Raw genomic sequence first — 54162 nt, 5'->3', positions numbered from 1 at the left:
AGCTCAGAATCGACCGTGGTGAGCCGAGCATTATCTTTGGTATGGCTTCTTTCAGTGAAGGGGTGGATCTGCCTGGCGTGTACTGCAACAACGTCATCATTGCCAAGCTGCCTTTTAGCGTTCCGACCGACCCGGTGGGCCAGACCCTGACGGAGTGGCTGGAGAAAAACGGGCGTGATGCTTTCCGGGAAATCTCGATACCGGAGGCCTGCCTCAAACTGACCCAGTCCGTTGGTCGGCTTATCCGCACAGAGAGCGATACCGGCGCGGTGACTATCCTGGATAAACGCCTGAAGACAAAAGCCTACGGGAAAGACATCCTCGCATCCCTGCCCCCTTTCAGGCGCGAAATTCGTTAATCAACAGTCGAGAGGTTGCTATGCATAAAATTGAATGCCCACGCTGTCTGGGTGGTAAGGGTGAGATCCGAGCGTTCCGGCACGTTCAAGGCGGTGTGTGTTTTCGCTGCAAGGGCCGGGGGTATGTCGAGGTGAAAACCATCCCGAAGCCTTCTATCCGGTTTGTTGCTATGCAGAAATGGGCAAATCCAGAGGACGTTAACTACAACAATGGGGATTTTATCAGGACGTTCTATTTCAAGGCCCGAAGTCAGGCTGAAGCAACAAAGAAGCTTCAGAAAAAACTCGGCGCGTCAGGTCGTGAGTTTTATGCCACTCCTGCGGATGATGTCCAGCAATAAATGGGGGCGTTTTGTAGTGGTTTATTCACTCTGAAATCTATCACTCTGGTTATGATTGGTTTCGAAACAAATGACAGGTGGTAACACATGAAAAACCAGGCTAAAACACAACATTCTGTTTTTAAGTTCATTCGAGCTGCGATTCCGGTAACAGTTCTATCGGCTATACAGTACGCTGTCATTTCTACATTGCTGGTGGTTGGAAAAATTGACCTTCAATGGTCGGAACTCGCTACATCACTTCCGTTATGTATTATTGCAATATTCTCAACAGCATTTGTATTTTACGACCCAAATGAATATGAGTACTTTCTTTCAGTGCTGGGAATGCTTACCGTTTGGGTTTTAGTGTTTATTGCATCAATACTCCTACTTGTAATCGCGCGAGGTTTTTCCTTCATCACAAGCAATTATGTAACATATGCTGAATTGGCTTCCTATTCCATACAGATAGGAATGATGATTGTATTTTACTTCAAGAGGGATAGTCTTAATCAACAGACCCTATAGATACAGTATTTCGCGATTAATATTATCATTGAACATTAACGCACAAAATTTACCCCCACGTCATACAAGGTTACCGATGCAATGAAAAATAAAATTATCGATGCAAAACTTGCATTTTTTAAAGTAGAGGGAACTCCAAGTACTGGTCACGTTGTGGTTATCGGGAAACCATCATCTGGGAAAAGTTTCTGCCTTACTGATGAAATAACGCGTTTGTTAAAAGCAGGTAAAAACCACGAAAATTAATTTGAATATTGCAAGCGGGGTTTGCTATGACATCAATTATTACCACTTTATATGAAAAACTTTCATTTCGTGTGCTCGCAGTTCCGCTGATTATTTTCAGCATTGAATTTTTGATATGGGCAGTGCTTATTCGAGAAAATGTTATATCCGGGGACTGGCCTTTGTATAGAACTTGTTTGTTCGCTTGTTTTTCCTCGCTGATTATAACTGGATTCACATTCCAGAATCCTGAAGGCAGTGATTTCCTAAAGGCAGCAGCAGGTCTCCTTGGATGTCTGGCCTTGGGGGGATTGATAATTATTATTTATTATATTGGCACTCTCGAATTTCCGATTATCACTGCCAAGATGGTTTGGATTTTCATGATGGCAAGCTTTACGTCTCAGCTTTTCACTTGCCTGATGAAATCGATGACTGATTAATTTGAAGTTCAGCAAAAACAATTGCAGAGCAAAGTTATTTATTCACTCATTTTGCGATCTAAGTATGCTTACGCTGAAGTAACCGAAAAGTACCTTTCTTGAAAAGTTTTTTCGGGATTTTAGGAGAAATGGATAATGGCATTCTCACTTACTTTCCATCAATACATTCTGGAGTAATAACATGTTTACTTTAGTTCTCGTGATTGGGCTTTATTCAAGTGGTCTTAATCCAAGTGGTGTCACCTCTCAGAAAATACCTGACTACAAAACCTATGATGAATGCCAGAGTGCCGCGCCTAAAGCAAAGCGTGGGGAAACTATCACCATCTTAAGTTATTGCATTCCCCAGCCTGCGGATAAGACAAAGGCGTAAAGGCTTCGCTATATGTGAATTATCGAAGGGGTGTCCATTTCATACCCGATTACTTCGTCAATTGTCGACCGGTGGGATAATAGGATTAAAACAGTTTTTAGCTTCACGATATTATGGAGAAACCGCCGTCATGCACCCATTCGATTCGGTCAGAGTAAAACTGAGTTTTGCCGGAAAGCCACCAGCGGCTTTACTGCAAAGCGCCCTATTTCTTGAAAATCAGCGTCCCGAATCCTCCAGTTGGAGCGACCCGGGCACGGCGGGTAATACACTGCTTCGCGACATCCTCCGGTCACAACCGGTTGAACTGAGCACTCTACAAGGCGTGGTTAATCTGACTACTGGCAACCTCGGTAAAGCCGAATGTAGTGAGTTGCTTGCACTGATGGGCCTTCGTAGCTTCGGTGAAGAAGCTGCTGAGTTAATGGTTCGCAATGCGTCAATGGTTTTTGCGAGTGGACAGGCTAATGCAAAGAACCTGATTCGCATGGAAGTCACTAAATCACACCTTACTTCTGATAAGCAGGTCATTGTCAGTACTGAAACCCTTGAGCGGCGTATGTACGTCATGAACAGCAACGGTATCTGCTTCGTCGTTGAGCCTGAGATCTGCCTTGATGCCGAGAAACTGCCGGGCGCGGATTTCTTTATCACTGAAGACGAAATGGATGCTGCGGGCGTGAGCCGCTGGGGTGAAAACGGCAGTCAGCACTGGCGATGCATGGTTACCTGGTTCAATGGCAGTAGCACCATCATGAACGAAATGGGACACATGTACGAGCTCGGTGATGAACCTGAAATTCGGCTCAATAGCTTCGGTGGATAAAGCCCACCAGCGAGGAAATACGATGAGACACGATAACGTCAAGCCCTGCCCTTTCTGCGGTTGTTCATCTATCCGGGTTCGGGAGATTTCGAATAATTTTCGCGCCTGCTGCAATTCCTGTGAGGCCACGGTGGCGTTTCAGGACTCCGAACAAGCCGCTGTGACGCGCTGGAATACCCGCGCTGAAGAGAAACAATCTGGCGGACTCCAGTCAGCATAAATTAAGCCCCGGGCTGCTCTGGGCCTGAATACCGATAAGAGGAAACACCGACATGAAATTTTACATCAGCGACGTTTTATGGAAATCCGGGCAGGCATTCATTTTCTCGTTTGTCACTGCTCCGGCAGTTGCGTTACTGCTCATTCTGTTCTGCACAGTTCTTACCAGTTCACCATCCAAGGTCTTCCTCGATCAGGCCCGTAGTCTGGTTGGAAATGCCACCAGCACCTCGGTCATGGTTTGCCCTGAAGAGAAAGCAGTGTTTGCCGCGTTCCGCTCCTCAGAATGCCAGCGACACGTGGTGAATGCCGATGATGCCATTAAACAATGGGACTCGCTGTTGCTCAAAGGCTACCTGATAGTGGCGGGTATCGCTCTTATCTGCTGGATGGTAAGCGAGGCAGTTAACTACCGCAGAAAGCCGTGGCGCTATGGGATCCGTCCCTCTGATATGACATTTAGCTATACAAAACTCGTGCCGAAAGAATCCGATGATGACGCGGATAAATAACCACTCATTTAGCACGGCAGACAGCCGGTCAATGCCAGCAGCACAGGGGGCAGTATGGGTAGACCTACAGGCAATATCGTCAGACTCACAAAATCAACAGGCCGCAGCAGCGACTTTTTCGGGCCATGTGAGTTGTGTGGAAAACATATGTCAGAAGCATTCCGTACCCGAAAAGCGCGTGAGTGGCAGCGTGAAAATGGCGAACTCTATTACGGCCATGATTCCGCCGTCATGTATGCACATGAAAAATGCATTCTGAATCTGGAAAGCAAATTTACCTCAAATTAACGACTGGTGAGATTTATGAAAATACCTCTGGGTAAGACGTTCCCAATTTTTTTTATCTTATTGGTGGTGGTGCTGGGGGGCGCTATCGCCGAGAAACTGCTATGGGAGGGACACCTCTATCCCGATTTTCTTATCAGTGATGCCTATGTGGCGAAAGATACTCAATTGCAGGCCAGTAACGACACAACACTGTTGAAGCAGTGCTACGCTCAGCACTTAACTGGATGTGAAAAGTATTATAGAAGCTTCAGCCAACTGGAGGTCAGGGGTAACGATCTCAAGTCGCTGTGTAAAGTCCTGACAAATAACACTGATCTGGACGTCTTTCAGAGTGATGCTCAATTGCTGGTTCGTTGCTCACGATGGAATGTTTTCCGTGTAATTCCATTTAAACCTACAGATAACGCAACTGATAAATTTAAGCCAATGGTCGATATGGTTGGGAGCTGGATGGCCTACAACCGGCTCTCAAAAGAGCTACTTCATGAAGATCCGGTCGATATCTTTTTTGTTGGACTGGATGAGGGAAAAAAGCAACTATCCCTGAAATATTGCTTTACCGGGGTTGATCAAATTCCTCCTCAAGTAGCTTTCCAGCGATGTGACACCGAGTCGGATACGACTAAAACCCAGAGTGACAAATCATGATGACATTTCTCGCTAATTTGCATCGCCATACTACGGCCTGCCGCAGCTTCGCATTCTTCACTCTGGTCTCCGGCCCGGCGATTGCTTTATTTATCACGTTCATCTGCATGAACTATTCAGGTTCACCTTCAGCGCATCTGGTTAGTGCAGCCAGGGCTGTCATTGATGGTGCTCCGGTCGGCAAACTAATGGTATGTACCGAAGAGCCACAATCCACGACTCCCCCGACACTTATCGAATCTCCCTGCGTTCGCGAGGCGGTCGATGAATCAATAGTAACCGCGAAGTGGGATTCAAACTTCCGAATGGTTTACGCAATGCTTGCTCTGCTTTCTTCTGTTATCTGGTGTCTAGTGAGCGCCACACGAGCGAACATATTCAAGGACGCTAAACCCCCTACTCGATAAGCCTGTCAATTCTCAAATAAAATGATGAAAAGTTGTGAAATTAAGGAGTGATGATGAACATAAATTACAGTATTAATAACAGTGTGCTCATGATGATGAGTGAGTTTATGATTACAGCTTTTGTAATCGTAATACTTTTTGTGATTGTATTAGTATATAACAAAGCGTTTAAGTCTGAATTAAGCATAAAAATATTTTGTTTTAGTCAGTTAACAGCCATTTTCATTTCCGTATTAGAAATAAGGTAATGACTCCAACTTACTGATAGTGTTTTATGTTCAGATAATGCCCGATGACCTTGTCATGCAGCTCCACCGATTTTGAGAACGACAGTGACTTCCGTCCCAGCCTTGCCAGATGTTGTCTCAGATTCAGGTTATGTCGCTCAATGCGCTGAGTGTAACGCTTGCTGATAACGTGCAGCTTTCCCTTCAGGCGGGATTCATACAGCGGCCAGCCATCCGTCATCCATACCACGACCTCAAAGGCCGACAGCAGGCTCAGAAGACGCTCCAGTGTGGCCAGAGTGCGTTCACCGAAGACGTGCGCCACAACCGTCCTCCGTATCCTGTCATACGCGTAAAACAGCCAGCGCTGACGTGATTTAGCACCGACGTAGCCCCACTGTTCGTCCATTTCAGCGCAGACAATCACATCACTGCCCGGTTGTATGCGCGAGGTTACCGACTGCGGCCTGAGTTTTTTAAGTGACGTAAAACCGTGTTGAGGCCAACGCCCATAATGCGTGCACTGGCGCGACATCCGACGCCATTCATGGCCATATCAATGATTTTCTGGTGCGTACCGGGCTGAGAGGCGGTGTAAGTGAACTGTAGTTGCCATGTTTTACGGCAATGAGAGCAGAGATAGCGCTGATGTCCGGCAGTGCTTTTGCCGTTACGCACCACGCCTTCAGTAGCGGAGCAGGAAGGACATCTGATGGAAATGGAAGCCACGCAAGCACCTTAAAATCACCATCATACACTAAATCAGTAAGTTGGCAGCATTACCAGAAATAACAACAAAAAGAACAAATGCTGGAAGTATCAGTATTACATGGAGTGACGGCATCCATCAGTTTTATACTCACGTTTTTCTGGGGTTTGCTTTTTCTTTCTTACTTTTTTTGCTTGGTCTTTATGACTACAAAATGAAAGGCAACAAAGATGGTTTAAAGGATTGCAAAAAACATGTTTTACCGTGTTTCATAGGGAGTTGGTTCGTATTAATAATATTCTTTTTCTCCGCTTCGCCTTTGCGCTATGAGGAGAATTTGATTACGGATGCTCGCGTCGTAGCTTCGGATCCCAATCGAACCACAATTATCTATGCTGATGGGTTCTACTGGCTATTTGATATGGATAGAAATGAATTTGATAAGTCTATATCCAGAGAGATAGTCAGAGGCAACTACAAGATGTTATGTACTTCAGATACACCAGCTACCTGCTGGGCGGGCAGAAAATTCCCCAAAAACACATCACTGGATAAAGTTTTATGAAAGATTGTAACGCTGAGAAATATAGCTATTCATGTCTTTTCGCAGCGGTATTTAGACCAGGTGAAATGCCTGTCATTTCCGCGTTCCGGGCGCGGTATTGGGCTCTAATCATTCGATGGGCATTGCGTTTCGGTTACACCGTTTGCCTGATTGGCAGCACTGGAACCGGAAAAAGTTACCTCATCGAAAGAACGCTACCAGGACGGATCATTGATGCCCGACTGTTACTGGTAAAGAATGATTGGCATGGCCCTGTGCCATTCAGTTTGCGCGGTGCAAAGCCCGGCCCAGTTGGCATTGATGAGTCGTCCAGCTTTTCAGAGGAAACGCTGCGTCAGAACGCGGAGAACCTGAAAGAAAGAGGGGTAGTGTATACAGCACAAAGCATTGATAAAGCAGCTAAAGTTGCAGCCAACCTGCCAAACAGGCGTGTGTTGCTTATCATGATTGGAAAAACGTAGCCTCTGCGGTCTAGGCCATCTGACCTGCTGAACTGACGCAGTAGACTCTCTCGGAGGCAAACAAATTTGCTGGTGGGATAAAATGGGCGCATACTTAAAGCACGTGTAATCGACACGTGCTTTTTTATTGGAGGACACATGCAGGCTACAGCTGCTCGCCAGAAAAAAACCGTCAGTGTCACCCTTGAGCCAATGCTCGTACAGCAGGCAAAAGACGCTGGGATTAACTTGTCCGCCACGCTGGCAGAAGCGCTTCAGAGCAAACTGAAGGCCAGTGCAGCGGAAGAATGGAAACGACAGAATCGTGCTGGTATTCAGGAGTTGAACCGCATCACTGAAGAGCATGGGTTACTGTCTGACGAATACAGGACGTTCTGATAATGCAATATACCGTTTACCGCAATCCCGGCAACAGCCAGGCATACCCTTACCTGCTGGATATACAGAGCGACATCATTGGCGAGTTAAATACCCGCCTGGTGATCCCCCTTCATCGGCTTAAAAAAGGAGCCTCGGCCCCGGTTGCGCGATTAACTCCGGTCATACAGGTGGAAGGGAATGACGTTATCCTGATGACGCATGAAATGGCTTCAGTCCGCGTGAAGCAGCTCGGTCAGGCGGTCATGGACGCATCTCCGTTCCGGCACACTATCAAAAGTGCGGTGGACTTCCTGCTGGATGGTTTCTGACAGAGATAATGAGCGAGAAAATGATGAAGCAAAATGAACTGCTGGAAGTGGCAAAAGCCATGCGCGATTATATTGATGCCCTCCCTACCGATGTCGTTGCAGCATTACCGGTGATGCCGGGATTTGATCGAGACTGGGCCGACGAAGTCATTTACGAAGCCGAATCCGCCAGCAAATAACCCCCCGTCTGCGCCCGTTTCATCTGAATTCGGGCCGTCACAATCTTTCTGATTTTATTGAGAAAACAGCCTCTTTTTGTCCCCTTTTTTCCTTCGTCAGCAGACTCAGTCGTTCGATAATAAAAACAGACCAACACAACCACTGAGGTGTTTCATGTTAGCGATTATCCCGGCAGCAGGCACTGACAAGGTTTTTAAAACCTCCCTCAAACACGTGCTCGATGAGGACTTCCTGTTTGCAATGGCTTCAAAAGCAAGCGCGACGTACATTTCATCCCATATCAGCGATGACGGTGAGGGCACAGTGTTTTTCAGTCTGAGCGACTGGGATAACCTCAAGCCTTCCTTATCGGCTGATGGCTGGGATGGCGATACGATGCCCGGCTTCATTGATTTGCTGGATGCAATCGCAGCGCAGGGCTATAACACCGTCGAATTCCACATTTCTCACCCACTGGTGGTTGGCGCGGTCTGGTTCACCGATGAGTATTACTTCACGGTTACCCCGCTGGCGTATGACCTTGCCACGCTGGATGGTCAGTTTGTTCTGCCGGATGGCTCTTCCTACCGGCTGGATGACCTTGATGAAGTCAGCTATGACGAAATGACCGACTACTTTGACGGCATTATCGAAGTCGATGGCGATACCATGCTGGGTGTAAAGCGTAACGACGATGACACCGTAAACGTCAGCAAAATCGAAAGCTAACCCCTCCTCCCCGGTGTCGGTATCCGCCGCGCCGGGCTATTTTCCTGCCATCATCCTCTGGAGTGTTTCATGAAAGACCGTTTTTATCTGGTCAGCTTGCGTGACACCGTTGGTAGCAATACCGCTTTTCATAGCCATCACGGCAGAGGTTACAGCACCGATCAGCGTAATGCCCGGGTTTACACCCGCGAGGAAGCACAACGCGCATGGAATACGGGACGGGAGTTTGACCTGCCGGTTGATGCCGATGCAGTCGACCGCCATCTCGTGTTTCATGTTGATCATCAGTTTGTACCGGGAAAAACCATTCTCTCCGAAAGCGCCACCAAATATGTCGGCTTCGTTAATGGCCAATGGGACGGAAACGATCTGTTCTGGCTGGCTGATGCGGGTACTACCACGGATTTTTCCCTTGCCAGAGTTTTTGACTCACCACAGGCAGATAGACCTGATGTCGTCTGGTTACCCCATCACATCCCTGACGCTGCAAAGCGCCCTACCTTCAGTGTTGAGCGGATAGACCGCCGTAAAATGACGCAGGGGGCCGGTCTGCTGATGCCTGCCTGGCTGAAACGCCAAAATCGCCGACAGTCAAAGGGGCTGACTCGCTGGAATTGCCCCGGGTGTGGCCGTATTTCATGGCAACAGAATCCGTATGATTTTGATGGTTGCCGGTTCTGCATATAGTCAACTACCGCGAGAGGCCTCTATGTTCCGATTATTACAGAAGTGGTTAGTCAGGTTTACCTGTCAGGACGATATAGATTGTATGTCGACCCGGCGCTCTGCGGGCGAGTTCTGGCTGGAAATAGATGCCCGTCGTCACTGGATTTTCCTGGACATCGACGGTGTACTCCACCGGGCGGAAAACGGGTCACTGGAGTTTATGCCTGTGCTGGATCACGTGCTGACGCAATGCCCGCAGACGGGAATTATCCTTTCCACAAACTGGCGTACCGGCGTACCCCGGGAGATGGTGCTGAGTCATTTCCCTGCGGGTATACGCGATCGGATTGCTGGACTCAATCCCGATCTGGATGGGCTGGTGAATAACCACGTGCGTTATCACGAATGCATGGCGGTCGTTAAACGGTTCGGCCTACAGCATTACACCTTCGTGGACGATACCGCTCGACTCTTTCCAACTGACTGCCCTGCCCTGTTCCTGACTCACCGGCACGAGGGGCTGAATGCAACGCAGGGTAGCGCTTTGATAGACCGGATTCGGTTAATGAAATGACCGGTTTAAGGCTGAATACAAATTATTAATGAGGATGCGTTATGAATGAAATCCCACAATACGTCTATGACCTGATCGGTATTTGCCTCTTTGTTGGAATGTGGGTCGGAGGCGTTCTGCTTATTTGGTTTATTTTCTCTAATGGAGAGAGCGACGAATAGCCAGGCAACTGGCGCAACTGATGTTGCAGGATGGCCCCAACAATATCTTACCTGCTTACGCTCTGATTACCCGCGCAACGCTTCGTCAGAAGCGGAAAGCTGGGATAATGAATATATCCCGTATACACCAGGCTATCCCAATGAAAATTACTGTGTTTACTGCCCCTGATTGTCCGAAATGTCGCATGACGCTTACCCGCTTTTCTCTGGCTGGGGTGGACGTGAATGAGATCCCGCTGGTGGACAACGCAGATCTCGTTCGCCTGACACAAAATACCGGTGCGCCGCTGGTGGTGGTGGTCAACGATTCGGGCCGTGTGACGGGTTGGGGTGGGTTCCGGCCAGATCTTATTGCGACAACTGCCAATGGCTGGAGTGTCGGGTCACTCGATATCCCCCCGTCGCTGGTTAATCACGTCCTTCACTGAGGTAAACGCCATGCACAATATCTCTGTCGAAATCCCTGCGGCCCTCGGCGTACATCCTCCTTCAGGAGCGGATGTCGTGCTTATAGACGATCTGAATAACGCCCTCGCCGGTGCTGGCTTACCGCAACTGAAGATAGAGCCGATAACGTGGACACCGCCATCAGGCCGACCGGTGATCTACCGGTCTGAGGTTCCCGATATCCTGCGCATTGCAGGTATAAACCCTGACACCTCTGACATGGTGAAAACCTTCTGTTCCGGGCCACTGCCGATTGACGATAACGAGCTGGATGCCCTTCTGGAGATGCGCGAACGGGACGGTCATAGCGAAAGCTTCAGGATCGCGCTCTGTGGGGCGCTGGACGCGATTCTCATTCGACTCTACTCAGCAGAGCGTCAGCTTCGTTGAAACGCCAGTAAAGACGCTGGTGGCCTCATATGAGGTATCAATCGGCTCGGTTCCGTCTCAATAATTTAAAGAGAGCACGGTATATGAGTCCTGAAGAAGAAAAAGTGCTGCATCAGCGGCTGATACAGCTTGGCGATATGATGGGGGATGGCCTGCACTATGAGCGCGACGGTCAATGGATCACCCGGGAGTACAAAGCCACGTTGCGGGCGCTGGGGCTTTTGAAGGCTCCCAAGCGTAAGCATAACCCGACCAAAACACTCGCTGTGGATGAGCGAATGGCACAACGTGTGAAGGACGTAGCCTGTACCCAGTGCGCCGGGAAACTGAAACAGGTGCGCTCCGGGTCTCTGAAAGCGCAATGCACCCGGTGCAAAACCAAGTTCACCCTCCTGAAAACCATTAAGTAACTATACCCGCAGCTGGTGGTCACCCCACCAGCATAAAATATACCCGAAACTGTGACACCTGCGCTTGCCTGCCTCAATGTCGTGATAGCTGACAACCCCCACGAAGAAAACAAACCTCACACCTGCGATCGTCGTGATGCAACGATTTTGTCGAGCCAATTATATGAAGAGACTGTTATGAAAGACTTCCATTTCCTGTATGTCGAACTCCTGGTCGAATTGCTTCGACTGGTCAATTTTCTTCTGCCGTTGTGGTTTGGTAGTTGAAAATAGCAGGTAATACCCGGGCAAGACCTTCCCGTTTTTTTAAAATAAAAGGGCGCACATAGCGCCCTGTCAGAAAGGTATTTTGAAGCAGCAGACTACTTACGAAACTCCCATTGTTTAATCAGCTTTTTGACAAACGTCTCGCCATAGATCTCATGTGACTCCATGTATGCACAAAGCTGTATCAGGGTCATCATGCCATCGCGAAGGGTATCGCATGACTCGTTACGGCAATAGGCCGTGAGTTTGTACATATTCGCCCCGCAAACGTCCGGGTTGTAGAGATTAACAATCAGGCTTGCCGCGAATTTCTTTCTCTCTGCGATAGCGCCCAGATAAGCCAGCTCCCTTTTCAGGTCTTCCGGGATAGGTGTGACAGCACACGCTCGCGGGTTCAGGTTTATCTGGATATGGTCAAAGTCGAGTTCCTGCATTGTCCTGGTTCCTTCTGCTGATATTCGGTATCCGTCTGCCGGGCCACACGATTCTGCATGTAATGCCCTTCATATCACCATTGTACCGGATACCTGCAATTTGCCCCGTAACTACCGGTGCTGATGATAAAAAATATCTTTATTTTGCGAACGATATACACCAGTCCGTCCTGATTTCGTCAGCTGAATTGTGCCGGGTAAGCTGGTTGCCATGTGAGTGACCTAATGGAGAACACCATGCAGCACACTGCAACCACACACCCGCAACCGGCTAACACCGTGAGTATCGTCAGTACGACCTACGGTCAGACGCTGGTGGTACTGAACGGGAAATGTCTCTACTGCGCACCACCAGAGCGAGGAGACGAAGCCCGGCAGCTGGCATCAACCACTGCCGGGGCACTCAACGTGCCGGTCGATGTCGTCCACCTCGATACATTTGCTACCGATACAACCGAAAGCCAGCTGATGGCCCGCTTTGAAAACCAGAATGCCGGGCCGTGGTATAGCCATGCGTTTACCATCGCGTTCAGTGTTGAATACCCGGCGAAGAGTAGCGATGACATTCCACCAGCGGAATTACACCGTGCATTGATGAAGCGGGCCAGAGAGTTTACCGGTGATCTGGATGCGCTGGTGGAAGCCTGCGGGGCATCTTATGACAGTTATCAGATGGGGTAACTCCTGCTGGAAATGACCGCATTCTGCTGGCGTTTTCAATGAGATATCGCCAGCCGCTTTGGTAGAGTTTTCCAGATAGCAAGCGAACATCATAGCCAGTGGCAAGAGGTAAACCTATATGAATTCTGTCTGTCTTGATTACGAGAAAGTGGATTTTCTGGCGAATCTCCTGATCCCCACCCTCGCCAGACACCCCATCAGTAACAGTTTCCCGGAGCGCGGCCTCGCACTTAAGGAAAAGCACCCTGAGCTGGTGGGCTGGCCCGAGCGCAAACTGGGTGAAGTGGAAAATTACCAGAATGCACTGTCCAGACAGCTACCGAGCCTGAACAGCATGTCCTTGCCGGAGTTTATCGACTTCATTCTCACCCCGCATGTCGCGGAGTATGTTCTTGAGCAGGTTGGCACTCCGCTTGCTGAAGAAACCATGCAGCTGTTTATGGCGAAAGTGAAGGCATAACGCGGTTTTCAGCCCCATATACTCCAGATCATAACCGGCCTTAATGGTCGGTTTTTTTTGTGAATTTTCTGCCCCGAAAGCCTTCGTCACCTGCGGGGAGCGTGGTTAACTGGTTATGTAAACAAAACGAACAACACACATAACTACAGGGGTCTACCATGTTAAATCCAGCTATCTGCGCCATGTTCATGTTTCAGGGCTTCCAGCATGAAGTCTCCCGTCTGACCGCATTATCAGTGGCTAATCCTATCCCCCTCACCTTCAACTGTGACAGCGTACAGACAATGATCTGTGAAACGCTGGCTGGTGGCGAAATTGAATGTGCTCACTGGATGTTGGATGCCGCAGAGCAGATCTGTAAAGCCTGCGAACCTGCGTATCAGGCATCTGAAGAACCGGGAGTCTGGTACTACGACATTGCTGAACGTCTGGGCGCTGAAGTGGCCTGCCGTTGCGTAAAAGGTGATATCAGCACTGACCAATTGGTCGCTGTTGCAGTTAACCTCACTGAGTCATGGAACACGCTGAGCGAAGACAGCAATCAGGAGCCTGATTGCGGATCATATGAAAATACCGTCAGGACGTTGGTAGAACGTGCTGATACAGCAGAAGCGGCTTGCGTAGAAGCAGTCAGAATCCTTGATGGTGGTGAGCGGCAGGCGTTATCAAAGGCGATAGCAATTCTTCGCCCTGTGGCCGCAACGTTGCAGTAGATAGTGGCAGAACACCAATACACACAACACTCACTACAGGAAAATGACCATGAAACTCACCGTATCGACTCGCCCGGTAAGAATTGAAGGGAATTATGTCTCTGTCGTCTTTAATCGTTCCCATAACTCCATGCCGGAAACAGCAGAGGTTAAAAATGCCGATCAGGCGCGGGCATTCATCAACGATTACATCGCCCGTAATATCAACGAAACGCCGATGCATCTGGTGCTGACAAAAGAGGGCCGGGCATTTGGCGGGTTCGACGCGCTGAATAGTAGCCTTCCGCCCGCGATTGAATCATCAACCCGTTTGTAATGACTGACTGGTGGCGCTCAGTGAGGAGCGTCACCCGGCATCACGGAGGGAGTTGCAAGAGTTCTGATTAGCCTTTCCTGACCCACGCCCAAAGCATCGCACCCGCCAACACCGTCAGCATCAGAGCAAACACGGAACCAACCAGACTCGCATCGCCATTCTTGCCGGAGTAACCGCAGGTTTGAGATGCGTCACCAACTGCCTGACAAATTGAATCGGGATCAAGTCCCCAGTAGACAAAGGCGAACAAGGCAATTACAGAGATAAACGCTTTAGCGACTTTCGCTTTCTGAATCATCAGAGACACCTCAGTTCGTCAATGCCGGGGAGTTGCCTGTGTGTTATTTCAGGCGGGAATCAAACCGGAACGGAATTTTCTTAACCGTAGCCATCAGGTCAAAGAGTTCAGGGTGTGCCGGATTCAGCAAGTAGTTAAATTCAACCGGAGACAACGCACTTGGAATACGCAGCGCGATAGAAGAACCGCTTTCAGCCCAGTTATCACCGTAGAGCGCCAGCTCAGCAGGAGCATCCTCACTCGCCCAGTTATCAGGGAGACGGCTCATGTCGAAGGTCTGGATCTGATCATCCGGTACATCAAGACTCAGCAGTGTAAAGTCGTCCAGTAACTGCGGCGCGTGAATGTGTACCAGCGTTTCAAGCATGGTAAGGCTGGCCGTTTCAGACAGGTAGACCATTGCAGTGCCTACGCTGTTCCAGCGGCCCCCCGTTTCTTTCGCACCCAGACCAGACCACGCAGTCATCAGATAACGGGTCTTGGTCAGTCGGTAAAGGATCACGAGTATACCCCGTGCTCAATACGCGTAATCAGGCGCATCACTTCAAGCGCACCTGTCTCAGAAGAAACAAGCTCTGCCGGTGATTTCCAGCTCAGACCACGGTTCGCTTCGTTCAGCCATTTGTGCGCCGCTTCTTTGTCACCTTCAAACAGCTCTACAGCGCGTTCAATTACGCGGATAATGCGCACCAGACGTTCGCTCTGATCGGCAGTGAAACGGTCTTTGATGCTACGATTAAACGTCGTATTAGGTATACCCGACATTTTGCGCAGCTCAGACGGCGTGATGTTAGCCCATTCAGAAATGTGCTTAGCTACTGTGCCATCGAGACCGTGATTGATTTTATCCATCAGCGCGATACCGTCATTATCCAGCCCAGCAACCTGCCATAAGCAGTGCTGATTCGTTTTGGTAACGTCTGGAGAAAAAACTTTCATCGTCATAACTAGCCCTCCCATTTGGTAATTCAATTATACCATATGGAACACTAACGGCAATCTTTTAACCATCAGACAACCTCAGCGCCCTTCGTCACCAGCCCCACCTGCCAGATAATAGGTCAATAACGACAAAACTATGACAGGGGGCATCATGCCGAATCTCTTACGTTATGACCAACTGGACTCCTCACGTCAGCCAGCAGCGCGGGCATCAGCCGCTAGTGGCGAATTATGGTGTGCCCGCAACAACGTAAAAAAGCAGGCGGCAGCGTCAAAGGCCGCAATTCACCAGGCAATCAATGATCAGCACCGCATTACCCGGCTGCGAAACACCTTTTCGCTCGCGAAGGATATGCGTGAAAAGCCGGTCGTCTGGATTGAAAAGCGCATCCTCGAAAATCTGTGCATGTTCAATGAGCAGGACGATATGTACCTGTTCACGCAGCAGAACTTTGTCAGCAAACTCTGAACCTCCGGCCCGGCTCGTCGGGCCATTAAAAGGAAACCGATATGACAGACTTCATTGATAAACTGGCAGCGAATGGTGTGGCCTTTACCCTTCAGGACGGACGAATCATCGTTGAAGGCGATCTTCGTGTCGGGTTTACGCTTGAGCCAGAAGATCCGGCAATTCCCTGCGACTATATTCCCGCGAATCTGACCGTGACGAACACCCTGACCATTCTGTCGGGCATTCATAGCATCCCTGCCGGGCTGGTGGCCCGCAATCTGTTTATCAGCTACTCTGAGCTGGAATCTCTCCCTGACAACCTGACCATTACCGGTACGCTCATGGCGAATTCTTCACGTCTTAAGTATCTGCCGGAAAATCTGACGGTGGGCCGCGTTCTGGACATCATGTGTACTGATATCGCCTATCTGCCGGATACGCTGAAAGTAGCTGGCAGTATGATGCTGTCAAACACCCGTATTACCACTTTGCCGGATAACCTGCATCTTGAAGAAAATCTGGCCCTCGAAGCCATGCCGTTGCAAGCGTTGCCAAAAAACCTGAAAGTGGGCCACAGCCTGTATCTGGATGCTGTGGCTCTGAAGCGGATCCCTGAGTGTATATCGTGCCCCGTGATTAACCTGGTTAACCCTGGTAATTTTGAAAATGTCGCGTCAGTCACCGGTATCGGCGGAAAGCCTAACCGCCATGTCTATGCGCTACGTACAGCGCTTGGCGTTCGCGTATGCATGTACGATTTGTCTGTAGACCCGGAAATATTTGGTCTGCTGGTACGTGGCATCTATGATGAACCCACGGCTGAACTACTTGATAAGGCCGCACAACAATGTATTCAGCGTCTGGAGGATATGTATGCTTCTGAAAACGCAGTTCGGCACTGACTCGGGTATGATTTATACCCGGAAGGTGTATCTGCATTACACCGACACTGACGGGCATTCACGCAGCAAGCTGATAAAAGGTTACTACTACCCGGGCGAAGTCCCGGTTGAGTCGTTTTCAGAGCGGGCACTTGCTCCTGGTATGCGCCAGCTGTTGAGTTGCCGCTGCGGCGCAATAAACTGGGTCGCAACTGGTGGTATCAACGAATACCAATGCGACTGCTGCGCAAAGGAAATAACCGTTTACTGACGGTCTGCACGGGGATACCGTTCGACCGGCATACCCATGACAATAAGAGCAGGTGCTAAATGACAAAAGAAGAATCACAATTTTATGCTGGTGCAATCTGGGCCGCATCGACCATTTACCGGATGCATTCTGACTCGGTGGTAGCGAAAGATTTTCTCCGTGAAATTAACGATCTGGATGTGGCAGCAAAATGTGGTGCTGAGTACGACGTTCTCCCATTACGCCTGTTTGTTTTGCGCGATTTACCATTGGGCCACGATGCGGATTATGAAGCCATCAGCTTCGGGCCGGTAGACCGTCACGGCAATATCATCTGCGATCACTCTCAGACTTCGGTCACCGATATCTCCGGCCAGCGAGCGTATGGGGTTTATGCCCGCCGTGCGGGTGAGTCGAATCTGACGCTCATCGACAATCTTGATGATGAAGAAGAAGCCGAACCACTGGCGAAGGTGCTGGCTGAACAGCTCCAGCAAATCAAAGAAGGTCGCTACGATATTTAAGCGTTAGACCACGTACTGCTGGTGGCAATACACTGGCGATTAAGGGGGTTAAGTGACTTAAATGATCCACTGACCTGTCTGTGTAAAGCCTGTTTATCCCAAAGCCGTCTGGTTCACCAGGCGGTTTTTTTATGCCCGGAATAGCAAGCACAACACAAAACGAAACCGATATTATCTTTCTGAAAATACAGGGCTTTTTATGCCCTGGTTTTCTTCGTCACCTGAGTCACTCACCAGATACTGGATACAGAAGCCACAACATGTAACCCGTTATCAGGAGCGACCCATGAAAGCACAAGCTGTTCGTAATCACTCTTTTGGCTCACTGAAGCTCAGCGCAAGCAATGCGGCAGCAGCCGCGCTGGCGCACCCGGTAACCCATTTCTTCATGCTGTTCGCCATCGTGATGTACCTGGTCTATGGCGGTGTAGTACTCGGCATTAAGCCGTAGCATTCCCTGTGGCCGGTCGCCCAACCGGCTTTGCCTCCAACCCTTCTGGAGGTAGTTGTTAACTTCCCCGGTAAACCGGGGATTTTTTTACCCGTAGTTCCAGCGTTCGCCACTGGAGCTAAAACCCACCAGAGCGAATTCCGTAACATAAGCGCTTCTTCTACGTCCGATCAGTACCTTACCCTATGAGCAACCCGTCACACTCTGCTAGCCTTCCTCCCGGAATGAACGACACTCTGATGTCCCTATATATCGAACCGGATATGCCTGGTATCGATGATCTCGTTATAACAATTATTCGGCTTCGGCGTGAGGGCTGGACAGCATCTGAACTGACTTTCCGTATACTTTCGTCAGTTGCATATCAGGTGATTCCTCCAGAGGCGTTTACCGACCCTAAGCATCACCTCCTGAAAGAGTATGTCAGTTTGTCCCGTGAGTTCGGCCTAGTAAGCGGGGCAAGACATAATGCTCACCTCCGTGGTGTCATTCGCAGAGGGATAATGTCGGGAATAGATAGAGCAGAGGTAATACGCCGCGTTCTTTTCTCCCCGCACTATTCAGAACATGAGGAAGATAACCAATCTGATTCGTTCCCTCGTTCGTCGTAACAACCGGGTGGCATTAACGCTTTTTCCCCGAATGTTCCGGTACAAAGCCTTTGGCGTGGTTGAAACAGGATCTGGTTATCCGCGACGGCCTGAACATCAGGAATCCAAAGTTTGTCTACTGGCAGGATATCTCAGAGTCCAGGAAGAAATTCGTGCTTCTCAGGCCCGTCTGGCTTTACTAAATACTGAAATCGAAAAGGAGAATGCTCAGGAGTACGCACGTAACAAAATTCCGGCATCACGGTTGGCTCACTTCAGGCTCTGGTTCACTCGCCGATTTGGTAATGACACATCCCGTTTGATTGAGTCCGTGGACACCTACTGCGAGGAGCAGAATCCAGTAATGGATGAGCAACCGGCTGTATTGCCATTACCACGCGGTCACCTCCCCCATGCAGATATCCGTATGCGCTCCCCGAGCTTCCGCCGAGAGGTTAGCGTTCGCGATGTGCATGTCCAGTCTCAGTTCCGTGAGTTGGTGGATAAGAATTTCGGAAGCCTGTGCGCGGTATCGGGCAAACACCTCAACGGTGTGCTGGAGGCAGCACATATTGAACCAACATCCGTAGCAGGCTGCTATAACGCCAGTAACGGCATTTTGCTATCACCAACATTCCACAGGCTGTTTGACACAAACATGATGGGTATTGATCCTGATACACTACAGATTCACTTCGCCAGCGGTATAGAGTTCCCTGAGTATGAAGGGGTCTGTATAAAACCGTTGTTCTACAATCTGGATAAAAACAGGCTCGGGGCAAGATGGCTTGAATTTAAAGTGAAATCACCTGCGGAGTAAGCCCTCTCCCCTCTTCCATCTCCCTGCCCTATCCAATCTATTTATTGGAAAGGCATAGCAGCATGGAGATAAGTAGCACACAAGTAACTCACCGATAATTCACATAAAAACCATATCAAAACAAATCAATCAGTTTATCGCATTTCCTAGCGCACTTTTAATTCACATTTTATGGACTTTTAATCCAATCCTCTCCTGTTCACTTTGAATTTAAGTGATATCAGTGAATGATAAGGTACGAATAATTCACTAAATAACAACTATGTAAATTCAACAGCATAAAAACCAGAGCGCTATCTTCGGACTGGTTCCAGTAATTGATGGTTTGAGTCCGGCCCGCATGTCATACTGATTTATATCTTTCGTGTAGCCCTGCGGTAGGCACGATTTCATCCCAATACATCCAGTGGCATGTGACTATATGATCGACCAAGCAGAGTTAATGAAGAGTGTTTTAGCGGTTCTGCAAGCCAGAAACGTGTCATTATCAGAGAGCCCTACGCGAATTCTGATGATGCTTCCAACACGGTTACGCGTGAATGTCACTGTAATCGATGCTCAAAATGAACCGTTAACCGCGACACTGATGCTGGATCAGGAAGGTCAAGTGACCTGTAAGCTGGCAACAGACCCCGCTGATACCGTCGTTGATATCAGTCGATATAGAGTATGATTTAAATCTTCGCGTTCCAGCCAGCCGTTCCCAGCTTCGTTGTAGAATATTGCAATAAGCCAATCCCCAGCCAGCCCTGTAATGTAACCGAAGAAAATCGTGCGCAATGCGCACGTAAAAATGTCTGCCCGCCACGCGGGCAATCGCCGTCCAAAAGCTTCGCTCTCAAGCGAAGCAGGCACGGCATGTAAATTCGAATAGAGCCCTCACGGGGCGATTAGGCGAATTCGCGGCCCGCTAGGGCAAAGTCTCAAAGCGTATGGGGGTTAACACCCCCAAAACGCTGTGGAGACTGTTGTGGCTTTTCGGAACTACGATCCCGAAGTACTGACTAAGGGTTGCGGCTGCCACCAGCCCGGCTATCAGGCGACCCAACAATTATTTCTCCGTATCACTTCGTCACCTGCTCAAGGTGATTGAAAATAGAATCACAATTAGAAAGCGGGGAACACACAATGAACACTCAGACAAGAATCAAATTGAAAGGCCTCAAAATCTATACTGGCATGAGCCAGGAAACAGTCTGCTTTAACGCTACTGTCCTCTTCGACGGGCTGAGCATAGGTACAGCTGATAATGATGGGCATGGTGGCGAAACTCGCGTACTGTTCGAACCAGGAAAAAAAGAGCTGTTCCGCCAGGCCGAATCATATGCGAAGGGTCTTCTGCCAATCTGCCTTGGCGAACACAATGGCAAGCCATTTCTCATAGACTCAAACCTGATTGAAGTAATCGACCAGCTTGTCAGTGACGAGGAGCGTAACCGGAAAACTAAATCAAGTTTCAAGAAGGTTTACCGCAAGAAAATCTGCGTCTTACGCGAAGGTAGACTTTGGACAGTGGGCTACAAAAGCCAGGCTCAATACGCTTCATACATCGCACAAATCAAAAAAGAACATGGCCCTGATATCGTTATCCTGGACGATTTGGAACATGATGAAGCTTTCGAGCTGTACAGTAAGCACTTATACGCCTGACCATCAAGCGTGGTAGAATTGGATAATTCTAGCGCAGAGGATCACTATGAAAGTTAAAGAGCTTATCGCCCAGCTTCAGCTACACGACCCTGATGCTGTTGTCGTAATTGCCGGATTTAAAACCCAGAGTACTGGACTGGTTGCCGAGGCCGATACTATTAAAGAATGCGTGACAGTTCCTGTCCAAGCGGACAGCATGACGGGTGACCGTTCGTTGGCAAAGGAGGGTTCACCTTCTGTCTGGTTGGGATGGGGGAATGATTACCGCACGGAGTTCTTCGTTAGTGCCATCAACGACCCGGACGAATTAGCCTAACTATATCGAATACCCAAGAGCCTCTACTTCAGAGGCTTTTTTATTTGATGGGTCTTACGGGAAACCTTGTCATTCATTTACCAATAGTTGCAGGGCGTATCCTCCAGCGCTAAGTCACTTAACCCCCTTAATCGCCAGCCAGCATCTCCGGGTTCTGCCCGACCCGTGGATTACTTAACACCCTTAATCGCCAGTCAGCCTCTCCGGGTTCTGCCCGTACCGTGGGTCACTTAACCCCCTTAATCGCCAGCCAGCCTCTCCGGTTTCTGCCCGTACAGTGGGTCACTTAACCCCCTTAATCGCCAGCCAGCCTCTCCGGTTTCTGCCCGTACCGTGGGTCACTTAACCCCCTTAATCGCCAGCCAGCATCTCCGGGTTCTGCCCGACCCGTGGGTTACTTAACCCCCTTAATCGCCAGTCAGTCTCTCCGGGTTCTGCCCGCCCCGTGGATTACTTAACCCCCTTAATCGCCAGAAGAGAAAGATGATGTGTCATTGAACTGCATTTCGAGATCGCAAAATGAAGAAAAAACAAAATAGAATGTTAGCGTCTCAATCTGATTGCCGTTACAATTATACGCATAGAGCGTCATTTTACGCATTATACGTAAAGTATACGCATATGCGTTTAAATTCATAATTCAGGTTTGAGGGTATGACGAGAATGAATCTAATAGATAAAATTGCCCTTGTCGGGCAACGCATGAAGTCCGAACAAATTTCATTGAAAGAATCGTTACTGGCTTCTTCCCGGGTATCTGTATCAGATGACAGTGTGGAGGGGGTAGATCGCCTTATCTATAACCACTGCCTGAATAAAAAAAATCTCTCCGACTTCTTTGGAAAATCTCGAGTTACCTTCAATAAAATTCTCGCTGATCTCGAAGAAAAAAGGCTGGTGGGTCAACCTATTTATCAGAACAAAAACCACCTTTATACCCGCTGGGATGTCCAGAATATTATGGATGCCCTGGGTTATCCGCGCTATAGAGATTACTACCAGAGCCGAACAATCATTGTTCAGAATCATAAAGGTGGGACAGGAAAAAGCACGACCTCAGTGGCTCTGGCTGTAGCAGCAGCACTTGATCTCCAGTTGAATGCCAGAGTTTTAGTAATTGAATGGGATCCGCAAGGCTCTATTGGTAGCGGTATGATTCAAAGCGTATCTGAAGACGACGTATTCCTGACTGCAATCGACGCAATCCTGGGCGTGTATGAAGAAGGTTCTGAATATAAAAAATACCTCGACATGGGTTACTCTGAGGCTGAAATCATTGAGAATATGCCGTTCTCAACCCATCTGCCAAATCTTGATGTAATTACTGCGTTCCCAACCGATGCGAGATTCAAAGATAAATACTGGCAGTGCAGTAAAGAAGAGCGCACTCAGTTGTTGCTACGATTCAAAGAAGTGATAATGCCAGTCCTGAAAGCTAAGTATGACCTTATTATCTTCGATACCCCTCCAGAAGACTCGCCAATTATCTGGGCCGCTGATGAGGCCGCTGACGGTATTCTTGTCGCAGTTTCTCCGCGAGAATACGACTATGCATCCACAACTGATTTTATGCTGACGATCAGTGAGCGATTCCGTCAGTCTCCCAATAAAGGTGAAAATATTAAATGGTTTAAAGTACTGGCCGTTAACGTCGATGATAAAAGCCCATACGAAAAAATAGTCCTCGATAAGTTAATTCGAACCGTTCAAGACCTGTTTATGGCAACCAATATCAAAAACTCTGAAGCATTCAAAGCAGCTGCGTCACGGGGTAGGTCGGTTCTCGATATTAAGAAATCTGAAGAGTTATGTTCACCAAAGCAGCTGGATATTGCCGAAGAATCCGTAATGTCCGTATATCAACAGTTTATTAATGAGATAAAGAGTTTTTCAGCGAAGGAAGGAGTTAACGCATGAGTGATGAACAGCATATCGGAAACGATAAATCGCGTTATCTAAATACGCCAAAGCGAACCGATGTAGGCCACCGTTCCGGGTTAGCTAACCTTAAGAGTCCCCCTCGCATTAAGAAACTCTTTACCCTTCATAACGGGCGAAAACTTGAAGCTGAGCACGTCACTGTAGCAGCTGAAAATGTCGCTACTGAGACCGCCGTTCACCCAATGAACCCGCGAAATCAGGAAGCGCTTACCACAAACGCAGTACGAGATATCCTGCAACAAATTGAGTCAAGGGGTGTTGATACTGAAGGTGTTGCCGTTAAACGTGATGGCGTGTACCTGCTTATTGAAGGTAGCCGCAGACGTTTTTGCTGTATTGCGGCTCAAAAAGATCTGCCTTTATGGGTGCTACCAGATGATCTATCAGCTGAGGACATCAAGGCGATTATTACCGCTGCACAAACATCACGCCGATTCTCATACCGAGAGGTTGGGCTTCAGTATCTGGAACTAATGCAGGAAAAAGGATTCACCAAAAATGAAGAGCTTGCCCTCTTTCTTGGCATAAGCCATGTGTCAGTCTTTAAACGTATTCAGGCGGCGCGTATTGACGGTTCGTTGATAGCTCTGTTCCCGGATTATGAAGGTATACCAAACTCCTTCTACAGCCGGTTGTCCAAACTTCAGAAATACGTAGAGAGCAACCTTTTCATTCTTGCAGATGTAGTTGATAGGGTGAAAGAAGAAATTGCTAATCTGGACATCAGTGACATCCCGGAAGCGCAGAAAATTGTCATGGCGCAGATCACAAAGGCGGTTGAATTACTCGATCAAAAGCCACCTGCAAAAAGTTGGGAAACCCGTGATCTGGCTAATTTTGCTAATAAGGACAAATACGCCCGTATCAGCAAAAATGCATCGGGCCGTAAAGTTCGCTTTGAATTTAACCGAATGAGTACCGAGCTCATGGCAGAAATTGAAGCATTTATTACGGATAAACTGAGTAGCGAAAAATAACAATTCGCCATTGCTTGATTATCGAAACTGCACCTCCTGGTGCAGTTTTTTTTTGGCCGCAAACCTATTCGTCAGGAGGAGACACCGGTTGATAATAGGAAAAAAACAGCTCATGAGGTGGCTATGCTTTCGGAAAAAATTGTAACCCTGTTTTCAAATGACGCATTAAAGCGTTTCACGATTCTTGAGGCTTACGCCGAGCTAAAACGTCAGGGTACTTTTAGCGTTTTCCTTTCGTTCATCGATCCTCGTACTGATTGTCTCGTAGAGGGTAACTTTCAATTCTACCCGAACCCCGTTAAGACCTACTCAAACATGGGAGTATGCTATCTCACTGAACATCTTGGGCTAACGTTAAAAATCCCAAGCTCTATGGAATGGTGGGCTACACATGAAAAGTCAACATTTCATAACCAAGACATCACCTATCTGAAGGAGGGTGAATACGTAAAGGCAACCATTAAACTGGAAATAGGCTCGCGGATCAGAGTTCCTAATGCGTTCGAAGTTGCCCCTTCCATGTGAACTTAAGGCATATCAAAGTAAATTACTGACGAGGACGGCTATGGCACTCACGATAAAAACAGAAACACTAAAAGCTACCACAAGCCCAACATTTGAGGCTTTACGTAATCGTTATAGCCACCGTAGTTCTGACGATGAGATTGCCGTCGATCCGCTATGTTTATCTCGGGATGATCTGAATGAACTTTTACAGGCATGTCGTGGTGATGGAGAGTCAAAAAATCGACGAGCTCTTGAATCGATCATCACTGCACTGGAAGGTGATTTCGATAAGCCTGTGAGCAGTTTTCCGGCATTCGGTCGTGTGTTACTACAGTATCTGAAGTCAAATCGAATTGATGGCTGGATATACCGACGCGGTCATGACGGCAACCTGTACCCCGGTCTTGTTACAGCAATAAAAGAAGTAAAATCAGAAAAAAACTCTGACCGTCCCCCATCACTATTGTTACAAATCAGCTGGTATGGGTTCGGCGAATATTCGCACTCCAAAAAGGTTTACGGAACCCAGCTTACCGCCCTGAATTTCGAGCCTAATGAGGTGGCGCGGCGCAGTGTCGCTAAGACACTGGCCGACCGTGATATCTACCATGAAACGCATGAGCTGAAACAAGAGTACCTGGAACAACTAACGCGGTTTAAGGAAGTGGTCGACGGGCAATTTGGCAATCAGTTTAAAGCAACCGGCAGGGCTGTCAGAATGGAATCGTATAGCTACAGCGACCGGAATCTGGAAATAGCAGGGCATAAACTGATACACGATTTGCCTGATAGTGAGTGCGATGCCTACGGTGCAGAAGTGGAGTCGCCTCTTTTTGAAGATGACCAGTTTGGCCTTTTACCCGAAATTCCTGTGCAGCGTTATTTTGATCTCTCGCTGCAAGACTTTATCTGGATACATGCCAATAACGTAGAACCATACAAGTATGATAAAGAACTGCCAAAAAAGATGGTTTTGCCGGAAGACCACCGTGATTTACTCGATATACTGACCACGGATATCAGCGCTTTCACCAGCGATATTGTTGAAGGGAAAAGCGCGGGTAACATCATCATGTGCGTGGGCTCACCCGGACTTGGGAAGACATTAACTGCTGAAGTGTATGCAGAGGTCATTGAACGGCCCCTGTACTCAATTCATGCTGGCGCACTGGGAACCAACGCCGATGACATTGAGAAAAATCTGCGGACGATTCTGACCCGGGCTAAACGCTGGAACTGTGTCCTGCTTCTGGACGAAGCCGATGTGTTTGTCATGCAGCGTGGAGCATCACTGACTCAAAATGCCATCGTTGCGGAGTTCCTCCGTACACTGGAGTATTTCGATGGGTTGATGTTCATGACAAGCAACCGGGGTAGTGACATCGATGAGGCTATCATACCAAGATGCGCTGCAATCATTCACTATGATGTGCCGGAGAAATCAGATGCCCAAAAGATCTGGAAGATTATGGGTGAGAACTTTGGCGTGAACATTCCTGATGAACTGGTCAGATCACTTGTAAACACTTACCCAGAACTTCCACCACGTGACATCAAGATGTTGCTACGGCTCACGTTGCGAATGAGCGTGAAAGAGCAGGGGAGTGGTAGCATCCCGACACTGGATATTGTGCGGAAATGCGCGATGTTTCGTGGGATAGAACGAAAGAGAAAAGAAAAAGCCCTGTGATAACGATGCCGGGTTCGCCCGGCATACAACCTGCTGGCCCAGCCCAAAGCAATCCGAGTTCTTCAGCAAAAGCAGCAGCGTGTCGGAAATAACTGTGTTATAACAATTCAGGTGATCATGATGAGAAGTTGATAACAATGTTTAAGCTAAGTCCCATAAGAAAAAAAACAAACAAGCTGCATAAACTCCTTAATAACGGCTATCGTTTCGTAATCATGCATGAAGATGAAATTATTGAACCCTTCCGCTACGAAATAGAAGCCAGACGAAAACTATTCTTTGGCAGAAAACTCCTTTCTATTTCCGACCTCATCGACTCAATAAACGATAGTGTAAAAACCCAAGCAAAACGCGCCCCTTAACTATTCGTCACCTGAATAACTCCAGCTATGATAAACATTATTATCAAGCTTAAAGGTGATACTTATGAAACCGTTTGGGATTTTCTATTCAGTAGAAGGCTGCACTTGTTCACTGTGCCGCTCGCGTGGCTATCGTAAAAACAATGCATACGATAGATCTCTTCGTGTAAGCAAACACCGCGCCCGTCAGCAGGCCAAGCGTGAAATCCGCTCCGCCGTATTCAGCATCGACAATTAAGAAAGGTTGATGATAAATAAGAAGAATAACGAGGATAACAAATGACTGATGAAAACCAAATAAAGGTGCTGTTTTGCATTCTGCGTCGTCGATTCGTGGATTATGTCCCTGAGTTTGAAAACTGTGTAGAAGAACGGGAAGTCATCAATGAAACGCCGAAGGGTTACCGTATGTCCGTCTCCTACGGCACATCAGTTTACCTGCACGCGGATTATGAGTTTTTCGAATCACGTCAGGCAGCGTATCAATGGTGCGCCCGCCGTGTGACCGCTAGCATTGAGAAGATGAAACAAAAAATGCAGGCGGCAGAAGCAACAAAAATAAAACTGATAGAAGCATCCGGGAACTGTGGCGAATAAGATGACACCACGTCAAATTATCCTCTCACATATTACAGCTGAGAAAGCACTCCCACGAGGAACGCTGATCTGGTTATTCTACGAGAATGCCGATGATTTAATCAACCTGAATGAAGTGGACGATAATCTTGAAAGGTGGCATCAACGAGTTGGGTCGCCTGAAGAAATTCAGGTGATACTGGATATGCCTGATGACGATTCAGAAGTCTGGCTATTCAGCCCAACAAAATTATTCTCCCCACGGGTAAAAACCCCCGTTCTGACAGCCAGAGATAGGGCAGTTGCTCGCTATGGCGTTTCTCGCGTTATGACGGCGGAGAAAGTTGTTTTTCTGTATTCAGGGTATCTTCTGCACCTCTATAGACAGGCATATGGTTTCACCGGCCCTGCGCCTGAAGTTCGGGTCAACTGGAGTGCCAAACATTCATGGGGCGGCAGGAGCTCAATCACTATTTCACCATCGTCCATTTATCCTGACAGTGATACACCGCGCTATCGCTACCATGAGTACGCACATATAGAGCAGCGTAAGGACATCGGAGCATTTTATTCAATCAATCAACTGGATCATATCAAAGGCGTAGTGGCACATGAGCTTGCGCACTTTTGCCAGCGCCACACTGGAAAAGATAATTTTAAATTTGGTTTTCCGGTACTCCCTGAAAAAGATTTCAGAACGGCTCATGGTGATGGGTGGCAGTTCTTGTATGCATTTTTCAGAACAGAATTAAATAAAAGAATTCAGCGATAACCCAAAAAAAGGCATAACCAATGTACCTTCTTTCCATTTTATTATTTACATTTGTTTATCTGTTATCCTTTAATTCTGTTATAGAGGAAAATAGAGACCGCTATTCCATACAGACTTTTGCAATAGTGATGATCACGATATTCCTGATATCAATGCCAGTAACAACAACTTTTGTGTCGTTGATGCTTGAAGAAAACCAGAGAGAGCATCGTGATTTGATTTCCTTCCTGCAAATCAATTCCGTTTGGTTCGCAGGAGCCGGGGGGCTGGTGGCTATCTTCTTGTCAGCCCTGACAATGGTTCGCCTGAAGCAAAAACGTATCCGTCACAAAACATCGAACCTTAACCTCATCGTTGTGGGCCTTTTCGCGGGCGTAGTCTCTTTTGCCAGCGCGTATAAGCATCTAGCTTTCTTCAGTGGGGATGATGCGGGAGTGTTTTTATATGAGGCTATACCAGCCATCGATGACATCGACTGTAACGCGCCAATACTCCTGGTGAAATGGGAACCTGACTCAAAGAAGCCAACTGCATGGCGATGCCCTACGGGCGTTGCATTCAATATCAATAGTCCTACTCCATTCCTACCTTGGGGTTCATATGAGGAAGGGGAGAGTTCAAAACTAAATGAAGTGATGACAATTTTGATGAAAAATGCGGTCAAAATCGAAAAACGTCGCCATCTTGATGTCATCATTACGAGCTAAGGCCTTGTAATCACTGGATTACAGGGCTTTTTTATGTACCCGAAAAAAAAGAGACATTTTGTCCCCAAATACGCTTCGTCACCTGTTTGGTGTGTGTTTAACTGGATTTACAGCAAGCAACGAACCTCGCGACACAATAACTAAAGCGGAGAAACACCATGAACACCGACGTTAAAGCTATCTTCGAACAAAGCCGTACCCTGGAAAATCTGGAAGGCGCTGCGGTACTGATGCGCAGCTTAGACAAAGCGCCATCATCACTCCGAGCACTGAGCGATTTCGTAACCAAAGCGCGTAAAAGCGGCAATACGGAACAGTTCGAAGAAGCCGATATCGGGCGTAACAACGTCTTTGCGGTGAGCCCGTACTGGTTGTTTGTGGAAGAGGGACTGAACCTCCGCGACGTAAATTATGACCGTGCGGTAATGTTCAAACACGCTTATCTGGAACGTCCTCAGTCAGTGCCTGTCATCCGCGTTAAACCAGTAGTAGTGGAAGGCGTAACCCGCCTGAAAATCATTGATGGCCACCACCGTTTTGCTGGCCTGATGATGGCGATTGCTGAGGGCGCGAGCTTCCAGAAAATCACCGTCGAGGAATTTGAAGGCGGCAAGGACGAAGAAGTCTACAACATGATCGAGAGCGCCAACTCCCTTCAGTTGAAGATGGTGGAACGCGCTGAAGGCTTCAAGCGCCTGATTGGCTGGGGTCACACCATTGAGTCGATTGCTCAGCGTCTGGGTGTCTCTCTGGTCACCGTTCGCCGCAGTATCGTGCTGGCAAACGCTGACTTCAGCATCAAGATGCTGGTGAAAGAAGATAAGGTATCTGGTGACGTTGCCGTTGACGTTATTAACGAATGTCAGGGTACTGACCGCGACCCGTATGAAGTCCTGATGGAATCCCTGAAAAAGGCAGAAGGAGCTGGGAAAACCCGCGTCACTGCCAAATTCGTGAGTTCCAAGAAAAAGACTGGCCTGAAACCGAAAGTTATCCGTAAAACCTTCGACAGCCTGTTGCCAACCCTGAGCCAGCTGCGCGACCAGATCCCGCCGCAGCCGGAAGGTGAGCATGAAAATCAGATCGAAATTACGGAAACCGTGCCGGAAGAAGTCGTCTTACGCCTGACTCCTGAAATGGCCCGTACTCTGATGGCTACCCTGGCTGAACTGGAATCAGCAAAACAGGCAGAAGATGCTGAAGCTAATGGTGACAACGACGGTGATAGTGCTGAAAACAACGGCGGTGCTGACGATGCGACTGATGCCGATACCGATGGCGCTAACCAGCAGAATGGTGAAACTGAAGAGACTCAGCTGCACCCGGTGTACTAACCTCCCAGCAGGTCTTTAACAGACCTGCATAAAATTCCTTTTCATTCTGATGGGCCGGATAAACCGGCTCATATTTTTGCACATATAAATGGCCGCATTTTGCTGCCTTAAATTTTTCGATGATAGACAGGAGCGCATTAAAATATCAGGGTTATAGACTTTTTTGGATAGCAATGGGGGTCGCGTTGAATATTCAGACTAATTATATCGAGCTGCAAAATTGGCTCGAAAAGGCAAAAAGTATTTATTCCTCCGCAGGATGCCCGCACGAAAGAGTTGATGATGGCATTTTAAAAATTGCAATGCAGGTAGCGGCTATTAGAAAAACAAAACCAGATATGCTGCATGTATTCCTTCAGGAGTTAATTACTGAGTTCAAGGGTTATAAACTCATTCAGTGCCGATTCAATAAATCCAATTATGAGCATTTTGTTATGACCCCGGAAATTCAGATTCTGATCGGTGGTCTTATGGATAAAGCGTCAGAGGGAATAATGCTGGCTTCTATCTGCCACATGCTACAGGTAGATACGTTATCCGAACTTCTAAGCCTAATCCCAACGGGAATGCCAGACACCGATGTACTGGATGCGCTATGGCGTGATCAGAAGACGCCCGCAGGACTGAACCTGCTTGATGACTTCGTACTTCTGGATACCGTTGCGCTGGCTAATAAGCGGGGGATTGCTGCATGAATGTATCGGCGTTGATTAGTAGCCTCTATGTGACCGTTATCGCCGGGCAGGAGCTGGAAGCAAAAGCTCTGGAGCATCACGAACGCCGTACAGCTGGTCGATTTTGCCGAAAAACACTTTCTGTCCACGCGGTGAAGCGCAAGCCCGGGGTGGAATTTCTGGCGCGGCTGAAAGTCAATTACGCCCGCGCCAACCTGACAAACTGCGACCCCGGTACAGTAGCCGAGCTGAGGCTGGTGGGCCGCTCTGATGAAGCGAATGAGCTCTCTGAAGCAATTCTAAAGGCAATAGCATCCAGTTACCCGGAGTTGGTATCGGAATGCGCACGACAATTACAAAAACAAAAGCTATTCCAGAACCTCTGAGGCCACTTATGACTATGGCGGACATCTCGTTTACCGAAACAGGTGAGACAAAGCAAACAGCTGAATACAGCTTAAAAACCCCTCCGCAATCGATAGAAGCGGAACAGTCCGTGCTGGGCGGGTTAATGCTTGAAAACCAGAGATGGGATGATGTGGCAGAAATCGTTAGTGAGCAGGATTTTAGTTCTCGACCGCATCGCTCAATTTTCTCTGCAATGAGATCGCTCGTTGCGAATCAATTCCCGATTGATTTGATAACCCTCGCTGAGCACATCGAAAACGAGGGAGAAGGTAAGCTGGATAGTCTCGGCGGTTTCGCCTATCTGGCAGAACTGTCAAAAAATACGCCCAGTGCGGCAAATATAATTGCCTACGCGCAGATCGTCAGGGAACGTGCCGTAATCAGGGAAATGATAAAAGTTGCCAACGAAATAACCGAGGCCGGTTACAACCCGGAAGGTAGGACAAGTGACGAATTGCTTGATCTTGCAGAAAGCCGGATTTTCCAGATTGCAGAGCAAAGGGGAAATAAAAGCGGTGGGCCGGAAAATATCAGCAGCATTCTGGACAGAACCGTTACCAAGATTGAAGCCTTGTTCCAGCGTCCCCATGACGGGGTCACTGGAGTTGATACCGGCTACGTGGACGTGAACAAGAAGACAGCCGGTCTACAGCCCTCGGATTTGATTATTATCGCTGCCAGACCCTCAATGGGGAAAACTACGTTTGCAATGAACATCTGCGAGAATGTATCGCTGACAAACGATAAGCCCGTCATGATTTTCAGCCTGGAAATGCCTACGGAACAGCTCATGATGCGCTCACTGGCATCGCTATCACGCGTCAACCAGACCAGCATCCGAACCGGACAGCTCGATGACGAGGACTGGGCCCGGTTATCCGGCACAATGGGACTGCTGCTGGAAAAAAAGAACATTTACATTGATGACAGCTCTGGCCTAACACCTATGGACGTTCGCTCCCGGGCGCGTCGATTGTCCCGCGAACACGGTGGGCTTAGCCTCATTATGATCGACTACCTTCAGTTGATGCGTGTACCGTCGTTATCTGACAACAGAACTCTGGAAATTGCTGAAATCTCCCGATCTCTGAAAGCACTGGCAAAAGAGCTGAATGTACCGGTAATCGCTTTATCGCAACTAAACCGCTCGCTTGAACAACGTGCCGATAAACGTCCGGTAAACTCAGATTTGCGAGAGTCAGGCTCCATTGAGCAGGATGCTGACCTGATCATGTTTATTTACCGTGATGAGGTCTATCACGAAAATAGCGATATGAAAGGTATAGCCGAAATTATCATAGGTAAACAGCGCAACGGGCCTATAGGGACAGTACGTCTCACATTTAATGGTCAATGGTCTCGATTTGATAATTATGGTGGCCCTGAGTATCATGATGACGACTGACCATAAAAGCTACTGACCTTATCCTGATATTTAATTAAAGGTTTTCGACTGTTTAATTTCGCCAGCTGATTGGCCCGATAGATAATGGTTCTACGGACAGCAATCTTTTATATAGGTGTAAAATGAAAACGATACTCTCAGCTTTATTATTCGTTGTTTCATGGAATGCACTGGCACAGGATGAGGGAAATAGTGGTGATAAAAAGCAACAGGCAACGGCAACTATTCAAATTTCGATTACAATTTTACCCGAACCGGTAAAACCAAAGATCACCAAAGAACAGGTGAGTGATACGCTAACCGTCATTTCTTATGAATGGTAGCATCCAGACAACCAACGGTTAAGCCTGCTCCAGCAAAGAAAAGTATCTTTCTGAACATCACTTCGTCACCCGAATGCCTCGTGATTTAATAAGTAAACAAACCGGACAATATTCACGAGGTGTTTTATGACAAATGAAACTCAGAACAACGCATCCGCACCTGAAGAGTTAATCACGCGTATATCGCAGGTCATTAAACGCAAGGATGGATCTGAAGTGAAAATTACTGCTCAGGCTGCGTTCGGTGCAGGGTTAACTCGCTCTATCGATGTATATGTTCTTCGTCGGGATAATGCTGATTCAAACTGGCAAGGTTGCAGTAATCGACCAAAAGCAGGATGGCGGAATATGTCTGTAGATGAATATATCCGTGAAGGGCGCTCTGAAATGCTTAAGGCAGTTACGCCGGGAGAAATTCTAAAGCTCACAAATGCCATTGGCAAACCAATGAGTTGTCTTGATCAATTATTTCCATCCCCGATTACTAAATAAATCATTAAATAATACCGCTGGCCTTATTCGTCAGCTGGTACGCCCGTGTTTAAATAAATATACAAAACGAATAAATAAACAGGTGAACCATGCAACAGGTAATCGACTTTGGCACATCAGAACCGACCCTTGCCCCAATCCTTACCGGGGATAAATGGGATACGGTTTGGCAAACACTGGCTAATGACGAAGACCTGAATTATGTCGATGCCAGCACTGGCACGAGCATGGCCAATCTTATCACCACCGGCACAAACGCCATTTATAAAGCGCTTACTGACGGCTGGACTATGAGCCTGGCGTATTCATCAGGAAAGGACTCTGAGTGCGTTCTGCACCTCTTCCTGATGGCGCTGGTAAGGGCTACCCGCAATGGCACAAACATCAGCCAGCATCACTATGTGATCCACACCGACACGGGCATCGAGAATCCAGCCGTCCGCTGGCTGGCAGACACAAAACTCGCCGAACTTGAGGCATTCGTTGAAAAGCACCAGTTACCGCTGAGCATTGTAATTGGTAAGCCTGGACTGACATCTGGGTGGACTGGCCGCATCCTTTCAGGGCGAGGATTGCCAACATTTTCAAATAGTTCCGCCAGACAGTGCTCGATCGACTTGAAGGTCGATCCTGCACGTCGGGCCCGTGCCGAGTACATGCGAGGACTGCCTAAAGCCGTTCGTCAGCGCGTTTGTCTGCTGCTGGGTTCCCGTGATGCAGAGAGCACAACCCGTGCCATGAACATCGAAAAAAAAGGCGGGAGCGCTGAAGACGTTAAACAGACAAAAGAGGGCGGTGAGCTCTATCCGATCCGTCACTGGCATCAGGGGAACGTATGGGAATTCCTGCTATCGTCCGGGGATGAGGCTCGTTTTGCGTTACCCAGTTACCTGCCTAACAATAATGAAACTGCTGAGCTCTACAAAGAGGCTACGGGCGAATGTGTCTGGACGGGTTCTGAAAAAGCAAAAAGCGCCTGTGGTTCACGATTTGGCTGTTACCTTTGCCAGGCTGTAGGGCTCGACCGCTCTATGGAAAACCTGCTGAATGCCGACCCGGAGAAATATGGCTATATGGCTATCCTGAACCGGCTTCAGCGTTTCATTGCCAAACGCCGTTATGCCTGGGAAGACCGCCATCCAGTGGGCCGCACGGTATACGAAGGTGGGTATATTAAGATCCAGCCAGATGTATACTCGCCGAAATTCCTGGAACGTCTGTTACACATCTGCTGTAGCGCCGACTACGTAGAGCAGCAACGCGCCGATGACGTTGCCGAGAAACTCGCTTACGGCTTGCTGGAAGACAATGCGCATAACCGTCGCATGTCCCGGCCTCAGTTCCGCATCGTCAGCGAAGAAGCCGTTGTGCATGTCGATTTCATGTGGGCTTTCCATCATTTCAATGACAAGCCTTTTAGGGCACTGGAGATCTACCACCGCGTCTGGGCCCACGGCGAGCTGGATCTGTTGACTGATGAACCGACGATGCCTGTAGTCCCTCAGTCCCCAATCCCTAAAGCAGTCTGGCTGAAGGTGGGGAAATTTGGCGATGACTCACTATTTGATGGGCTGGCTGATCCTGTTGCGGAAATGACCTATTTCGACGGCGGAGATGACGAACGCGCCGCACGTGTCATCAAGACAAGAGACGGCCACCGTCGTGTTGTCAGTTTCAGCGAAGATAACGAAGTTACCGTAGATGAAGAGTCTGCAAGCTTTGTGTTATGGGTGGAATACCCACGCCTTAAATCTGCTATTGAGAGCGGGGCGTACACCGCTGGGAGCGCGGCGCAGTTCTACCTGCGTTTCGGCACGGTATCTCTGTGCAAAGGTAAGTCAGCCTTGTATCACAAAATGATGCAGCGTGGTCAAACCTACCATCGACTCGGCCTGACCGGATTCCAGTCGATGGAAGGGATCACAGCTCGAAAAGACCTTCGCATCCTCTCGACCGAGAAATACCAGCATGTTCTGAAAAGAACGCTGGAGGCCCGGATCATTCGTTTTAAATGGTGGGCTAACCTCGCTTTCACCATCCAGTACCACATGACCCGCATGACAGAATTTGGGTTCTGGCTGCATCGCGTCTTACGCCAGGAAAGCCATAACGAGCTTATGGACGAGAAAACGCTGTGCAAAAACAGCCTGGAAACTGTCCTGATCAACCAGACCAATGCCTGGTGTCTTGTGATGAGTGACGTGGGCAACAAACCTGATACATCAAATGCGCTGCGCCGCTACTGGAGACAGGAGCGGGCCCGAGCTTTCGCGCACTGTGCTTCAGTACCGGAAGTCCTTAAATCGCTGGTGGCTCGTGAGATGTTCAATATTTATCGACGTGCGCTTTATGAACTCAATAGCCATAAAGAGTTGAGCCTTGGCCTGATACACATACAGGAACTGGCAACTCAGAACGCGGACGCGTTACGGATCCATATCAAAATAATGATGCGGTTAATCAGGCTGTGGCAATTGTCAGGTTTAACAAGCATTGGTCAGAGTGAATTTTGTGAGGCGGCTTAACTGCCTGGAATAAAGGGAAAATAATGAAAATCATGCTTTCACTAGGCTCTGTTGCTATTACGACAGTAGCATCTATGTTGTTGCTGTGCAGCCAGGCTAATGGCAGCAACGGGAACAGGCCTTTACGGATCAACGAACCTGTTCAGATTACTATCGAACAAGTGATGTATCGCATTGCAAATGGTAACCAGAATATCGGCATGAAAATGCGTGAAAACCCAGTGCTGTTTTCGGGTCATGCCGGAATCAGTGTAGAGCTAAGTGATTTTCCGCCCGGGTCAAAATCCGCGCCCGTACCCGGAACTACCGTAATGCTGCGTACCGCTTTGTCTGGTCAGACAGAGGCCTGTTATCAGCAGCACTGCTACTCAGCCGAAGTGACCACGTACAACGAATAGAGGTCTTGCTATGGCAGACAGAACTGATGGAATGAAAGGAAGAGCACTGATTAGGCAGTTGTCCGGTATGCCACCCGGCGTTAACCCATTAAACGTTCCTCAGCCGCTTAAGCGAACCGTGTGCCTGGCAAAAGGCATAGTGGATACATGGGATAGTTTTCCATCCGAAAACAACCTTGCAATCGCCCTGGAAAACGCCGCTGCAATATCACGGCTGGCGATAAGCCTCCTGCAAGAACGGGAAGTACTGTACCGGCAGCTGGCATCTCTTGGAGTAGAACCAGAGAAAATGAAACAATCCGTCGAAGCCATCCCGATGGAAACGCTTTTAAAAAGCCTTCCAATGAGGAAAAAGTAACTTTCTAGCGTTTTTTGTTTCCGCTGTAAGAAGACACCTTTTTTGGTGCTCAATAGCAGTATTTTTTTAACAGATAAACTAAACGAATTCAATATTTCTTAAATTCAAGCACATTTTGTCTTCTTTTAAATTTCGTCGTAGGTTTAATGCAGTTAATAATGTTACTCACGGATTAATTTTTAAAAAATACAGAGCCTAATCAGGCTATACGGGTTTTGTAATTGCTATCATTAAAGTCACGAGGAAAACCATGAGTGCATACGTCGAGCAGGTATTTAATGATGTTGAAAAAATGCGTGGCAAAGTTCTGGCCGACCGATTCCGCATGGTATTCAAAAAAATCCAGCTTGTGAAGAACGACGACTCAGACGAGGCCTACAACCTGAAGCAACAGGAAAACCTAGCCGCTGTCACTGAACTTCAGAATGCTGGTGGTTTCATTGATTGGGACATCAAGGTCACTAAGTATAGCAACACATCCACTCAGGTTGAGTTGCGGCATAAGGTAGATGGTGTGCTGGTATGGCGCGATTTTACCTTCGTAAGCGATTTTGTATTCGAACTCGCTAAAAACGTTGTCTATTCAAAAGAGACGGTCTGAATTCAATTTTTGCATTAATAACCGGTGGAAAAATGGAGCAACTGACACCTGCAAAACTCGACTCGATGATTACTGAGACTACAACTGAACTGCTATATGCGCAGAGGGCACTTATCAGCCCAAGCCGAGCTGATGCGATGGAAAAGAAAGCGTCTCAATTACTCAGCATATTATTGGAGTTAAAGGAACTAAGAAATAAAAGCCCACAAAAAATCATACTGCCACCCCCTGCATGTTGCTTTGCAGATCATAGTTATCCTGCATATTCCAGAGACCAAGTTATTGCAATACTTGATTCTCTTGGACATAAAATTATTGAAAAGGAAAATTAATGCGCCAGACAAAAATCGTAAATATATTCTATGCCAGTGCTGAAGAGCTTCAGCTAGGCATTAACGAGATAGATACTGAGATTACGACCGCTTTGCAGAACGGCAATATGGAAGCCGTCAAAAAAGCAACGTTACTTAAAAACACCATGATTAGTCTGCTGGACAACAAACAGAAGGGCGAGCTGGTTCAAGAAACGTGTACGTCAGGCGAAAAGGCTGATTCATCGGTAGAAATAACGGACGCAATGGCCTACGCGTTCCACGCGGCATCTGGTGAGGGTGCAATTGGTTCCGATGATGTTGAAGAGATAAAGCGTGGTCTGCGGGTAGTTATCAATGAGTGTGGCCTCACAAATCACCTCGTAAAGATCCCTGCTGGTTTACACGATGCAACAGCTCAGCTTGTAGTTAACTTCGCCTCTGAGATGGCGGGTAAGCTTTACCGGGCCCAGGAGAAGTATGGTCGTGGGGCTGAATGGGCAAAATCTGACTGGAAGGATGAATGCCTCAAAGAGCTCCACCGACACCTTTCAAAAGGTGATCCACGTGATGTAGCAGCCTACTGCATGTTTTCGTGGCATCACGGTTGGCTGACCCACAGCGAACAACCTGCTATAGCGGGGCTCAGCGAAAGAGTTCTGTTCGATAGCTTTATGAAAGATGATTACTCACCTGATTCAAGTGGTTCAGTATCAGAGGAAGAAGAAAGGGTCTTTCTTGAGGTGCTCTTTCACATATGGCAAGGCCGGGCCGCAGTTCAGAATGGATTAACTCAACAGGAAATGGATATCGTAATGAAGTACCGGGAACAAAATCAGAAATAACATTACTGCGTTCTGACAACCAGTAAATTAACTCGATGCGGTATTTCAGAAAGGAAAAATTATGATCGTTCTCAAATACCCTCCTTACCCATCGCCCTTCTGGTTCCGGGGGGAAAAAGATAAAACGGGTGTGGTTACCGAGGTTGGAACAGTTTATGTGGAAGCAACAAAGGATAACCTGCTGCTGGTGGAGGGCACACTCCCTCCGGTAGGTGCGACTTTGTTTCTTACACCTGACCGGTTCGATATTAAAGCTGAAACTGAGATTGATAGCCGGGCCCGACGAGAGGAACAGGCCAGACAACGTCTGACACGGCAAGAAGAAGAACGACAGCAAAAGGCCGCTCTCGATATGAAGCTGATGCAACAGGCGCAAGAGCGAAACGCTCGTTTGTATCTTCCGGTACGATGGACAAGCGGATTCAAATCGGTGATTTCCGGGCTGACGGAAAACAGTAGCGGTAACGGTATAAACCGGCGAACTGTGATTCACGTGCTTTTACTTGAGGACATACGTGATGGGCGCCTGGTCAGAAATGAAGGGGATTTTCTTTGCACCGCCGCAGGTGGAAGTAACGGCAAGCTTTGGGTTAACCCAGCCACCCATAGTGATGGTGAGTACGGGCCTTACGTATGTGAAATAACGTGTAAGCAGTGTATTAAGGCTGCTCTACGTTGGCAGGATAAAAATAAGGCCGTCCCACCGGAATGTGTTCCGTAGGTATCAGGCGAACCGATCACCACGCTATAGAGAGAGGGGACAGTGAACATGCAAGTTGCTAAAAACAAGTACGCCGTTCTGGACAGTGCGATCATGAAAATACTCGGCAAAGAGCCGGTTCCATTTTCACTGATTATGCTTCCAGACGTAGCTGGTGAGTGTTCCCGACTCGCTGATGAGGAGAGGAATAAGCCGATGCCATTCCGCATTCTTGACCGGCGGTTACAGGCGCTAAGAAAGGCTGGCAAAATTCAGTTCGTGACCGGAAAAGGCTGGGTAAACCCTCTTTCCTGACCACCCGCAATTCGTACTGCATCTTCCTTTTCGTAAAAGGCAACTCTTCGTTGCCTTTCATCCCCCAGAGCTATTCGTCACCTGCCCCCCCAACGATAAAATCAAAGTATCACAAACAATATGTCCCCCATTTAAGCCATTAGAAACACCATGTCCTAGTACAATAGCGGCAACATGGCTAAAGCCGGGGGAAGGAGATCATAATGACGGGTATCGTGCGCATTGAACAACCGGTAGAGCGAATTGAACGTTTCCATTCTCTTCAAGGCGGTCAGTACTGGCGGGCAAATGAAGCCATTGCTGAAGAGAACATTGCCGCTTCCGAAGTACTGCTGATTGAATCGCTGCGTTGGGTCGACAACAAACTGCATACGGTCATTCTGCGCACCCACCCATCAAAACATGGCCAACACATTCGGTTTGAATATACCGATGAATCTGGCCGCACTTGTGGCACTACCCGTAGCTTCACTCAGCACCGCTTTTTGTTTGATGACTTCGTTAACAAATTCACCTTTGCTGCTGACTCGAAAGAAGTCCGCGAAAGTGAAGTGCAGGCCTGCCAGCAGTTGGCTCAGAAGCTGACCGTTGAACTTTCCGAGGCGATGACAAACCCTGAACGCATGAAAGAGATCATTGCGGAACGCCTTGAAAAAGAGCAGACAGAAAAAAGCGAGAACAAACTCAATACTCTACCCGCGACGATTGACCAGTACACAAACCTCGCCACCGGCCCGTTAGAAAATGCGCTGACATCCGGTGTCAATGAGGAAAGCATTAAGGGAATGATGGAAGCGGCTCGGCATGGACATAAACTGGCCGTCATACAATCTGAATGGCTACAAGGTAAGAATAACGAAATTACCAGGGCCGTTCAGGCCGTCGTACCCTATTACCAGGAAATGGCTGCGGCGCAGCTGGCCGCATTCGAAGAGAGCAGGGAGAACGTTGAATCGCTGATGAAAGGGATTGCGTCTCTGGATCTTTTCATCGGCAAAGATGTTGTCGTCAACACGATAATCAAAGGCAATTCAGCCCCGAGCGACATTCCTCTGACATTTGTCCAGAAAAAGCTACTGATGGATGAGGAGCTCGCTGTCTATCTGGATCTGGGAGACTGGTTCGATTTCACCAAAGCAGATTTATTCGACCAGGCACTGCAAAAACACCCGGGCCTAATCGAGCAGATTTTCCCGACCCAACGTTGCGTACTGGTTATGGCCGTCACCAGACGGCACGTCAATTATCAGGATCCGTGGGAGGCTGCGGCCAAAGACTTTCAAAACAGATGTGTCTTCCTGCTGGTACGAGACGGCGAAAATATTTACCAGGTATGCAGCCCGGTTGAATCTCATCTGGGCGCTCATACGCTGTTCCCTGAACGTGACGAGCAGGACGCGCTTTTTCGCGGTTTTGACGGTTCTCGCATCACCTTCCGCGATGTAGCTTACACTGACCGGCTGCGGGCGCATGAAAAGATGGCGCTGCACTATAAACGTTTCCTGATCCTTTGCTGCGGGCTCGACCAGCGTGAGCGCCTGTTTGGCGAATTCTATGATCGCAGTAGTAACATTAATTTCATCTCGATGGACTTCCAGGAGAAATATTGCCGCTTTATTCATGACGCAGATGGAACCGGTCTGTTGAGTGACCCGGAGGCCGATACCAGACCATCGCTGGAGTCCTACATTAAGCAGGCGAACCAGCACCTGCGTTCTGGTTCACGCGTCTTTTGTGAGTGGAGACAGGTCGTTAATCCGGTTACCGCACCCGGGGCAGCTAAGGATGATTCAGGTAACGGCTACCGGGGACATTCATTCACGGTTGATTTCGTTAAAAGCCGTAGTACCAGCGTGGCATACCAGAAGAATGAAGAGATCTACGTTGATGTGCCAGTCGTTCAGCACACCTACAGCCGTAATGCGAAGTCAGACAAACGAGAATTCAATGCCAAGGTATGCCTCTCAAAATTCAGAACCTCTGATAGCCTTGGCTATCTTTGCCTGGACACGGTGAAATCCGCCGATCTCGAATATTACATTCACAACCGGCGTATCCGGGCTAACCATCTTTATTACATCCGGCTCTTCAAAGAACTTGCGGCACTGCTGAAGCTGGAAGAAACGCATGAAGAACAATACCGAAGCAAAATGCTGGCGGCTTTAAACGCCGGGAACATCGGTGACGAAAATGACCGGGTTGCGGCTGTAGATAAAACGATTCAGACGTGGCGCTGCGCAAACCGAGGTGCATCCCTCCAAAGTGGTCTGGAAGATGAGAAGCAATGGAAAGCGCTCCTTGCCATGATGGATTTAATTGCATGGCGAGGTCATGCAAGCATCCCGCAAATTGAATGCTACTGTGAGCAACTTGGAAACTCTCCTCTACGGCTTGTGGTAATGCCAAACGGCAAACTGGGCCTGTATGTAGCCCCACGAGCTGAAGAACGAAACGATGCAGCTGAGAAACACAAATGGGCTATACGTGTGGTATTGAGTCTGACGCGTACCGGTGTGAAAGAGGTATCTCGCTCATGGGCTCTGGTTAACGAACTGAGCGTATCTGAATGCACCCTCAAAGAATGGCCGCTGGTGGATGAGTGGAAAGGGTTAAAGTCTGTATTTGAAAGCTACGACCGGAAACTTAAAGCTCTGGCAGACATTGAACTGGGCCGTGAGACTCTCAAGCGTCTGAATCCCAGCAACCAGGAAGGTCTGAGCGAGCTGGCAGAATTGTGGATTAATGCTTTTGAAGAAATGAACTTCTACCGACCGACTGGCGGGATCGTTCAAAAGCCAGTAATGATGATCCCGATTGGTCTTATTGTCGACCGTGAGGAGTGGTCATACTTATATCTTGGTACACGCGGCTCTGCGGTCGAGTATATCTATCAGAATCTGAATGATAAGGCACTCAAGGCCCGGGTAGCCCACCGTCTGATTTCAAATTACGAGGTCAAAGAGGGTAAGCTCGATAATCTTGCCAATAAGAAAACAAGTCTGGGTCTCTTTTGCACAAAACAGCGCCCGGACATGGCCCCTTTTAGCGCAGACCGAAACATAGAGACATATGGGCCTGATTTCGGCGTTAACCATGCTGTGCTTACGCATATGGTATCGTTTAAATCGCAGATAGCGCTGATTCAGCAAGAGGCAGATCGCGGCTTACACCGTCTCTTCACGATAGCCAGCAACCTGGTCAGTTCAGCCGGGGAGTTGCTTATCGATCAACTGCTCGGCGATGCGGCGCGAGATGCAGATGAGCCGGTAGATATTCTTGAGGTGGTTATTAACCCAGCGCCAACCGGTGAACCAGGGGCGAAGCTGAAGAAGAATGGTGAGACATTCTGGCATAAGCACTGGTGTGATTTGTGTAAGCCAGGAACCGAAGAAAGCCTGGCACTCTCCCACATTCACGCGCCGGATCACGTCATTACGCGGACTTCGTTCAGTTCCAAGGAGGATGCCATCCTCTTCGTACTCAAGACGATGCCGCAGGCCAGAAAATACGAAAAGGATTTCTTCCGCGACAATGATTTCGATGTACCTGATGGGATTATTGAACGGTGGATAGACCGTTAATCATATGCAGTATGAATAAAAAAAAGCCCGCTTTAGTCGTTGCAAGCGGGCTTTTTATTTCTTCGCGTTACAGCTGTGGCATCAATTACAAAACGGAACGGCTTGGTGCCGGGGCGAAGAACGGAGAAAGGGATAGGCACGAGGTGGTGATAATGTTGCTATTCATATGGGGTATGAATAAGAAACAGCCCACTTGCGAGTACTAAGTGGGCCATTGAGGGTCAGGCATAAGACTCAGACAGAGCAGTAGCGGCTTCAAGCGCCGGTTCAAGCGACAGGCTGTTATCGCTGATAACATTCCATCCCTCATTGCCGTAAACAAAATGGACGTAACCTGCACGTTCAGTTTCTTCAGGGCGATAAGCATAGAAGTAGTCTTCATCAGTAGAGAACATGGCTTCAACAATACGTTCTACGTTCGTAGAGCGCTTCAGCACAATCTCTTCTGAGTCGAATACCGAGATGCTATATCCTGCTTCAATCAACCCGGTTGCTGCTGCCCGGGCAATTTCCTGCTCAATACGTTGCCGCTGATCTACGTTCATGCCTGCTGCTCCTCGATGGGAAGTGAAGTCGAACACACGAGAAAGCATGAACTATAGTTCACATTTAATCAATAAAAAAGGGAACTATACTTCACTTATTCTTGGTTTTTTTTAATACTGGTAGTCCTGCAAGCGCATCGTTCCAATGCTGCTCGCGTTCCTCATTACCTGAAATATTACTTATCCATCTTTCGGACTTGCCCCAGCGCTGTGCCAGCGCCTGCCGCGTCCAGCCTTTGCGTTTCATCTCTGCTTTAAATTCATCGCTGGTGGGTTTGTACATAGGTTAATCCACGTGAACTATAATTCACCTGATAGTACGGTAAGGCTGGTTAAGTAACAACGGGATATCGACGGTCATCTTCCGTTCCCGCACACGGGCCAGTGCTCCTGGCTATACTGAGTCAAAAATGCGGAGGACACATTATGTTTGAACGTATAAGCAGGTTTTTCGCTGGCGCAACAAAACAGGAGAGGGCGGAACCGTCAGTCTCTATACCTGAACCTGTTACTCTTGAGGGTGATAACGCGCCATCAGCTATCGAACATGACAGAAAAATAGTCCATGACAGCAGGGTATTTATACATAGGTCTTTAGGCTTTATACTTATGGTATATTCTCCCGAATTATTCAGAAAAGCCATTAATCATGACATATGTCTTGGCTATATATATGGTTATATCATAGCGGCAATAGGTGACGACGAAGAGTTATGTAAAGCATCGGAAAATCGTCGATGGGATGTTGTCGCTGCCTATTATCGAAGTTTATTGGATTATTCAGCTGAAGCTTACTATGAGAAAACTGTAAACGCGATGGATAATTACCACTTCAAACAAGCAAGAAATGTAAGCGTAATGGATTATCACAAAAACAAAATCAATCCTGATGGCGATAATCATCATTTGCGTTTTCTAATGACCGAAATAATTGAAGATAGGGTTGAATAAATACACGTTTCGTCACATGAACGACCTATGGTTTACTGAATATAACGACAACGAACCATAGGCCAGAAAAAATGACACTTCAAAAAGCCAACGAAAAACGTATTGAAAACTTCCTAGCCAAACAAATTCGTCATAACGGTAAGATTTTATCAATGCGTGAATTTATGGATTCACTCATTGCTGACGGCTATAGCCCACGTGCAAAAGCGGAACAGAAAGTAGGACACCCCAGCAGCCGTCAAACCTTTCGCTGGAACAACGAGCAGCAAAGGGAGCACCAGATTAAGCGAGCTCTGGGGGGTACTGTTCTGAAATATTCAATGGTGTCATCTGACGGCTCATTTTATGACATTGAAAAAATTGCCTATGATTACGTCATTGAAAAAATGGGCGGGGTTAACGTTAAGCCGGAAACGATGTGTTTTGCGATTTTCAACAGCCCTTCATCATTGCGGGGCGGGAAGAGAGAGCGCTGTGTAGCTGTCTATAGCCGCACTGTGGCAACAGAGGAACAACGGGTCAGGAGCATGTTATCTACTGACTTCACGCATTATGATCTGGTCTGGTTCGGTGAAGCCACTTCCCAGAAGGAAGCGCTGGAACTAGCCGAGGGATAATATCAATTAGCCACCAAGGAAATAACCGGGGTGGCTTTTTTGTTTTAAACGATTAAAAATAAGCCAAATCACTTCGTCACAAGCATGTGGGTGGTAATATAGACATATAGGCAATCACATTCAACTGGAGGCTAATATGTCAGATTTAATTGCAGCAAGATATGATGAAGTATCAGCTTCCGAGTTTGAAGATGATATGGTTGTCATTGTCATTACCGATGAACAGAGTGAAGATATTGAGGTTATTTCAGACCTTGATGATCTTTTCGTTAATACTGAGGTTGTGGTTATTGATGGTGACGCTTTAGAAGTCGACTATGATAACGCTGGATATTTTTCATCAGAGAATAGCTATGAAGTTTCAGTAGACGATATGTTATTCGACAATACCGTTGGTGAGCAACTTATGGATTGTGGTTTTTTCGGCACTCAAAGCTAATAGATACTCGTTATTTATTATCGCGTCCCAATCGTCATGCAGGTGTGGTTATTTATTTACTGAAAAGCCATGTTTTAAATAACAGGCAACGATAATCTAACAGGAGCGGCTATGAAACTCGAAAACATTAACAAAGAGCAGCAGCTCTATGTTCTTAAATGTGGCTCTATTCTATCAAGCTACGGATTTGATCTCCTGCATACAAAAGCAACCGCCGTAGCTGACTGGATGGACGTTGAAGCACCAGTAGCTGCACTGGGTACAGAAGAACATTTTGAACAATGTGCAGAACTCATGCGGCGCGGGCAGGTATATGCTAACGCTTCCCGGAAATGCTGCCCCGGTAATCTTTCCCCCCAACTAATTGGGCTTGAAGGTTGTCGTGTTAGAGTCACTACCGATGACGGTGAGGAACGCTGTTTCTGGGTTGCAAAAACGACCGGATGGATGCCGGGTCACCTCGAAGTTCCACGCTCGAATACGGCTTATGGCCACCCTGCACAAGCGCATTACAAGTCAGTTCAGACTATTCGATAAGTCACCGGTGCTCCGATTTCGACATGATGCATACCAACCAGACTCACTACTGTTGTCATCGACAAGAATGACAACAGTAGTGAGTATCTATGGCTTATCCTCGGAAAACAGCCCATTATTCATGCCTCCCTCTTCCGGTATGGCATAGCTCACATGGCTTCAGATAAAAATCAAACCGATAAACTCGCCCGCGATATTAAAGACAAGGTTCTCGCCAGGCCTGCTGGCTCATCAGGAGAACCAGTGGAGTACCGGAGTGTCCATGAATTTATGACACTAACCCGCACGGGAACCCCTGCTGATGCCCGCCAGTTCCGGCTGGCTGTTAAAGCTAAGGGAATAGCTATCTGGCCTGATGATGACCCACGCGTAGGGCAGCAATTTGCACGTGACGGCATTCGCTGGGAAGTTCGTCTGAAGACCTTCCGGCCTGAGAGTCAGGATTCATTTGACGATGACCTGGATGAGAAAGTCTCACCAAAACGCTTTGGATATCGCCGGTACGGTGCGATGTCCCGTCCTGATCAGAAGAAATTCAGCGACAGGGTATACTTCAACTGCATGGAGCGGTGTGTCGTCACCGGTGTGAAGACAAAATGCAGGGGAGAAGCAGCACATCTGATTGAGCATCATAAAGCGGGCTCTGACCACTGGAGTAATGGCCTGTGGCTTCGGGCAGACATACATCGGTTATACGACAACGGCCTGTGTGTGATTAATCCCAGCACCCTGACAATCCATTTCCACCCCACTATCCTGGCTAAGGATGACGATCTCATCGCGTATGAAGCTCGGCCAATATTACCGACAAGAAAACCTGTAAACCCTGCCTGGTTAAAATCCCGGTGGGATGAACTTACCTGGCCGAAGTAAGCATCGTGTCTGACAACGGTAGTGAGGCCTAATCATTACCGTTGTCGTAGCAAACGGGCTTCAATGCTTGGCTCATTATCGTTGTCACCAGTCTGGTCAGCTCATAACTATTGCCATCGGCACTGAGATGCCGTCCTGCGCATCGAACTCACATCCATTGTCACTCGATTTTTGAATCTGCCGGGAGTGTAACCAGTGACAATGGTAATGATCACCTTCACATAATTAACGAACCGTTACTACTGGTAAGAGGGTGCATGGTCGACAACGGTAATGACAATTAAGGAAAGTACCTTTCTGTAATGACAACGGTAGTGACTTAATGGTTAACCCTTGTCTGGTTACCGGCAATCAAGTACAGGAACTATGACAATGGTAGTGAGTCATTACCATTGTTATGGCTCATCATACTATCCCTATATACAGCAAGTAGACGGCGTTGCTCACTACCATCGTCATTGGTTGCATGGGTAGCAGAATGTTAGATGACAACAGTAGTGATTCTGGTGCTTCACCATCCGCCTGGTGACAACGGTAATGAGTGATCGAGATCACTATCGTTGTCGCAGCGTTCGGTATGGCTACAACCGGCAAGTTGTGCCTCGACAATGGTTGTGATCCCGCACTCACTTGATTCGTCATCGCCGGAACGACCCCACTGAAATGTACTTGGAAACGATGACAATGGTAGAGACTTGAAAAAATCACATCCATTGTCATTGACCAATCAGGTTAGCTACGACAGCGGTTGGACTCATTTCCATTGTCACCGACAGGCCATGTATTCATACAACGACAACGGCAGGGAGTGACGCGGTCACTACCACGGTCATTCATCCCGCCCCTCAAGTACGAGCAGACAGTACGGCGAGTGAATCCTTACCATAGCTACCTGAAAGGCCTGATTAACCTGGAATGCATATGACAACGGTAATGACCAACAGAACTCATTTCCGTTGTCATTGTGCTGGTGGAGCAGTAAGAACTTGGTCTGAATCATGAATGACAACGGTAGTGAGTATTCTTAGTCAATACAGTGGTCATTCAAATGCGCCGGGAGCAAATGACAGCGGTAGTGAGTCAAATCACTCATTACCGTTGTCATTGTGTCATGGGAATCAGCGATAAATCCGTACTGACGATGCCGACAATGGTAGTGAGCGGTATGAGGTCTTCTCCGAGAAGCTGCTCTGGAGAGTTGTCGATGATGACAACAGCAGTGAGCTGCCAAGACTCATTGCCGATGTCATGGTGTCATGGGTATCAGCGATTTGTCTGTACCGGCGATTCCGACAATGGTAGTGAGCGGTGTAAGACCTTCCCTGAGAAGCTGGTCTGGAGAGATGTCGATGATGACAACAGTAGTGAGCTATCTAGTCTCATTACCATTGTCATGAGTGGTCACCCCGCAATGACAACAGTAGTGACCGCGTCACTCAATACCGTTGTCATTAAGCTAAACAGGATTCTCTGACGATGTGCAGGGAGGGAGGGTTCCAGGCCGTCATCTGACAGCCCGGAGGGAATGCTAGCTGGCGGGATTGTTCTTTTTCTGGCTTCTAAGGCTGCGAATGTAGTGAAGTTCTTCAGCTGTTAAGTCATGGATGGTTAACGTTTCATCCCCATCAATGGGCTCATCTGGTGGGCACAATTCACCTTCCAGTGGCTCACCATTATTTTTACCCGACGTGCCATTGTTCTCCTCATCAGCATCACCCTCGCCATCACCATCAGGTGGTGGTTGGATATTGTTCAGATTCAAATCAGGATCGCGTTTGTGGATCTGGAAATAAACCTTCCCATCTTTTTTTACTTCGGTGTACTGAAGGTAACCAATGGATGCCAGCTCCTCCAATGCCTTACGTACTGTGGCGTTCTGGCTGTTGGCACGGGTCTTAAGATTTAATCGGTTCTTAAGTCTCGTTAAGGAGATCGGGATTGGATTTGGTGGAAGTGACTCAATGAACGTGTAAAGCGCCTGTGCGCTCTCTTTTTTCGCCAGTTCCTTGATAGCCTTCAGCTGCATCAAAACCTTGTGGTCGTACTGATACAACTCGAATATCTTAGGGTCTATCTGTAGCTCTACCTGATCAGAGTCCGGGTCAAGCAAGGCAGACTGCACCAGGTGCGTCGTATACACCTTTGACGAGTGGGTGCTGGTGAAGGACAACATCACGGATGCCAGCCTGCGTAACGACGCGTCGATACGCTTACGGGATGCGGTAGAGGAACGATAATTTTCAGGGTTACAGAGCTTCAGAAACTCAGTAAATTTGAGGCTGATCTTATCGTTATCAATCGGATGGTTAGCTAGCGTTCGGATGATTCCCATCCACGTTTTGAAGTCAACAGACATATCGAGGCGCTGACCCACGATCGAGATATTGGTGAAACCCTCGCTCTCCATCAAAGAAAGTGTCTGTAGTTCTTTCGTGGCATCAAAGCCAACAGTTTTGTATTCACGACTCTGACGGCCAACGCTTTTTGGTGATGGCACAAACAACCCAAGGCGCATGAGCGCGATAGACTGAACCGTCCTGCTGCTATTAGGACGTAAAATAATTTCTTTACCTGTCTCTCTCTCTGTTACAGAGAAAGCCCTGGTAACCATCTGGCCTTGCTGCTCAGAATCTTTCTCATTGGTCATAGTGGTTTATCGACTGTATTAATCAACAGATTATTGAATACTATCGCCCAAAGCCCTCAGTGTCACTTAAGGGATCTCTGCGACGATCTCAGATTGTGCATAAGTCCAGGCTAAAAAAACGCCACGACTAAATATAAAACTCTGAAATTCACATAAAAACAAATACATACGTAGTTTATCAACAAAGGATCAATTCCGGTGAAAAAGATCCTTTAAAAAATCACTACCATTGTCGCCGCAATCACTACCGTTGTCAAAAAACTCACTACTACCGTTAAAAAACTCACTACCAATGTCAAAATAATCACTACCGTTGTCACCGATTGGCTTCCAGGCCTTGTGCCGTCTGGCTTCCGAGCTGCGGGGATCTCTTGTGATCTATGGGAACTCGTAAGGTACTAATTATTGGAACTACCTTGTGGAAAATGGGGATAAATTCTCTCTTCGAGTTAAATCAACATCGAATAGCTAAATTGTCGAAAATATGTACGGGCATGAAAGGAAAATGCGTATAGAAAACAGTGGATAAGATTTTAATAATTTTGTTTCATCATACAGGTGATAGATGGTATCTATATGAATTATAATAGAAATATACTCAAAACTCTTTAAGAGTTATACCTTCAGATCACACAATAAAACTCACTACCATTGTCACAAATACTCACTACTAACGTCGAAATAGTCACTACCAATGTCATTTTAATCATTACCAATGTCAAAAAAGTCATTACCATTGTCATAAAATGCCCTTGAGCCCAGTAACCATGCGGCTTGCAGCGTACAGGGATCTCTTTTGTACTCCGTTGCACCTTTGGGATCTCTTTATTGGAACTGTCCTGTGGAAAAGTATCTTTTTTGCCTTCGTCAGCTACTGACTCGGTGCTTTACTGATTGTGTAAACAAAACGATAAGAGGCACTCACATGTACGCAACTGCAAAAGAAATTATCGCAAAGCTGCAAAAAATGAACCCTGACGAAAAGGTGCTAGTCCGTGTCTGGTACAAGTCTGATGTTCAGGAGTTAGCAATAGACCGAAACATGCCGCAGGTTTCAGCTAGCGAAGCTGAGTCGACCTTAGCGTTGATAGACCGAACTCACGATGGTGATATCGGTATCAACTGGGATGTTGTTCAGAGTGGTATTGAGACAGTTCGTAGTGGCCAAATTTAAGCAACCGAGTAACAAGGACGTGACTCAACTAATCCACATATCCACCGGGTAGATCAACAGATCGATCCAGATTAAGACCAAATAGAACCAAAAAGATCCCCGCTCCCGCAAACCCGCAGCTGGTAAGCTCTGAAGACCTGCCCCGGTGGGGTTGAGAGGGAAAAAAGTGAGCTCTGAAGGGCTGTCGGTGGGGTTAGCCTGGTAGCTGGTGGTGTTCAAAGGGAATAACGGTGGGATTGGAAGGGGAAAGGAACTTAATTATCAACATCTGCTGTGCTAATGAAAACATCAAATAAAAACATAATCATACGTAACAAATCTCAAAAATAGGTGATCGGTATTCATTTTTTGTCCACACTGGCAGCAGATCAAAAATTTGATGTCAACGACATTTATCCGATTCATCTCTGAAATAACGTATTGATTTAGTACAAATAAAAACCAATACCCGATAAATGGGGACTAAATGACCCCTATTTCTCATGATCAATAAAAATCACCGTGATACATTCGCCCGGACTGGGCATTCCAAGATACCCGGAAAATAACAATAAAACTGGGGGATCCACACGATGAACTCGAATGAAGTTCTTCTTTTCAAGGACGCTATTCCCGACTTCAATCAGCCGTCGACTGGAAAGCTGACGGTGACAAAAAATTCATCAGTACAACCTGTATCACTGCTCCGCCTGGGCGTTTTTACTCCCAGTTGCCGAACAGAGGCAACGGTCACGCTAAACGTGACGGAAGCGCTATCCAGTCTGGAAATTGCAAAACAGGAAGGGTACACGGACATAAAGATCACCGGCCCGATGCTGAATTATTTCCAGGACTTCCGGTGCTGGACAGCAATCGTCCATTCCTTCAGCGTATCGCCTGATGCGCTGAAAGGTAACCGGATTAAAATGCCCTTTAGTGAATTTGCCAAACTCTGCGGCTACCCATCAAAACGCTACAGCACGAAACTGCGCAATGAGATAGCCGATTCGTTGACGAAGATTCGCTCAAAAAGCATTCGGTTTGAGAAGAACCCGGGGATCACCAAGTTCAAAGTAGCCGGGTTGCTGAAAGAGGCGGAATTTGATGGTGAAAGTGATTACATCATCCTGGAAGCCGACGAACGACTCTGGGATTTGTACCGTTCAGATCATCTTACTCTGTTGCGGAAGAAACCCCTGGAGCTACTTACCAGGAATGAAACGGCTCAGGCGCTCTATACATTTTTTGAAGCGCTACCTCAACATCCAGCCCCGATCACCTTTGACAGACTTCGACAGCGTTTACTGCTCAATGGGCGCATTGCCGAACAGAACCGGAAAATGCGAACTGCTCTCGATGTGCTTGCCAGCATCGGTTACCTGAAATTTTACTACCTGGTGGACACCAGCGTACCCACCATTCAGATCACGGATCGGAATCCCAAACTAACAGGTTCCTGATGTTTGAAACGTCTTTTTGCCCGGTTCCGGGAATGTGCTGTCTCATTCCCACCGGTCAAAAACACTAAGTTGACGTTTCCCTCTCAAACCCACCCGTGATTTTGTAGTCGCTAAAGGGCTTTGTTGAATAAATCGAACTTTTGCTGAGTTGAAGGATCAGATCACGTATCTTCCCGACAACGCAGACCGTTCCGTGGCAAAGCAAAAGTTCAAAATCACCAACTGGCCCACCTACAATAAAGCCCTCATCAACCGTGGCTCCATAACTTTCTGGCTGGATGATGAAGCTATTCAGGCCTGGTATGAGTCAGCAACACCTTCTTCACGAGGCAGACCTCAGCGCTATTCTGACCTTGCCATCACGACTGTGCTGGTCATTAAACGCGTATTCAGGCTGACCCTGCGCGCTGCGCAGGGCTTTATTGATTCCATTTTTTCTCTGATGAACGTTCCGCTACGCTGCCCGGATTACAGCTGTGTCAGCAGGCGGGCAAAGTCGGTTAATGTCAGTTTCAAAACGCCCACCCGGGGTGAAATCGCACACCTGGTAATTGATTCCACCGGGCTGAAGGTCTTCGGTGAAGGCGAGTGGAAAGTCAAAAAGCATGGCCAGGAACGCCGCCGTATCTGGCGTAAGCTGCATCTCGCCGTTGACAGTAAAACACATGAAATCATCTGCGCTGACCTGTCGCTGAACAACGTTACGGACTCAGAGGCCTTCCCCGGGTTAATCCGGCAAACCCACCGGAAAATCAGGTCAGCCGCCGCCGATGGCGCTTACGATACCCGGCTATGTCACGATGAACTGCGGCGTAAGAAAATCAGCGCGCTTATCCCTCCCCGAAAAGGTGCGGGTTACTGGCCCGGTGAATATGCAGACCGTAACCGTGCAGTGGCTAATCAGCGAATGACCGGGAGTAATGCGCGGTGGAAATGGACAACAGATTACAACCGTCGCTCGATAGCGGAAACGGCGATGTACCGGGTAAAACAGCTGTTCGGGGGTTCACTGACACTGCGTGACTACGATGGTCAGGTTGCAGAGGCTATGGCCCTGGTACGAGCGCTGAACAAAATGACGAAAGCAGGTATGCCTGAAAGCGTGCGTATTGCCTGAAAACACAACCCGCTACGGGGGAGACTTACCCGAAATCTGATTTATTCAACAAAGCCTCGCTAAAGGATAAATAGTCCCATTTACATCTGAAAAGCTGATGGGGCGCGTCAGGCCTCTATTGAATACAACTTGTATTACCATGAAAAATAAAGAAAATAACACTCCTCTTTATAATTACTGCTGTTCGCCTAATCCCAAAAAGATACTTTTTTAATCTGCACAGTTTTTATCGCCGGTGGGAACGAGAGGGAAGGGGAAAATATACCCGGTGGGATTGAGAGGGAAGGCCTGTAGAAAACAACCCGACAATCTTTTGTCGGCTGGAATGACCAGGGTAAATTAAGTTCTGGAGGATAGTTATGACTTCGACATTTGGTAAGCAGCTGAAGCTTTATGCAGACCGGCAAACGGGCGCAAAACGTACTGCTCTTGATTTTCAATATGTGGTTTCGCCTGGTAAGGATGCGTTTCCCACGGTGAACATCACTATGGCTCCGATTGCTGATGGCGCAAAAGAAGCCCAATGGGAGCTTAAGCGCGTCATCCAGCTGAATCGCTATGAATTAACTCAATGTTGCGCGGTATTGTTCGGGCTGGAAAAGGAGATGAGGGCAAACTTTCACGGAACCGATAAAAACA

General features: G+C 47.9%; 75 protein-coding genes (2 of these 75 running past the window's edge). 67 read left to right on the top strand and 8 right to left on the bottom strand.

Annotated elements, in window-relative coordinates:
- From dinG to C2U41_RS28240, 11 genes are all read left to right on the top strand, one after another.
- Positions 1–359, top strand: the final stretch of a protein-coding gene (gene dinG / locus C2U41_RS28280) for an ATP-dependent DNA helicase DinG (RefSeq protein WP_016241562.1). It extends 1714 nt beyond the left edge of the window; the window shows 359 of its 2073 coding nt (coding positions 1715–2073); its start codon lies beyond the left edge, outside the window; the stop codon is at positions 357–359.
- 20 nt (positions 360–379) lie between these two features.
- Entirely contained in the window at positions 380–700 is a 321-nt protein-coding gene (locus C2U41_RS28275) for a hypothetical protein (protein WP_016241561.1), read from the top strand.
- A gap of 87 nt (positions 701–787) precedes the next feature.
- Positions 788–1210, top strand: a complete 423-nt coding sequence (locus tag C2U41_RS28270) for a hypothetical protein (protein ID WP_024196082.1) — start codon at positions 788–790, stop codon at positions 1208–1210.
- 81 nt (positions 1211–1291) lie between these two features.
- Positions 1292–1456 (top strand): hypothetical protein, encoded by a 165-nt coding sequence (locus C2U41_RS29600; RefSeq protein WP_007372277.1) that lies wholly within the window; start codon positions 1292–1294, stop codon positions 1454–1456.
- A gap of 26 nt (positions 1457–1482) precedes the next feature.
- A complete protein-coding gene (locus C2U41_RS28265) occupies positions 1483–1878 on the top strand; it encodes a hypothetical protein (protein ID WP_024196081.1) in 396 nt (131 codons plus the stop codon).
- Positions 1879–2059: 181 nt separating this feature from the next.
- Positions 2060–2251, top strand: a complete 192-nt coding sequence (locus C2U41_RS28260; protein ID WP_016241560.1) for a hypothetical protein — start codon at positions 2060–2062, stop codon at positions 2249–2251.
- Positions 2252–2381: 130 nt separating this feature from the next.
- Positions 2382–3077, top strand: coding sequence for a hypothetical protein (locus C2U41_RS28255; protein ID WP_007372278.1), 696 nt, complete (start codon positions 2382–2384; stop codon positions 3075–3077).
- Positions 3040–3297 carry a Lar family restriction alleviation protein gene (locus C2U41_RS28250; protein WP_306083951.1) on the top strand — a complete coding sequence of 86 codons (258 nt, stop codon included), beginning with the start codon at positions 3040–3042 and terminating at the stop codon, positions 3295–3297. The genes C2U41_RS28255 and C2U41_RS28250 overlap by 38 nt, the downstream gene beginning before the upstream one ends.
- Before the next feature lie 52 nt (positions 3298–3349).
- Positions 3350–3808 carry a hypothetical protein gene (locus C2U41_RS28245; RefSeq protein ID WP_008786599.1) on the top strand — a complete coding sequence of 153 codons (459 nt, stop codon included), beginning with the start codon at positions 3350–3352 and terminating at the stop codon, positions 3806–3808.
- A 147-nt stretch (positions 3809–3955) separates the two neighbouring features.
- On the top strand, positions 3956–4096 hold the full coding sequence (locus tag C2U41_RS29595) for a hypothetical protein (protein WP_007372281.1): 141 nt from the start codon (positions 3956–3958) through the stop codon (positions 4094–4096).
- Positions 4097–4111: 15 nt separating this feature from the next.
- Positions 4112–4744 carry a hypothetical protein gene (locus C2U41_RS28240; RefSeq protein WP_007372282.1) on the top strand — a complete coding sequence of 211 codons (633 nt, stop codon included), beginning with the start codon at positions 4112–4114 and terminating at the stop codon, positions 4742–4744.
- Between the two features lie 665 nt (positions 4745–5409).
- Here C2U41_RS28240 and C2U41_RS28230 read toward each other — a convergent pair.
- A protein-coding gene (locus C2U41_RS28230; protein ID WP_094106546.1) for an IS1 family transposase occupies positions 5410–6107 on the bottom strand; the annotation gives its coding sequence in 2 pieces (ribosomal slippage) (positions 5410–5858 and positions 5858–6107; 699 coding nt in all).
- 41 nt (positions 6108–6148) lie between these two features.
- Here C2U41_RS28230 and C2U41_RS28225 point away from each other — a divergent pair.
- From C2U41_RS28225 to C2U41_RS28180, 11 genes are all read left to right on the top strand, one after another.
- Entirely contained in the window at positions 6149–6652 is a 504-nt protein-coding gene (locus tag C2U41_RS28225) for a hypothetical protein (RefSeq protein ID WP_227675202.1), read from the top strand.
- Positions 6649–7113 carry a hypothetical protein gene (locus C2U41_RS29590; protein ID WP_008786596.1) on the top strand — a complete coding sequence of 155 codons (465 nt, stop codon included), beginning with the start codon at positions 6649–6651 and terminating at the stop codon, positions 7111–7113. Before C2U41_RS28225 ends, C2U41_RS29590 begins: the two co-directional genes overlap by 4 nt.
- Before the next feature lie 138 nt (positions 7114–7251).
- A complete protein-coding gene (locus C2U41_RS28215; protein WP_007372285.1) occupies positions 7252–7491 on the top strand; it encodes a type II toxin-antitoxin system CcdA family antitoxin in 240 nt (79 codons plus the stop codon).
- 2 nt (positions 7492–7493) lie between these two features.
- Positions 7494–7802 (top strand): CcdB family protein, encoded by a 309-nt coding sequence (locus C2U41_RS28210; RefSeq protein WP_007372286.1) that lies wholly within the window; start codon positions 7494–7496, stop codon positions 7800–7802.
- A gap of 20 nt (positions 7803–7822) precedes the next feature.
- The gene (locus C2U41_RS29585) at positions 7823–7981 is read left to right on the top strand and encodes a hypothetical protein (RefSeq protein WP_016241558.1); all 159 of its coding nucleotides are present in this window, start codon (positions 7823–7825) and stop codon (positions 7979–7981) included.
- Between the two features lie 154 nt (positions 7982–8135).
- Positions 8136–8690, top strand: coding sequence for a hypothetical protein (locus tag C2U41_RS28205; RefSeq protein WP_007372288.1), 555 nt, complete (start codon positions 8136–8138; stop codon positions 8688–8690).
- 69 nt (positions 8691–8759) lie between these two features.
- On the top strand, positions 8760–9377 hold the full coding sequence (locus C2U41_RS28200; RefSeq protein ID WP_007372289.1) for a hypothetical protein: 618 nt from the start codon (positions 8760–8762) through the stop codon (positions 9375–9377).
- An 82-nt stretch (positions 9378–9459) separates the two neighbouring features.
- Positions 9460–9930 carry an HAD domain-containing protein gene (locus C2U41_RS28195; RefSeq protein ID WP_007372290.1) on the top strand — a complete coding sequence of 157 codons (471 nt, stop codon included), beginning with the start codon at positions 9460–9462 and terminating at the stop codon, positions 9928–9930.
- 301 nt (positions 9931–10231) lie between these two features.
- A complete protein-coding gene (locus C2U41_RS28190; RefSeq protein ID WP_016241556.1) occupies positions 10232–10519 on the top strand; it encodes a glutaredoxin family protein in 288 nt (95 codons plus the stop codon).
- Positions 10520–10529: 10 nt separating this feature from the next.
- Positions 10530–10928: a hypothetical protein gene (locus C2U41_RS28185; RefSeq protein WP_007372292.1), complete on the top strand. Its 399-nt coding sequence runs from the start codon at positions 10530–10532 to the stop codon at positions 10926–10928.
- Positions 10929–11011: 83 nt separating this feature from the next.
- Positions 11012–11338 (top strand): hypothetical protein, encoded by a 327-nt coding sequence (locus C2U41_RS28180; RefSeq protein ID WP_007372293.1) that lies wholly within the window; start codon positions 11012–11014, stop codon positions 11336–11338.
- A 362-nt stretch (positions 11339–11700) separates the two neighbouring features.
- Here the strand turns inward: C2U41_RS28180 and C2U41_RS28175 are convergent, their stop codons facing one another.
- Entirely contained in the window at positions 11701–12039 is a 339-nt protein-coding gene (locus C2U41_RS28175; RefSeq protein WP_007372294.1) for a hypothetical protein, read from the bottom strand.
- Between the two features lie 237 nt (positions 12040–12276).
- Between C2U41_RS28175 and C2U41_RS28170 the strand changes: the two genes are divergently transcribed.
- The 4 genes from C2U41_RS28170 to C2U41_RS28155 all read left to right on the top strand — a co-directional run bounded on the left by C2U41_RS28170 (position 12277) and on the right by C2U41_RS28155 (position 14209).
- Positions 12277–12720 carry a hypothetical protein gene (locus tag C2U41_RS28170; RefSeq protein WP_007372295.1) on the top strand — a complete coding sequence of 148 codons (444 nt, stop codon included), beginning with the start codon at positions 12277–12279 and terminating at the stop codon, positions 12718–12720.
- A 118-nt stretch (positions 12721–12838) separates the two neighbouring features.
- Positions 12839–13180: a hypothetical protein gene (locus C2U41_RS28165; RefSeq protein ID WP_007372296.1), complete on the top strand. Its 342-nt coding sequence runs from the start codon at positions 12839–12841 to the stop codon at positions 13178–13180.
- Between the two features lie 158 nt (positions 13181–13338).
- A complete protein-coding gene (locus C2U41_RS28160) occupies positions 13339–13893 on the top strand; it encodes a hypothetical protein (protein ID WP_007372297.1) in 555 nt (184 codons plus the stop codon).
- 49 nt (positions 13894–13942) lie between these two features.
- On the top strand, positions 13943–14209 hold the full coding sequence (locus tag C2U41_RS28155; RefSeq protein WP_007372298.1) for a hypothetical protein: 267 nt from the start codon (positions 13943–13945) through the stop codon (positions 14207–14209).
- Between the two features lie 67 nt (positions 14210–14276).
- Here the strand turns inward: C2U41_RS28155 and C2U41_RS28150 are convergent, their stop codons facing one another.
- From C2U41_RS28150 to parS, 3 genes are read right to left on the bottom strand one after another with little or no spacing between them, the layout of a single operon-like run.
- Positions 14277–14507 carry a hypothetical protein gene (locus tag C2U41_RS28150; protein ID WP_007372299.1) on the bottom strand — a complete coding sequence of 77 codons (231 nt, stop codon included), beginning with the start codon at positions 14505–14507 and terminating at the stop codon, positions 14277–14279.
- Positions 14508–14550: 43 nt separating this feature from the next.
- Positions 14551–15009, bottom strand: coding sequence for an RES family NAD+ phosphorylase (locus C2U41_RS28145; RefSeq protein ID WP_008786589.1), 459 nt, complete (start codon positions 15007–15009; stop codon positions 14551–14553).
- A complete protein-coding gene (gene parS / locus C2U41_RS28140; protein ID WP_007372301.1) occupies positions 15006–15446 on the bottom strand; it encodes a type II RES/Xre toxin-antitoxin system antitoxin in 441 nt (146 codons plus the stop codon). The genes C2U41_RS28145 and parS overlap by 4 nt, the downstream gene beginning before the upstream one ends.
- A 154-nt stretch (positions 15447–15600) precedes the next feature.
- Here parS and C2U41_RS28135 point away from each other — a divergent pair, with 154 nt between their 5' ends.
- The 32 genes from C2U41_RS28135 to C2U41_RS27985 all read left to right on the top strand — a co-directional run bounded on the left by C2U41_RS28135 (position 15601) and on the right by C2U41_RS27985 (position 43184).
- Positions 15601–15918 carry a hypothetical protein gene (locus C2U41_RS28135; RefSeq protein WP_016241555.1) on the top strand — a complete coding sequence of 106 codons (318 nt, stop codon included), beginning with the start codon at positions 15601–15603 and terminating at the stop codon, positions 15916–15918.
- Positions 15919–15959: 41 nt separating this feature from the next.
- Positions 15960–16802, top strand: a complete 843-nt coding sequence (locus tag C2U41_RS28130; RefSeq protein ID WP_007372303.1) for a hypothetical protein — start codon at positions 15960–15962, stop codon at positions 16800–16802.
- Positions 16774–17052, top strand: a complete 279-nt coding sequence (locus tag C2U41_RS28125; protein ID WP_007372304.1) for a hypothetical protein — start codon at positions 16774–16776, stop codon at positions 17050–17052. Before C2U41_RS28130 ends, C2U41_RS28125 begins: the two co-directional genes overlap by 29 nt.
- Positions 17053–17111: 59 nt before the next feature.
- Positions 17112–17555 (top strand): hypothetical protein, encoded by a 444-nt coding sequence (locus C2U41_RS28120; RefSeq protein WP_007372305.1) that lies wholly within the window; start codon positions 17112–17114, stop codon positions 17553–17555.
- Positions 17556–17841: 286 nt separating this feature from the next.
- Positions 17842–18006, top strand: a complete 165-nt coding sequence (locus C2U41_RS29580; protein ID WP_007372306.1) for a hypothetical protein — start codon at positions 17842–17844, stop codon at positions 18004–18006.
- A gap of 567 nt (positions 18007–18573) precedes the next feature.
- Positions 18574–19416, top strand: coding sequence for an HNH endonuclease signature motif containing protein (locus C2U41_RS28115; protein WP_007372307.1), 843 nt, complete (start codon positions 18574–18576; stop codon positions 19414–19416).
- Between the two features lie 421 nt (positions 19417–19837).
- Complete coding sequence (locus tag C2U41_RS28110) at positions 19838–20089, top strand: hypothetical protein (RefSeq protein WP_024196080.1); 252 nt, start codon at positions 19838–19840, stop codon at positions 20087–20089.
- Between the two features lie 455 nt (positions 20090–20544).
- The gene (locus C2U41_RS28105; protein ID WP_007372310.1) at positions 20545–21066 is read left to right on the top strand and encodes a hypothetical protein; all 522 of its coding nucleotides are present in this window, start codon (positions 20545–20547) and stop codon (positions 21064–21066) included.
- A 46-nt stretch (positions 21067–21112) separates the two neighbouring features.
- Positions 21113–21382: a hypothetical protein gene (locus tag C2U41_RS28100; protein WP_104427110.1), complete on the top strand. Its 270-nt coding sequence runs from the start codon at positions 21113–21115 to the stop codon at positions 21380–21382.
- Positions 21383–22045: 663 nt separating this feature from the next.
- Complete coding sequence (locus tag C2U41_RS28095; RefSeq protein ID WP_007372312.1) at positions 22046–23299, top strand: ParA family protein; 1254 nt, start codon at positions 22046–22048, stop codon at positions 23297–23299.
- Entirely contained in the window at positions 23296–24300 is a 1005-nt protein-coding gene (locus C2U41_RS28090; RefSeq protein WP_007372313.1) for a ParB family protein, read from the top strand. The genes C2U41_RS28095 and C2U41_RS28090 overlap by 4 nt, the downstream gene beginning before the upstream one ends.
- A gap of 39 nt (positions 24301–24339) precedes the next feature.
- Positions 24340–24825, top strand: coding sequence for a hypothetical protein (locus tag C2U41_RS28085; protein ID WP_172745723.1), 486 nt, complete (start codon positions 24340–24342; stop codon positions 24823–24825).
- 40 nt (positions 24826–24865) lie between these two features.
- Positions 24866–26497 (top strand): AAA family ATPase, encoded by a 1632-nt coding sequence (locus C2U41_RS28080; protein WP_224771500.1) that lies wholly within the window; start codon positions 24866–24868, stop codon positions 26495–26497.
- Positions 26498–26923: 426 nt separating this feature from the next.
- Positions 26924–27097, top strand: coding sequence for a hypothetical protein (locus tag C2U41_RS29575; protein ID WP_009653096.1), 174 nt, complete (start codon positions 26924–26926; stop codon positions 27095–27097).
- 41 nt (positions 27098–27138) lie between these two features.
- A complete protein-coding gene (locus tag C2U41_RS28070; RefSeq protein ID WP_007372316.1) occupies positions 27139–27456 on the top strand; it encodes a hypothetical protein in 318 nt (105 codons plus the stop codon).
- Position 27457: 1 nt separating this feature from the next.
- Complete coding sequence (locus C2U41_RS28065) at positions 27458–28207, top strand: hypothetical protein (protein WP_104427109.1); 750 nt, start codon at positions 27458–27460, stop codon at positions 28205–28207.
- A 20-nt stretch (positions 28208–28227) separates the two neighbouring features.
- Positions 28228–28914, top strand: a complete 687-nt coding sequence (locus C2U41_RS28060) for a hypothetical protein (RefSeq protein WP_016241554.1) — start codon at positions 28228–28230, stop codon at positions 28912–28914.
- Positions 28915–29072: 158 nt separating this feature from the next.
- On the top strand, positions 29073–30248 hold the full coding sequence (locus C2U41_RS28055; protein WP_007372318.1) for a ParB/RepB/Spo0J family partition protein: 1176 nt from the start codon (positions 29073–29075) through the stop codon (positions 30246–30248).
- A gap of 185 nt (positions 30249–30433) precedes the next feature.
- Positions 30434–30943 carry a hypothetical protein gene (locus tag C2U41_RS28050; protein ID WP_223307977.1) on the top strand — a complete coding sequence of 170 codons (510 nt, stop codon included), beginning with the start codon at positions 30434–30436 and terminating at the stop codon, positions 30941–30943.
- The gene (locus C2U41_RS28045) at positions 30940–31308 is read left to right on the top strand and encodes a hypothetical protein (protein WP_007372320.1); all 369 of its coding nucleotides are present in this window, start codon (positions 30940–30942) and stop codon (positions 31306–31308) included. The genes C2U41_RS28050 and C2U41_RS28045 overlap by 4 nt, the downstream gene beginning before the upstream one ends.
- Before the next feature lie 14 nt (positions 31309–31322).
- Complete coding sequence (gene dnaB, locus C2U41_RS28040) at positions 31323–32735, top strand: replicative DNA helicase (RefSeq protein WP_007372321.1); 1413 nt, start codon at positions 31323–31325, stop codon at positions 32733–32735.
- Positions 32736–32857: 122 nt separating this feature from the next.
- Entirely contained in the window at positions 32858–33058 is a 201-nt protein-coding gene (locus C2U41_RS28035) for a hypothetical protein (RefSeq protein ID WP_007372322.1), read from the top strand.
- 126 nt (positions 33059–33184) lie between these two features.
- The gene (locus tag C2U41_RS28030; RefSeq protein WP_008786579.1) at positions 33185–33550 is read left to right on the top strand and encodes a hypothetical protein; all 366 of its coding nucleotides are present in this window, start codon (positions 33185–33187) and stop codon (positions 33548–33550) included.
- Positions 33551–33639: 89 nt separating this feature from the next.
- Complete coding sequence (locus C2U41_RS28025) at positions 33640–36075, top strand: phosphoadenosine phosphosulfate reductase domain-containing protein (RefSeq protein ID WP_007372324.1); 2436 nt, start codon at positions 33640–33642, stop codon at positions 36073–36075.
- Between the two features lie 23 nt (positions 36076–36098).
- Positions 36099–36473: a hypothetical protein gene (locus C2U41_RS28020; RefSeq protein ID WP_008786576.1), complete on the top strand. Its 375-nt coding sequence runs from the start codon at positions 36099–36101 to the stop codon at positions 36471–36473.
- Between the two features lie 10 nt (positions 36474–36483).
- Entirely contained in the window at positions 36484–36831 is a 348-nt protein-coding gene (locus C2U41_RS28015; RefSeq protein ID WP_008786575.1) for a hypothetical protein, read from the top strand.
- Positions 36832–37081: 250 nt separating this feature from the next.
- Positions 37082–37432, top strand: coding sequence for a hypothetical protein (locus tag C2U41_RS28010; RefSeq protein ID WP_007372327.1), 351 nt, complete (start codon positions 37082–37084; stop codon positions 37430–37432).
- Between the two features lie 32 nt (positions 37433–37464).
- Positions 37465–37764, top strand: coding sequence for a hypothetical protein (locus C2U41_RS28005; protein ID WP_016241553.1), 300 nt, complete (start codon positions 37465–37467; stop codon positions 37762–37764).
- Entirely contained in the window at positions 37764–38588 is an 825-nt protein-coding gene (locus C2U41_RS28000) for a hypothetical protein (RefSeq protein ID WP_007372328.1), read from the top strand. The genes C2U41_RS28005 and C2U41_RS28000 overlap by 1 nt, the downstream gene beginning before the upstream one ends.
- Positions 38589–38649: 61 nt before the next feature.
- Complete coding sequence (locus C2U41_RS27995; protein WP_008786574.1) at positions 38650–39309, top strand: hypothetical protein; 660 nt, start codon at positions 38650–38652, stop codon at positions 39307–39309.
- 48 nt (positions 39310–39357) lie between these two features.
- Positions 39358–39603, top strand: coding sequence for a hypothetical protein (locus tag C2U41_RS27990; RefSeq protein ID WP_007372330.1), 246 nt, complete (start codon positions 39358–39360; stop codon positions 39601–39603).
- Between the two features lie 203 nt (positions 39604–39806).
- Entirely contained in the window at positions 39807–43184 is a 3378-nt protein-coding gene (locus C2U41_RS27985) for a hypothetical protein (protein WP_048242079.1), read from the top strand.
- A 221-nt stretch (positions 43185–43405) separates the two neighbouring features.
- Here the strand turns inward: C2U41_RS27985 and C2U41_RS27975 are convergent, their stop codons facing one another.
- Together C2U41_RS27975 and C2U41_RS27970 are read right to left on the bottom strand one after the other, a co-directional pair.
- Entirely contained in the window at positions 43406–43729 is a 324-nt protein-coding gene (locus C2U41_RS27975; RefSeq protein WP_007372332.1) for a hypothetical protein, read from the bottom strand.
- Positions 43730–43820: 91 nt separating this feature from the next.
- Positions 43821–44012, bottom strand: a complete 192-nt coding sequence (locus C2U41_RS27970) for a hypothetical protein (protein ID WP_007372333.1) — start codon at positions 44010–44012, stop codon at positions 43821–43823.
- Positions 44013–44155: 143 nt separating this feature from the next.
- Between C2U41_RS27970 and C2U41_RS27965 the strand changes: the two genes are divergently transcribed.
- The 5 genes from C2U41_RS27965 to C2U41_RS27945 all read left to right on the top strand — a co-directional run bounded on the left by C2U41_RS27965 (position 44156) and on the right by C2U41_RS27945 (position 47146).
- Positions 44156–44680: a hypothetical protein gene (locus C2U41_RS27965; RefSeq protein ID WP_016241551.1), complete on the top strand. Its 525-nt coding sequence runs from the start codon at positions 44156–44158 to the stop codon at positions 44678–44680.
- A 71-nt stretch (positions 44681–44751) separates the two neighbouring features.
- Positions 44752–45297: a hypothetical protein gene (locus C2U41_RS27960; protein ID WP_007372335.1), complete on the top strand. Its 546-nt coding sequence runs from the start codon at positions 44752–44754 to the stop codon at positions 45295–45297.
- Between the two features lie 136 nt (positions 45298–45433).
- Positions 45434–45736, top strand: a complete 303-nt coding sequence (locus C2U41_RS27955; RefSeq protein WP_007372336.1) for a hypothetical protein — start codon at positions 45434–45436, stop codon at positions 45734–45736.
- A 111-nt stretch (positions 45737–45847) separates the two neighbouring features.
- Entirely contained in the window at positions 45848–46273 is a 426-nt protein-coding gene (locus C2U41_RS27950; protein WP_016241550.1) for a hypothetical protein, read from the top strand.
- 153 nt (positions 46274–46426) lie between these two features.
- Positions 46427–47146: an HNH endonuclease signature motif containing protein gene (locus C2U41_RS27945; RefSeq protein ID WP_007372337.1), complete on the top strand. Its 720-nt coding sequence runs from the start codon at positions 46427–46429 to the stop codon at positions 47144–47146.
- A gap of 1528 nt (positions 47147–48674) precedes the next feature.
- On the opposite strand, the gene C2U41_RS27935 is transcribed toward C2U41_RS27945, so the two are convergent.
- Positions 48675–49793 (bottom strand): RepB family plasmid replication initiator protein, encoded by a 1119-nt coding sequence (locus C2U41_RS27935; protein ID WP_016241547.1) that lies wholly within the window; start codon positions 49791–49793, stop codon positions 48675–48677.
- Positions 49794–50718: 925 nt separating this feature from the next.
- On the opposite strand from C2U41_RS27935, the gene C2U41_RS27930 reads away from it, so the two are divergent.
- The 4 genes from C2U41_RS27930 to C2U41_RS27910 all read left to right on the top strand — a co-directional run.
- Positions 50719–50967 carry a hypothetical protein gene (locus C2U41_RS27930; protein WP_016241546.1) on the top strand — a complete coding sequence of 83 codons (249 nt, stop codon included), beginning with the start codon at positions 50719–50721 and terminating at the stop codon, positions 50965–50967.
- 572 nt (positions 50968–51539) lie between these two features.
- Entirely contained in the window at positions 51540–52406 is an 867-nt protein-coding gene (locus C2U41_RS27925) for a RepB family plasmid replication initiator protein (protein WP_008786567.1), read from the top strand.
- 148 nt (positions 52407–52554) lie between these two features.
- Positions 52555–53523, top strand: a complete 969-nt coding sequence (locus tag C2U41_RS27915; protein WP_000654812.1) for an IS5-like element IS903B family transposase — start codon at positions 52555–52557, stop codon at positions 53521–53523.
- Positions 53524–53882: 359 nt separating this feature from the next.
- Positions 53883–54162, top strand: partial view of a hypothetical protein gene (locus C2U41_RS27910; protein ID WP_007372340.1) — the 5' portion only. Its footprint extends 206 nt past the window's final position; only the first 280 of its 486 coding nucleotides appear in the window; the start codon lies at positions 53883–53885; its stop codon lies off the right edge, out of view.

Origin of the sequence: Citrobacter freundii complex sp. CFNIH4, from assembly GCF_002934505.1 — a bacterium.
In the GTDB taxonomy this organism is placed as follows: domain Bacteria; phylum Pseudomonadota; class Gammaproteobacteria; order Enterobacterales; family Enterobacteriaceae; genus Citrobacter; species Citrobacter freundii.
Note: the sequence above shows the minus strand (reverse complement) of the source record. Positions and strands in the feature narration are given on the sequence as shown.

Excerpts from the sequence above, each read along its gene's own strand:
- C2U41_RS28275 (WP_016241561.1), top strand. The coding sequence starts at position 380 with ATGCATAAAATTGAATGCCCACGCTGTCTGGGTGGTAAGGGTGAGATC.
- C2U41_RS28270 (WP_024196082.1), top strand. The coding sequence starts at position 788 with ATGAAAAACCAGGCTAAAACACAACATTCTGTTTTTAAGTTCATTCGA.
- C2U41_RS29600 (WP_007372277.1), top strand. The coding sequence starts at position 1,292 with ATGAAAAATAAAATTATCGATGCAAAACTTGCATTTTTTAAAGTAGAG.
- C2U41_RS28265 (WP_024196081.1), top strand. The coding sequence starts at position 1,483 with ATGACATCAATTATTACCACTTTATATGAAAAACTTTCATTTCGTGTG.
- C2U41_RS28260 (WP_016241560.1), top strand. The coding sequence starts at position 2,060 with ATGTTTACTTTAGTTCTCGTGATTGGGCTTTATTCAAGTGGTCTTAAT.
- C2U41_RS28255 (WP_007372278.1), top strand. The coding sequence starts at position 2,382 with ATGCACCCATTCGATTCGGTCAGAGTAAAACTGAGTTTTGCCGGAAAG.
- C2U41_RS28250 (WP_306083951.1), top strand. The coding sequence starts at position 3,040 with ATGAACCTGAAATTCGGCTCAATAGCTTCGGTGGATAAAGCCCACCAG.
- C2U41_RS28245 (WP_008786599.1), top strand. The coding sequence starts at position 3,350 with ATGAAATTTTACATCAGCGACGTTTTATGGAAATCCGGGCAGGCATTC.
- C2U41_RS29595 (WP_007372281.1), top strand. The coding sequence starts at position 3,956 with ATGTCAGAAGCATTCCGTACCCGAAAAGCGCGTGAGTGGCAGCGTGAA.
- C2U41_RS28240 (WP_007372282.1), top strand. The coding sequence starts at position 4,112 with ATGAAAATACCTCTGGGTAAGACGTTCCCAATTTTTTTTATCTTATTG.
- C2U41_RS29590 (WP_008786596.1), top strand. The coding sequence starts at position 6,649 with ATGAAAGATTGTAACGCTGAGAAATATAGCTATTCATGTCTTTTCGCA.
- C2U41_RS28215 (WP_007372285.1), top strand. The coding sequence starts at position 7,252 with ATGCAGGCTACAGCTGCTCGCCAGAAAAAAACCGTCAGTGTCACCCTT.
- C2U41_RS28210 (WP_007372286.1), top strand. The coding sequence starts at position 7,494 with ATGCAATATACCGTTTACCGCAATCCCGGCAACAGCCAGGCATACCCT.
- C2U41_RS29585 (WP_016241558.1), top strand. The coding sequence starts at position 7,823 with ATGATGAAGCAAAATGAACTGCTGGAAGTGGCAAAAGCCATGCGCGAT.
- C2U41_RS28205 (WP_007372288.1), top strand. The coding sequence starts at position 8,136 with ATGTTAGCGATTATCCCGGCAGCAGGCACTGACAAGGTTTTTAAAACC.
- C2U41_RS28200 (WP_007372289.1), top strand. The coding sequence starts at position 8,760 with ATGAAAGACCGTTTTTATCTGGTCAGCTTGCGTGACACCGTTGGTAGC.
- C2U41_RS28195 (WP_007372290.1), top strand. The coding sequence starts at position 9,460 with ATGTCGACCCGGCGCTCTGCGGGCGAGTTCTGGCTGGAAATAGATGCC.
- C2U41_RS28190 (WP_016241556.1), top strand. The coding sequence starts at position 10,232 with ATGAAAATTACTGTGTTTACTGCCCCTGATTGTCCGAAATGTCGCATG.
- C2U41_RS28185 (WP_007372292.1), top strand. The coding sequence starts at position 10,530 with ATGCACAATATCTCTGTCGAAATCCCTGCGGCCCTCGGCGTACATCCT.
- C2U41_RS28180 (WP_007372293.1), top strand. The coding sequence starts at position 11,012 with ATGAGTCCTGAAGAAGAAAAAGTGCTGCATCAGCGGCTGATACAGCTT.
- C2U41_RS28175 (WP_007372294.1), bottom strand. The coding sequence starts at position 12,039 with ATGCAGGAACTCGACTTTGACCATATCCAGATAAACCTGAACCCGCGA.
- C2U41_RS28170 (WP_007372295.1), top strand. The coding sequence starts at position 12,277 with ATGCAGCACACTGCAACCACACACCCGCAACCGGCTAACACCGTGAGT.
- C2U41_RS28165 (WP_007372296.1), top strand. The coding sequence starts at position 12,839 with ATGAATTCTGTCTGTCTTGATTACGAGAAAGTGGATTTTCTGGCGAAT.
- C2U41_RS28160 (WP_007372297.1), top strand. The coding sequence starts at position 13,339 with ATGTTAAATCCAGCTATCTGCGCCATGTTCATGTTTCAGGGCTTCCAG.
- C2U41_RS28155 (WP_007372298.1), top strand. The coding sequence starts at position 13,943 with ATGAAACTCACCGTATCGACTCGCCCGGTAAGAATTGAAGGGAATTAT.
- C2U41_RS28150 (WP_007372299.1), bottom strand. The coding sequence starts at position 14,507 with ATGATTCAGAAAGCGAAAGTCGCTAAAGCGTTTATCTCTGTAATTGCC.
- parS (WP_007372301.1), bottom strand. The coding sequence starts at position 15,446 with ATGAAAGTTTTTTCTCCAGACGTTACCAAAACGAATCAGCACTGCTTA.
- C2U41_RS28135 (WP_016241555.1), top strand. The coding sequence starts at position 15,601 with ATGCCGAATCTCTTACGTTATGACCAACTGGACTCCTCACGTCAGCCA.
- C2U41_RS28130 (WP_007372303.1), top strand. The coding sequence starts at position 15,960 with ATGACAGACTTCATTGATAAACTGGCAGCGAATGGTGTGGCCTTTACC.
- C2U41_RS28125 (WP_007372304.1), top strand. The coding sequence starts at position 16,774 with ATGCTTCTGAAAACGCAGTTCGGCACTGACTCGGGTATGATTTATACC.
- C2U41_RS28120 (WP_007372305.1), top strand. The coding sequence starts at position 17,112 with ATGACAAAAGAAGAATCACAATTTTATGCTGGTGCAATCTGGGCCGCA.
- C2U41_RS29580 (WP_007372306.1), top strand. The coding sequence starts at position 17,842 with ATGAAAGCACAAGCTGTTCGTAATCACTCTTTTGGCTCACTGAAGCTC.
- C2U41_RS28115 (WP_007372307.1), top strand. The coding sequence starts at position 18,574 with ATGAGGAAGATAACCAATCTGATTCGTTCCCTCGTTCGTCGTAACAAC.
- C2U41_RS28110 (WP_024196080.1), top strand. The coding sequence starts at position 19,838 with ATGATCGACCAAGCAGAGTTAATGAAGAGTGTTTTAGCGGTTCTGCAA.
- C2U41_RS28105 (WP_007372310.1), top strand. The coding sequence starts at position 20,545 with ATGAACACTCAGACAAGAATCAAATTGAAAGGCCTCAAAATCTATACT.
- C2U41_RS28100 (WP_104427110.1), top strand. The coding sequence starts at position 21,113 with ATGAAAGTTAAAGAGCTTATCGCCCAGCTTCAGCTACACGACCCTGAT.
- C2U41_RS28095 (WP_007372312.1), top strand. The coding sequence starts at position 22,046 with ATGAATCTAATAGATAAAATTGCCCTTGTCGGGCAACGCATGAAGTCC.
- C2U41_RS28090 (WP_007372313.1), top strand. The coding sequence starts at position 23,296 with ATGAGTGATGAACAGCATATCGGAAACGATAAATCGCGTTATCTAAAT.
- C2U41_RS28080 (WP_224771500.1), top strand. The coding sequence starts at position 24,866 with ATGGCACTCACGATAAAAACAGAAACACTAAAAGCTACCACAAGCCCA.
- C2U41_RS29575 (WP_009653096.1), top strand. The coding sequence starts at position 26,924 with ATGAAACCGTTTGGGATTTTCTATTCAGTAGAAGGCTGCACTTGTTCA.
- C2U41_RS28070 (WP_007372316.1), top strand. The coding sequence starts at position 27,139 with ATGACTGATGAAAACCAAATAAAGGTGCTGTTTTGCATTCTGCGTCGT.
- C2U41_RS28065 (WP_104427109.1), top strand. The coding sequence starts at position 27,458 with ATGACACCACGTCAAATTATCCTCTCACATATTACAGCTGAGAAAGCA.
- C2U41_RS28060 (WP_016241554.1), top strand. The coding sequence starts at position 28,228 with ATGTACCTTCTTTCCATTTTATTATTTACATTTGTTTATCTGTTATCC.
- C2U41_RS28055 (WP_007372318.1), top strand. The coding sequence starts at position 29,073 with ATGAACACCGACGTTAAAGCTATCTTCGAACAAAGCCGTACCCTGGAA.
- C2U41_RS28045 (WP_007372320.1), top strand. The coding sequence starts at position 30,940 with ATGAATGTATCGGCGTTGATTAGTAGCCTCTATGTGACCGTTATCGCC.
- dnaB (WP_007372321.1), top strand. The coding sequence starts at position 31,323 with ATGGCGGACATCTCGTTTACCGAAACAGGTGAGACAAAGCAAACAGCT.
- C2U41_RS28035 (WP_007372322.1), top strand. The coding sequence starts at position 32,858 with ATGAAAACGATACTCTCAGCTTTATTATTCGTTGTTTCATGGAATGCA.
- C2U41_RS28030 (WP_008786579.1), top strand. The coding sequence starts at position 33,185 with ATGACAAATGAAACTCAGAACAACGCATCCGCACCTGAAGAGTTAATC.
- C2U41_RS28025 (WP_007372324.1), top strand. The coding sequence starts at position 33,640 with ATGCAACAGGTAATCGACTTTGGCACATCAGAACCGACCCTTGCCCCA.
- C2U41_RS28020 (WP_008786576.1), top strand. The coding sequence starts at position 36,099 with ATGAAAATCATGCTTTCACTAGGCTCTGTTGCTATTACGACAGTAGCA.
- C2U41_RS28015 (WP_008786575.1), top strand. The coding sequence starts at position 36,484 with ATGGCAGACAGAACTGATGGAATGAAAGGAAGAGCACTGATTAGGCAG.
- C2U41_RS28010 (WP_007372327.1), top strand. The coding sequence starts at position 37,082 with ATGAGTGCATACGTCGAGCAGGTATTTAATGATGTTGAAAAAATGCGT.
- C2U41_RS28005 (WP_016241553.1), top strand. The coding sequence starts at position 37,465 with ATGGAGCAACTGACACCTGCAAAACTCGACTCGATGATTACTGAGACT.
- C2U41_RS28000 (WP_007372328.1), top strand. The coding sequence starts at position 37,764 with ATGCGCCAGACAAAAATCGTAAATATATTCTATGCCAGTGCTGAAGAG.
- C2U41_RS27995 (WP_008786574.1), top strand. The coding sequence starts at position 38,650 with ATGATCGTTCTCAAATACCCTCCTTACCCATCGCCCTTCTGGTTCCGG.
- C2U41_RS27990 (WP_007372330.1), top strand. The coding sequence starts at position 39,358 with ATGCAAGTTGCTAAAAACAAGTACGCCGTTCTGGACAGTGCGATCATG.
- C2U41_RS27985 (WP_048242079.1), top strand. The coding sequence starts at position 39,807 with ATGACGGGTATCGTGCGCATTGAACAACCGGTAGAGCGAATTGAACGT.
- C2U41_RS27975 (WP_007372332.1), bottom strand. The coding sequence starts at position 43,729 with ATGAACGTAGATCAGCGGCAACGTATTGAGCAGGAAATTGCCCGGGCA.
- C2U41_RS27970 (WP_007372333.1), bottom strand. The coding sequence starts at position 44,012 with ATGTACAAACCCACCAGCGATGAATTTAAAGCAGAGATGAAACGCAAA.
- C2U41_RS27965 (WP_016241551.1), top strand. The coding sequence starts at position 44,156 with ATGTTTGAACGTATAAGCAGGTTTTTCGCTGGCGCAACAAAACAGGAG.
- C2U41_RS27960 (WP_007372335.1), top strand. The coding sequence starts at position 44,752 with ATGACACTTCAAAAAGCCAACGAAAAACGTATTGAAAACTTCCTAGCC.
- C2U41_RS27955 (WP_007372336.1), top strand. The coding sequence starts at position 45,434 with ATGTCAGATTTAATTGCAGCAAGATATGATGAAGTATCAGCTTCCGAG.
- C2U41_RS27950 (WP_016241550.1), top strand. The coding sequence starts at position 45,848 with ATGAAACTCGAAAACATTAACAAAGAGCAGCAGCTCTATGTTCTTAAA.
- C2U41_RS27945 (WP_007372337.1), top strand. The coding sequence starts at position 46,427 with ATGGCTTCAGATAAAAATCAAACCGATAAACTCGCCCGCGATATTAAA.
- C2U41_RS27935 (WP_016241547.1), bottom strand. The coding sequence starts at position 49,793 with ATGACCAATGAGAAAGATTCTGAGCAGCAAGGCCAGATGGTTACCAGG.
- C2U41_RS27930 (WP_016241546.1), top strand. The coding sequence starts at position 50,719 with ATGTACGCAACTGCAAAAGAAATTATCGCAAAGCTGCAAAAAATGAAC.
- C2U41_RS27925 (WP_008786567.1), top strand. The coding sequence starts at position 51,540 with ATGAACTCGAATGAAGTTCTTCTTTTCAAGGACGCTATTCCCGACTTC.